The sequence below is a fragment of the Flavobacterium frigidimaris genome, from assembly GCF_002217275.1.
Lineage (GTDB): Bacteria > Bacteroidota > Bacteroidia > Flavobacteriales > Flavobacteriaceae > Flavobacterium > Flavobacterium aquidurense.
On the sequence record NZ_MUGV01000035.1, the window covers coordinates 1 to 57,671 of the forward strand.

The 57,671-nt window shown below is 34.0% G+C and carries 58 protein-coding genes and 1 pseudogene (1 of these 59 running past the window's edge); 19 read left to right on the forward strand and 40 right to left on the reverse strand.

Annotated elements, in window-relative coordinates; translation table 11 throughout:
* Positions 1 to 136: 136 nt before the first annotated feature.
* From B0A65_RS18265 to trmD, 10 genes are all read right to left on the reverse strand, one after another.
* Complete coding sequence (locus B0A65_RS18265; RefSeq protein ID WP_074656397.1) at positions 137 to 538, reverse strand: hypothetical protein; 402 nt, start codon at positions 536 to 538, stop codon at positions 137 to 139.
* Positions 539 to 690: 152 nt separating this feature from the next.
* Positions 691 to 1,611 carry a tyrosine-type recombinase/integrase gene (locus tag B0A65_RS18270; RefSeq protein ID WP_242670311.1) on the reverse strand — a complete coding sequence of 307 codons (921 nt, stop codon included), beginning with the start codon at positions 1,609 to 1,611 and terminating at the stop codon, positions 691 to 693.
* 339 nt (positions 1,612 to 1,950) lie between these two features.
* Positions 1,951 to 2,613, reverse strand: a complete 663-nt coding sequence (locus B0A65_RS18275; RefSeq protein ID WP_074656399.1) for a thiamine diphosphokinase — start codon at positions 2,611 to 2,613, stop codon at positions 1,951 to 1,953.
* Between the two features lie 105 nt (positions 2,614 to 2,718).
* Positions 2,719 to 3,159 carry a DinB family protein gene (locus B0A65_RS18280; protein ID WP_074656401.1) on the reverse strand — a complete coding sequence of 147 codons (441 nt, stop codon included), beginning with the start codon at positions 3,157 to 3,159 and terminating at the stop codon, positions 2,719 to 2,721.
* A gap of 11 nt (positions 3,160 to 3,170) precedes the next feature.
* Positions 3,171 to 3,653: a GyrI-like domain-containing protein gene (locus tag B0A65_RS18285; RefSeq protein WP_074656403.1), complete on the reverse strand. Its 483-nt coding sequence runs from the start codon at positions 3,651 to 3,653 to the stop codon at positions 3,171 to 3,173.
* 10 nt (positions 3,654 to 3,663) lie between these two features.
* Complete coding sequence (locus tag B0A65_RS18290; protein ID WP_074656407.1) at positions 3,664 to 4,485, reverse strand: DUF4249 domain-containing protein; 822 nt, start codon at positions 4,483 to 4,485, stop codon at positions 3,664 to 3,666.
* 36 nt (positions 4,486 to 4,521) lie between these two features.
* Positions 4,522 to 6,903 (reverse strand): TonB-dependent receptor, encoded by a 2,382-nt coding sequence (locus B0A65_RS18295; RefSeq protein ID WP_074656411.1) that lies wholly within the window; start codon positions 6,901 to 6,903, stop codon positions 4,522 to 4,524.
* A 134-nt stretch (positions 6,904 to 7,037) separates the two neighbouring features.
* Positions 7,038 to 9,260 (reverse strand): NADP-dependent isocitrate dehydrogenase, encoded by a 2,223-nt coding sequence (locus B0A65_RS18300; protein ID WP_074656415.1) that lies wholly within the window; start codon positions 9,258 to 9,260, stop codon positions 7,038 to 7,040.
* A 280-nt stretch (positions 9,261 to 9,540) separates the two neighbouring features.
* Positions 9,541 to 9,891, reverse strand: coding sequence for a 50S ribosomal protein L19 (gene rplS / locus B0A65_RS18305; protein WP_072975836.1), 351 nt, complete (start codon positions 9,889 to 9,891; stop codon positions 9,541 to 9,543).
* Between the two features lie 221 nt (positions 9,892 to 10,112).
* Positions 10,113 to 10,790, reverse strand: a complete 678-nt coding sequence (gene trmD / locus B0A65_RS18310) for a tRNA (guanosine(37)-N1)-methyltransferase TrmD (protein ID WP_074656418.1) — start codon at positions 10,788 to 10,790, stop codon at positions 10,113 to 10,115.
* A gap of 273 nt (positions 10,791 to 11,063) precedes the next feature.
* Here trmD and B0A65_RS18315 point away from each other — a divergent pair, with 273 nt between their 5' ends.
* The 10 genes and pseudogenes from B0A65_RS18315 (at position 11,064) to B0A65_RS18360 (ending at position 18,183) form a co-directional block, all read left to right on the forward strand.
* Positions 11,064 to 11,423, forward strand: coding sequence for a hypothetical protein (locus B0A65_RS18315; protein ID WP_074656422.1), 360 nt, complete (start codon positions 11,064 to 11,066; stop codon positions 11,421 to 11,423).
* A gap of 98 nt (positions 11,424 to 11,521) precedes the next feature.
* Positions 11,522 to 11,983: a nuclear transport factor 2 family protein gene (locus B0A65_RS18320; protein WP_074656425.1), complete on the forward strand. Its 462-nt coding sequence runs from the start codon at positions 11,522 to 11,524 to the stop codon at positions 11,981 to 11,983.
* Between the two features lie 279 nt (positions 11,984 to 12,262).
* Positions 12,263 to 12,722, forward strand: a pseudogene (gene tnpA / locus B0A65_RS18325) (IS200/IS605 family transposase).
* Positions 12,723 to 12,742: 20 nt separating this feature from the next.
* Positions 12,743 to 13,288, forward strand: a complete 546-nt coding sequence (locus B0A65_RS18330; RefSeq protein ID WP_074656428.1) for an NADPH-dependent FMN reductase — start codon at positions 12,743 to 12,745, stop codon at positions 13,286 to 13,288.
* Between the two features lie 53 nt (positions 13,289 to 13,341).
* Complete coding sequence (locus B0A65_RS18335; RefSeq protein ID WP_074656431.1) at positions 13,342 to 14,205, forward strand: sugar phosphate isomerase/epimerase family protein; 864 nt, start codon at positions 13,342 to 13,344, stop codon at positions 14,203 to 14,205.
* Positions 14,206 to 14,213: 8 nt separating this feature from the next.
* Complete coding sequence (locus tag B0A65_RS18340) at positions 14,214 to 15,137, forward strand: archaemetzincin family Zn-dependent metalloprotease (RefSeq protein ID WP_074656435.1); 924 nt, start codon at positions 14,214 to 14,216, stop codon at positions 15,135 to 15,137.
* Between the two features lie 11 nt (positions 15,138 to 15,148).
* Positions 15,149 to 15,499 (forward strand): cupin domain-containing protein, encoded by a 351-nt coding sequence (locus B0A65_RS18345; RefSeq protein ID WP_074656438.1) that lies wholly within the window; start codon positions 15,149 to 15,151, stop codon positions 15,497 to 15,499.
* A gap of 142 nt (positions 15,500 to 15,641) precedes the next feature.
* Positions 15,642 to 16,778 (forward strand): MFS transporter, encoded by a 1,137-nt coding sequence (locus B0A65_RS18350; protein ID WP_242670312.1) that lies wholly within the window; start codon positions 15,642 to 15,644, stop codon positions 16,776 to 16,778.
* Positions 16,779 to 16,839: 61 nt separating this feature from the next.
* Positions 16,840 to 17,772 (forward strand): peptidylprolyl isomerase, encoded by a 933-nt coding sequence (locus B0A65_RS18355; protein WP_074656444.1) that lies wholly within the window; start codon positions 16,840 to 16,842, stop codon positions 17,770 to 17,772.
* Positions 17,773 to 17,865: 93 nt separating this feature from the next.
* Positions 17,866 to 18,183 (forward strand): cytochrome C, encoded by a 318-nt coding sequence (locus B0A65_RS18360; protein WP_074656447.1) that lies wholly within the window; start codon positions 17,866 to 17,868, stop codon positions 18,181 to 18,183.
* 114 nt (positions 18,184 to 18,297) lie between these two features.
* Here B0A65_RS18360 and B0A65_RS18365 read toward each other — a convergent pair whose 3' ends face one another.
* The 3 genes from B0A65_RS18365 to B0A65_RS18375 all read right to left on the reverse strand — a co-directional run bounded on the left by B0A65_RS18365 (position 18,298) and on the right by B0A65_RS18375 (position 20,670).
* The gene (locus tag B0A65_RS18365) at positions 18,298 to 18,693 is read right to left on the reverse strand and encodes a GreA/GreB family elongation factor (RefSeq protein WP_074656449.1); all 396 of its coding nucleotides are present in this window, start codon (positions 18,691 to 18,693) and stop codon (positions 18,298 to 18,300) included.
* A gap of 366 nt (positions 18,694 to 19,059) precedes the next feature.
* Complete coding sequence (locus B0A65_RS18370; RefSeq protein WP_074656451.1) at positions 19,060 to 19,614, reverse strand: thioredoxin family protein; 555 nt, start codon at positions 19,612 to 19,614, stop codon at positions 19,060 to 19,062.
* Between the two features lie 162 nt (positions 19,615 to 19,776).
* Positions 19,777 to 20,670 carry an alpha/beta fold hydrolase gene (locus tag B0A65_RS18375; protein ID WP_074658257.1) on the reverse strand — a complete coding sequence of 298 codons (894 nt, stop codon included), beginning with the start codon at positions 20,668 to 20,670 and terminating at the stop codon, positions 19,777 to 19,779.
* Between the two features lie 133 nt (positions 20,671 to 20,803).
* On the opposite strand from B0A65_RS18375, the gene B0A65_RS18380 reads away from it, so the two are divergent.
* Entirely contained in the window at positions 20,804 to 21,139 is a 336-nt protein-coding gene (locus B0A65_RS18380; RefSeq protein WP_074656454.1) for a tRNA-binding protein, read from the forward strand.
* A 51-nt stretch (positions 21,140 to 21,190) separates the two neighbouring features.
* Here the strand turns inward: B0A65_RS18380 and B0A65_RS18385 are convergent, their stop codons facing one another.
* The 4 genes from B0A65_RS18385 to B0A65_RS18400 all read right to left on the reverse strand — a co-directional run bounded on the left by B0A65_RS18385 (position 21,191) and on the right by B0A65_RS18400 (position 24,938).
* On the reverse strand, positions 21,191 to 21,736 hold the full coding sequence (locus B0A65_RS18385; RefSeq protein WP_074656455.1) for an RBBP9/YdeN family alpha/beta hydrolase: 546 nt from the start codon (positions 21,734 to 21,736) through the stop codon (positions 21,191 to 21,193).
* 22 nt (positions 21,737 to 21,758) lie between these two features.
* A complete protein-coding gene (locus tag B0A65_RS18390) occupies positions 21,759 to 22,589 on the reverse strand; it encodes an alpha/beta hydrolase (RefSeq protein WP_074656457.1) in 831 nt (276 codons plus the stop codon).
* Positions 22,590 to 22,722: 133 nt separating this feature from the next.
* Entirely contained in the window at positions 22,723 to 23,091 is a 369-nt protein-coding gene (locus B0A65_RS18395; RefSeq protein ID WP_026981839.1) for a PUR family DNA/RNA-binding protein, read from the reverse strand.
* Positions 23,092 to 23,159: 68 nt separating this feature from the next.
* A complete protein-coding gene (locus B0A65_RS18400; RefSeq protein WP_074656459.1) occupies positions 23,160 to 24,938 on the reverse strand; it encodes an ABC transporter ATP-binding protein in 1,779 nt (592 codons plus the stop codon).
* Between the two features lie 204 nt (positions 24,939 to 25,142).
* Between B0A65_RS18400 and B0A65_RS18405 the strand changes: the two genes are divergently transcribed.
* From B0A65_RS18405 to yajC, 3 genes are all read left to right on the forward strand, one after another.
* Positions 25,143 to 26,252, forward strand: a complete 1,110-nt coding sequence (locus B0A65_RS18405; protein ID WP_074656461.1) for a Glu/Leu/Phe/Val family dehydrogenase — start codon at positions 25,143 to 25,145, stop codon at positions 26,250 to 26,252.
* A 275-nt stretch (positions 26,253 to 26,527) separates the two neighbouring features.
* Complete coding sequence (gene nusB / locus B0A65_RS18410; RefSeq protein ID WP_074658259.1) at positions 26,528 to 27,439, forward strand: transcription antitermination factor NusB; 912 nt, start codon at positions 26,528 to 26,530, stop codon at positions 27,437 to 27,439.
* A 114-nt stretch (positions 27,440 to 27,553) separates the two neighbouring features.
* Positions 27,554 to 27,826: a preprotein translocase subunit YajC gene (gene yajC, locus B0A65_RS18415; protein WP_026981843.1), complete on the forward strand. Its 273-nt coding sequence runs from the start codon at positions 27,554 to 27,556 to the stop codon at positions 27,824 to 27,826.
* A gap of 392 nt (positions 27,827 to 28,218) precedes the next feature.
* Here yajC and B0A65_RS18420 read toward each other — a convergent pair whose 3' ends face one another.
* The 5 genes from B0A65_RS18420 to B0A65_RS18440 form a co-directional block, all read right to left on the reverse strand.
* Positions 28,219 to 28,806, reverse strand: coding sequence for a YdeI/OmpD-associated family protein (locus tag B0A65_RS18420; protein ID WP_074656465.1), 588 nt, complete (start codon positions 28,804 to 28,806; stop codon positions 28,219 to 28,221).
* 1 nt (position 28,807) lies between these two features.
* The gene (gene pepT, locus B0A65_RS18425; RefSeq protein ID WP_074656467.1) at positions 28,808 to 30,085 is read right to left on the reverse strand and encodes a peptidase T; all 1,278 of its coding nucleotides are present in this window, start codon (positions 30,083 to 30,085) and stop codon (positions 28,808 to 28,810) included.
* A 192-nt stretch (positions 30,086 to 30,277) separates the two neighbouring features.
* Positions 30,278 to 31,408 (reverse strand): formylglycine-generating enzyme family protein, encoded by a 1,131-nt coding sequence (locus B0A65_RS18430; RefSeq protein WP_074656470.1) that lies wholly within the window; start codon positions 31,406 to 31,408, stop codon positions 30,278 to 30,280.
* A 93-nt stretch (positions 31,409 to 31,501) separates the two neighbouring features.
* Positions 31,502 to 32,518, reverse strand: coding sequence for a DUF6515 family protein (locus B0A65_RS18435; RefSeq protein ID WP_074656474.1), 1,017 nt, complete (start codon positions 32,516 to 32,518; stop codon positions 31,502 to 31,504).
* 130 nt (positions 32,519 to 32,648) lie between these two features.
* Entirely contained in the window at positions 32,649 to 33,869 is a 1,221-nt protein-coding gene (locus B0A65_RS18440) for an OprO/OprP family phosphate-selective porin (RefSeq protein ID WP_074658261.1), read from the reverse strand.
* 202 nt (positions 33,870 to 34,071) lie between these two features.
* Between B0A65_RS18440 and B0A65_RS18445 the strand changes: the two genes are divergently transcribed.
* On the forward strand, positions 34,072 to 35,106 hold the full coding sequence (locus B0A65_RS18445; RefSeq protein ID WP_074656476.1) for a quinone-dependent dihydroorotate dehydrogenase: 1,035 nt from the start codon (positions 34,072 to 34,074) through the stop codon (positions 35,104 to 35,106).
* On the opposite strand, the gene B0A65_RS18450 is transcribed toward B0A65_RS18445, so the two are convergent.
* Together B0A65_RS18450 and B0A65_RS18455 are read right to left on the reverse strand one after the other, a co-directional pair.
* Complete coding sequence (locus tag B0A65_RS18450; RefSeq protein WP_074656479.1) at positions 35,092 to 35,808, reverse strand: DUF3307 domain-containing protein; 717 nt, start codon at positions 35,806 to 35,808, stop codon at positions 35,092 to 35,094. The genes B0A65_RS18445 and B0A65_RS18450 overlap by 15 nt on opposite strands.
* Positions 35,805 to 36,419 (reverse strand): SatD family protein, encoded by a 615-nt coding sequence (locus B0A65_RS18455; RefSeq protein ID WP_074656482.1) that lies wholly within the window; start codon positions 36,417 to 36,419, stop codon positions 35,805 to 35,807. Before B0A65_RS18455 ends, B0A65_RS18450 begins: the two co-directional genes overlap by 4 nt.
* 210 nt (positions 36,420 to 36,629) lie before the next feature.
* Here B0A65_RS18455 and B0A65_RS18460 point away from each other — a divergent pair, with 210 nt between their 5' ends.
* The 4 genes from B0A65_RS18460 (at position 36,630) to guaB (ending at position 41,176) form a co-directional block, all read left to right on the forward strand.
* Positions 36,630 to 37,496, forward strand: coding sequence for a hydroxymethylglutaryl-CoA lyase (locus B0A65_RS18460; protein ID WP_074656484.1), 867 nt, complete (start codon positions 36,630 to 36,632; stop codon positions 37,494 to 37,496).
* 77 nt (positions 37,497 to 37,573) lie between these two features.
* Positions 37,574 to 38,128, forward strand: a complete 555-nt coding sequence (locus B0A65_RS18465) for a hypothetical protein (RefSeq protein ID WP_074656486.1) — start codon at positions 37,574 to 37,576, stop codon at positions 38,126 to 38,128.
* The gene (locus B0A65_RS18470) at positions 38,125 to 39,525 is read left to right on the forward strand and encodes a DUF5723 family protein (protein WP_074656488.1); all 1,401 of its coding nucleotides are present in this window, start codon (positions 38,125 to 38,127) and stop codon (positions 39,523 to 39,525) included. Before B0A65_RS18465 ends, B0A65_RS18470 begins: the two co-directional genes overlap by 4 nt.
* A gap of 178 nt (positions 39,526 to 39,703) precedes the next feature.
* Positions 39,704 to 41,176 carry an IMP dehydrogenase gene (gene guaB, locus B0A65_RS18475; RefSeq protein WP_074656491.1) on the forward strand — a complete coding sequence of 491 codons (1,473 nt, stop codon included), beginning with the start codon at positions 39,704 to 39,706 and terminating at the stop codon, positions 41,174 to 41,176.
* 59 nt (positions 41,177 to 41,235) lie between these two features.
* Here guaB and B0A65_RS18480 read toward each other — a convergent pair whose 3' ends face one another.
* From B0A65_RS18480 to B0A65_RS18555, 16 genes are all read right to left on the reverse strand, one after another.
* On the reverse strand, positions 41,236 to 42,075 hold the full coding sequence (locus B0A65_RS18480; RefSeq protein WP_074656494.1) for a hypothetical protein: 840 nt from the start codon (positions 42,073 to 42,075) through the stop codon (positions 41,236 to 41,238).
* 100 nt (positions 42,076 to 42,175) lie between these two features.
* Positions 42,176 to 42,472: an RNA polymerase alpha subunit C-terminal domain-containing protein gene (locus B0A65_RS18485; protein ID WP_074656498.1), complete on the reverse strand. Its 297-nt coding sequence runs from the start codon at positions 42,470 to 42,472 to the stop codon at positions 42,176 to 42,178.
* A gap of 41 nt (positions 42,473 to 42,513) precedes the next feature.
* Positions 42,514 to 43,659 (reverse strand): FAD-dependent oxidoreductase, encoded by a 1,146-nt coding sequence (locus B0A65_RS18490; protein ID WP_074656501.1) that lies wholly within the window; start codon positions 43,657 to 43,659, stop codon positions 42,514 to 42,516.
* Between the two features lie 55 nt (positions 43,660 to 43,714).
* The gene (locus tag B0A65_RS18495; RefSeq protein WP_074656505.1) at positions 43,715 to 44,305 is read right to left on the reverse strand and encodes a TetR/AcrR family transcriptional regulator; all 591 of its coding nucleotides are present in this window, start codon (positions 44,303 to 44,305) and stop codon (positions 43,715 to 43,717) included.
* Positions 44,306 to 44,586: 281 nt separating this feature from the next.
* Positions 44,587 to 45,468: a L,D-transpeptidase gene (locus B0A65_RS18500; RefSeq protein ID WP_074656508.1), complete on the reverse strand. Its 882-nt coding sequence runs from the start codon at positions 45,466 to 45,468 to the stop codon at positions 44,587 to 44,589.
* Between the two features lie 287 nt (positions 45,469 to 45,755).
* A complete protein-coding gene (locus B0A65_RS18505) occupies positions 45,756 to 46,184 on the reverse strand; it encodes a hypothetical protein (RefSeq protein ID WP_074656512.1) in 429 nt (142 codons plus the stop codon).
* Between the two features lie 34 nt (positions 46,185 to 46,218).
* Complete coding sequence (locus tag B0A65_RS18510; protein WP_074656516.1) at positions 46,219 to 46,800, reverse strand: NUDIX domain-containing protein; 582 nt, start codon at positions 46,798 to 46,800, stop codon at positions 46,219 to 46,221.
* Positions 46,801 to 46,856: 56 nt separating this feature from the next.
* On the reverse strand, positions 46,857 to 48,128 hold the full coding sequence (locus B0A65_RS18515) for an adenylosuccinate synthase (RefSeq protein WP_074656520.1): 1,272 nt from the start codon (positions 48,126 to 48,128) through the stop codon (positions 46,857 to 46,859).
* 96 nt (positions 48,129 to 48,224) lie between these two features.
* On the reverse strand, positions 48,225 to 48,683 hold the full coding sequence (locus B0A65_RS18520; protein WP_026981862.1) for a Fur family transcriptional regulator: 459 nt from the start codon (positions 48,681 to 48,683) through the stop codon (positions 48,225 to 48,227).
* A 184-nt stretch (positions 48,684 to 48,867) separates the two neighbouring features.
* The gene (locus B0A65_RS18525; RefSeq protein ID WP_083370352.1) at positions 48,868 to 49,410 is read right to left on the reverse strand and encodes a hypothetical protein; all 543 of its coding nucleotides are present in this window, start codon (positions 49,408 to 49,410) and stop codon (positions 48,868 to 48,870) included.
* A 42-nt stretch (positions 49,411 to 49,452) separates the two neighbouring features.
* Positions 49,453 to 51,672, reverse strand: coding sequence for a RelA/SpoT family protein (locus B0A65_RS18530; RefSeq protein ID WP_074656523.1), 2,220 nt, complete (start codon positions 51,670 to 51,672; stop codon positions 49,453 to 49,455).
* 225 nt (positions 51,673 to 51,897) lie between these two features.
* Positions 51,898 to 53,436: a serine hydrolase gene (locus B0A65_RS18535; protein ID WP_074656525.1), complete on the reverse strand. Its 1,539-nt coding sequence runs from the start codon at positions 53,434 to 53,436 to the stop codon at positions 51,898 to 51,900.
* Positions 53,437 to 53,457: 21 nt separating this feature from the next.
* Positions 53,458 to 54,249 (reverse strand): TrmH family RNA methyltransferase, encoded by a 792-nt coding sequence (locus tag B0A65_RS18540; protein ID WP_074656527.1) that lies wholly within the window; start codon positions 54,247 to 54,249, stop codon positions 53,458 to 53,460.
* Between the two features lie 233 nt (positions 54,250 to 54,482).
* Complete coding sequence (locus B0A65_RS18545; RefSeq protein WP_074656528.1) at positions 54,483 to 55,409, reverse strand: DUF2167 domain-containing protein; 927 nt, start codon at positions 55,407 to 55,409, stop codon at positions 54,483 to 54,485.
* Between the two features lie 45 nt (positions 55,410 to 55,454).
* Positions 55,455 to 56,540, reverse strand: a complete 1,086-nt coding sequence (locus tag B0A65_RS18550) for a phosphoglyceromutase (protein ID WP_074656530.1) — start codon at positions 56,538 to 56,540, stop codon at positions 55,455 to 55,457.
* Positions 56,541 to 56,847: 307 nt separating this feature from the next.
* Positions 56,848 to 57,671: the 3' portion of a DUF58 domain-containing protein gene (locus B0A65_RS18555; RefSeq protein WP_074656532.1), read on the reverse strand. Its footprint extends 505 nt past the window's final position; 824 of the gene's 1,329 nt are visible here — the last part of the coding sequence; its start codon lies beyond the right edge, outside the window; it ends in the stop codon at positions 56,848 to 56,850.

Genomic DNA, 57,671 nt, shown 5'->3' on the forward strand with positions numbered 1-57,671 from the left:
TTTTTCACAGCCTGACGTTCCGATACTACAGCGGGTTTGGGACTAAATTAAGCCCATTCTTCGGATTTGCCAAATCATCCCAAATACAAAACCAACTTTCCATTAAGCAAATTGCCCAAATCCGTTGTAGTAGCTGTTACCTGCTGGTTTTTTCTTTAGCAATTTCGGTTATAAATATCGTCAATTTATTTAGTTCTATTTTTTCAAAATCCATTGGTCCAATTATTTCTAATGCAAATTGTTCTACTTCAGAATTGTCCCATTTAGAAATTACTTCAAAAGTATTATCGTCCATATTTTTAATTCTATTTTGAATAACTATTCCAATTTGATTATCCAATTCAAAACAACTTTTTCGAATGTTTTTAGCTAAATGTGTTCCTGCTGTTTTTTCTTCAAAATAAATTTTCAGTTTTTCTAAAATTTCATTAGTTATTGGACTGTTTGCAAATTCATTCAATTCTGAAGTATCAAATTCCGAGTATTTAATTTTATTCAGAAGGTTATTTATCAAGTATAATTCGTGTGATTTAAACATATTTTTCAATTTTCTTTTTAGCAGAACTTTGATGTAAACTAGCAGGTAACTTGTATATATGCCTGACGATATCCGACTTATCTACCCTAAATTGGGTCGCTATGTCTGACAACTGTCAGTATTTAGTTATTTTCAAAAATAGGATTTTTATTTCATAAATTATCAAACGGACTTTTTATTTGCTGAATACTTTTCGTACTAACATGAGTGTAAATTTCGGTGGTCTTGCTGCTTTGATGACCTAATAATTCTTGAATATATCTTAAATCAGTTCCACTTTCAAGTAAATGTGTAGCGTAACTATGGCGCAACCAATGTAAAGTCACAGGTTTTGTTATGCCAACTTTTTTAAGTGCTTGTTTTAATACACTTTGCAAACTTTTTTCTGAATAGGGCTCACCAGGATTTGCACCTTCAAACAAATAGATTGTGGGTTTAAATAAAATATAATATTCCCTAAGCATTTCTAAAATTTTAGGAGATAAAGGAGTAATTCTATCTTTCTTTCCTTTGGAGTTTTTAAGCAATACAATATTTCTTTTAGAATCGATATGAACGGGTCGAAGGGCAAGTAATTCACCACAGCGTAAACCACAGCTATAAATCAAACTTAGCATCATTCTGTGTTTGATGTTGTTATGCGCATTCAAAATCAATTTCACTTCCTCTTTACTTAAAACGTTAGGCAATAGCTTAGATCTCTTTGGACGATGTATTTTATCAATTTCAATCTTTGTTTCTCGAATGGTTGTAAAGTATAATTTGATAGCATTAACAATTTGGTTTTGATAGGAATCCGAAAGATTATTTTTTAATATAAACTCGTTATTGTAGATAATCACATCTTCATTAGAGATTTCGGTGATGTGTTTTTCCCGATAAAAAATCAAAAAAGATTTCAAAGCTTCAGAATACGTTTTGATAGTGTTAGGGCTGTATCTTTTAGAAGAAAGCCATTGTATGTACTTTTTTATCTGTTCAATTCCCTCTGCCGACGGTAAAGAATGAGAAAGAGGAACCAACTGAAATCGCGCCCTATTTTCAACTGTGTCCGGGAGATGCCAAACTCCCAAAGTTTGACTCCACCGAGAACCTGTAAGCTTTTTTTTTTCGAGCTATTAATTCTGCATTTTTTTCGAAATATACTGCAATTCTTTTTTCTTTTTTATGAATAATCATTTTGGCTTTCCACGTCATAGCTATCTAATTTAATTACTAAAGTAAGAAAATAGTTATAATTTTAAGCAGTATTGATCTCGGTTTTCTATTGAAAGTTGGTATCAGAATTGAAAATATCTTCCGCTCTAAACATAGCAGGTATTTTTTTCTTTGTTAAGTAAATTATCAAGTCTACTGGTATCAATCAAAAAATTTTTTCTTTCGAAGTAATGGGTATTCTTAGGAGGACAATTTTAATCAATACACTCCATCAACAATAAATCGCCATTTTGGTGCGTAATAATTACAAGTCCGTCTTGTGCAACAGAATTACTGCTTCCGGTTCTATAGCCCATGGTAAGCGTATCATTTTGAAGTGGATACTCTAAATTGGTTGAATAAATTCCGTTTACAACGCCAATTGGAATCAATGAAATAGGTGTTTTTGCAGTGTACCATTTCTCGAATTTATTGGGTAGTAAAAATATTTTCGAATGATCGTCCAGAATTACAATTTTAAGCAAATCGCGATAACGAACAATATTGGTAAGATTGGTAATAGTATGATCGGCACGTTTTCCGGTAGCCCAAACAACGTTTACTGCCGGAATTTTTCTTTCAATCAAATAATCGAAAGCTTTTTCCAAATCAGTTTTATCCTGGTCTGGTGTGTGTACAATTTCGATTGGATATTGTGAAGTTTTGTAGATTTCCGGATCGAAACCGCGATCGAAATCTCCTAAAAGAACATCAACTTTTATATCTAATTCAATAACTCTTTCTATGGCCGAATCTAAAACCACAACAAGAGGAGACCATTCGAGCAATTGTCCTAGCAGTTCAGGATTACAGGCTGCTCCATTGGCAATAATTAAAGCGGGTTCCTGATCGTCGCGAACTATATGGTGTGATGACATGCTGAATTTTTTTGTGATGCAAATGTACGAAGTAAAGATTTAAGATTTTAGACTTCAGATTTTAGATTTTTGAAGAATTTAAAATCTAGAATCAATAATGTAAAATTAAATAAGACGTCTGTGATAATTGATTTGGCCCAGATGATATGCTAAATGAGTAGCCAAATGCACCAAAAAGAATTCGGTTGTCATCTCCTTTTCGAAAACGATTTGTGGATAAATGGCTTGTAAATCGGCTTCAGTCAAAGAATCAAGAGTATTATTTACTACTACAATTGTTTCGTCGATTTTGGTGATTATTTCAGATCTTGGAACATCTTTTAACGAAAATTCTAAAGGACGATTTCGAACATAACCTGTTTTTCCGAGTTCGGTTCCAATAAAATTATTGATGTTTCCAATGAGGTGTAAACAAAGATTTCCGGCTGAATTTGAAATACTTTTATCAATAGACCAAATTTGACTTTCGTTTGGATATGATTCTATTTCAAGTTTTAGTTTATTAAGATCCCGGTTAAAAAGTGATTTTAGCGTTTCGGTTAGCATGGCGTTTTTTTTTAAGGTCTATGTTTTATAGGTATCCAGATTTCTTCTTCAGAATTGGGATCGTCTTTTTTATATCTTTCATCCATTACTGCAAAATGTGGTCTGTCGTCTACAGTGTATTCAGAATTGGGCAACCATTCCGTAAAAATAGAGTGGTAGGTTTGGTAAGCCTCGGTTGCAGGACCCTTATGAAGAAAAACGGCGTACAAACCGTTTGGAATCACTAATGTTTCCATTTCGGATGGAATATTTTCAAAATCTGAAACTTCAACAGCTGCCCATTTTTGGAATGTATTATTTGGGTCGAAATTATCAAAATGTCCGGCGGGAAAAACTTCGAGCGAGTACAAATTGGAATCGAGTGAATTTTTGATTTCCTTTCTTCTCGGCATAAAACTGCTCCATAACTGAAAAGTTTTATTTTCAATAAAAGACATGTCAAGGTGTTTGCCAAGCAATTTTTTTTCGGTTAAGTTTTCAATACGGGCTTCCATTTTTATTTTATTATTTGATGGTATATTTTTTTAAATCAGTTTCACAAAGCGAGAAATAGCCTAAAGGATAATTGTTTTTATCTGTTGTATTAATAATATTTCCTTTTACAGTTGCAGGAGGAGATTGAAACGGGCCTCCAACATTACTTCCTGCAATGCTTACCAAAATATTCATGTAATTGTAATATTGTTTCGAAATTCCGAAATGTGTTATTTCAATTTCATCACCAACTTTTAATTCATCATCATCTGAAAGACTAAAAAATTCGTTTCCATTAAAAAATTCGTCATCATCAACATAGTAGGTCGATTTGATTTTATTGGAATATACATGTTTATACAAATAAAAATTTTCTACATCTCCGGGATCATTATAAAAAGCTTTTATTTCAATATCTTTCCCTGTAAAACCACCTTCGTTATTTTGTTCGATTCTGGTAATAGGAGCAACAGATTTTAGAGTTTCGTTTGCAGTATAGGTATTTCCGGCACTAATAATAGTCAGCGTATATTGTTCGTCGATTACAGGTTTGAAATTAGTACATACATATCGGCCTGTTTTTGGAACTTCTATAAAATTAAACCTTTCATTATGACTGTTTTTTATGTAGATAGTTGCGCCGGAAACAGTTGGAATCACGTTTTCGAAATAACCCGTTGTCGTAGTTAATTTTATTGTCTGTTGTTTACCTGTTGTGCCTTTTTGCCAGTTTATTGCGGCTTCAATTACCAGTTTTGGTGGGGCGGTATCTAAATCGACATCAACGACTTCTTCGCAACTAGTGAAGAAAATCGATATAAAAAATACAAGTAGTAAAGTTACTTTTTTCATAGTATATTTTTAATTTCTGATGACAGAAAGTGATTTTTAAAATTTAAAATTATAACTAACTGCAGGGACAATTCCGAAAATCGATGTTTTTACTGCTTCATTTTCGCCTGTATCTACATTTTGGCGGAAATTAATTGAAGCTGCATTTTTGCGATTATATAAATTGTAAATACTGAAAACCCATTCCCCTTTCCAGTTTCTGCCTTTGTTTTTTCTTGGAGTCAAAGTTGCTGAAACATCCAGATGATGGTAGGCCGGTAAACGGTTCTCATTTCGTAAGCCATAACTCGGCACCGTAATTCCTAAATATTCGTATTGCCCGTTCGGATAAGTAACTGGTTGCCCGGACTGTAATGCAAAGTTAGCACCAAAAGACCATTTTTCGTTCAAATTATAGGCAGATGTTATAGCTAAATTGTGTGTTTTATCATATGCCGAACTATACCATTGTCCATTATTGATTCCTGTTTCCTCCGGAGTTCTTCCTGGTGTTTGTTGTTCTGATTTAGATAAGGTGTAGGATATCCAGCCATTAAATCGACCTTCATTTTTTTTGAACATCAATTCTAACCCATAAGCACGCATTTGACCATTTAGAATTACTTGCTCGATTGCATTGTTTGCAATCAAATCGGCACCATCAATATAATCCAGTCGGTTCTGAATTTCTTTATAATACGTTTCGACTTCTAAAGAGTACGCACCGTTTTTAATATTTCTAAAATAACCCAGCGCCACCTGATTTGCAATTTGTGGTTTAATATAAGTATCACTCGGCATCCAGACATCAAGTGGAGTAGGAGATGAGGTATTCGAAATCAATTGAAGGTATTGTGCCATTCGGTTGTAACTCGCCTTAATAGCCTGATCATCGTTTAGTTGATAGGAAGCTGAAAAGCGTGGCTCCAAATTATTATAGCTTTTGATAACTTTGTTTTTGCCATAATATTTTGTGTCAATAGGAGTTCCTTTTTCGTAAATCTGTAAATCAGAATTGAAGACAACTGCATTATTGTTTTCGTATAAATTAACTGTTGATTCTCCTAAACGATAAAATAAACTGTATCGCAATCCATATGAAATGGTGAATTTTTTTGAAATTTGACTTTCGGCATCAATATAAACGGAAGGTTCGAAAGCGTATTTTTTGTCTAATTGATCGGGGTTAATTCCAGATTCAGGATCACTCGGTTTAATGGTTCCGGGATTAAATTCATAATAGATTCCGTTTAAACCATAGTTGAGTTTGAATTTGTCAGAAATATAATGTTTGAAATCGTACTTGATATTGTAATTTCTGATGCCCGAATCCCATTTGAATCCCACAAAATCCAAATCTAAACCATAGTAATAATCACTGTAAATTAAAGATAGATTTGAAAATAATTTTTCAGAAAATAAATGGTTCCAACGAAGATTTAGGGTTGAGTTTCCATAAATATTGGTGAAGCTTTTGTTTAAACTGAAAACATCACGCCCAAAATAGCCTGATAAATACAAGTTGTTATTGTCGTTTAATTTATAACTCAGTTTGGTATTTAAATCATAAAAGTAAGCTGAATTGTCCTTATTGTCTTCTGATAGTTTTAAGAATAGATGTGCGTAAGAAGCTCTTCCTCCAATCAAAAAGGAGCCTCGGTCTTTTACGATTGGACCTTCAGCCAAAATTCGGCTGGAAATTAAACCGATTCCTCCATTTACATGAAAATCCTTACTGCTGCCATCTTTCTGATAAATATCGAGTACAGAAGACGCTCTTCCGCCGTAACGTGCCGGAATTCCTCCTTTGTATAGTTTTAAATCTTTAATAGCATCCGGATTAAAAACGGAGAAGAAACCAAAAACGTGAGAGGAATTAAATATTGTTGCTTCGTCTAATAAGATTAAATTCTGATCAGCACCTCCACCACGAACGTTGAATCCGGAAGCACCTTCACCTGCATTAGTGACACCCGGAAGTAGTAAAATTGATTTTAAAACATCGACTTCACCTAAAACAACCGGCATTTTTTTAATAGTGGCGATTGAGAGCTTGTTGGCACTCATTTCTGGCGACTTGATATTAATTTTGCCTTTATTATCTTTAATTACAACTTCCTGAAGTTCTTCGCCGCCTTCATTCAGCCCGAAATTCATTTTGGTATTCTGATTTAAGTTAACCGTTTTTTGAACCGTTTGAAATCCAACATATGTAATTTCTATTTGATGTTCACCAGCTGGAGCAGTAAGCGAATAAAAACCGTATTCGTTTGTGGTAGTTCCTATTTTTAAAGAAGGGATATAAATATTGACACCAATTAAGGTTTCGTTATTTTTAAAGTCAGTTATAGTTCCACTTAAAGTGAATTTTTCCTGCGAAAATGAAGTAAAAGTCGTAAAAATTATAAAAATTAAAATACTGATTTTCTTTGTAATCATCTTCGTTTTTTTGATTTACATAGTTAAGAATTCTTACTAAATATTAATAGGTAACGATTGTTAAACATTAGTTAAGATAAAAAAAAGACAACCATTAAGGTTGTCTTTTAAATATAAATATAACAAAATGTTTCTTATTTTATTTTGGCAATAATTGCATTGAATGTTTCGCTAGGACGCATTGCTTTGCTTACTAATGCAGGAGTTGGTTGGTAATAACCACCAAGAGTTTGAGGTTTTCCCTGCGCTCCAATTAATTCAGCATCGATTTTAGCTTCGTTAGCTTCAAATTCAGCTGCAATTGGAGTGAAGATAGCTTTCAATTCCGCATCTTTATTTTGAGCAGCTAATGCCTGAGCCCAATAAAATGCAAGGTAAAAATGAGATCCACGGTTATCAATCTGACCTACTTTACGAGCTGGTGATTTATCGTTTGCTAAGAATTTATCATTAGCTTCGTCAAGTGTTTCGGCTAAAATTATAGCTTTAGAATTATCTAAAGTTTGTCCTAAATGCTCTAGTGAAGCACCAAGAGCTAAAAACTCTCCTAATGAATCCCAACGTAAATATCCTTCTTCAGTAAATTGCTCAACGTGTTTAGGAGCAGAACCTCCGGCACCAGTTTCAAACAATCCACCACCGTTCATTAAAGGAACGATAGATAACATTTTAGCTGAAGTTCCTAATTCTAAAATTGGGAATAAGTCAGTTAAATAATCACGTAAAACGTTTCCGGTTACAGAGATAGTGTCTAAACCTTTGATAATTCTGTCTAAAGTAAATTCAGTTGCAGCAATCGGATTTAAGATACGGATATCTAAGTTTACTGTATTGTGATCTTTTAAATATTTTTGAACTTTTGTGATCAATTCTCTGTCGTGTGCTCTGTTTTCGTCTAACCAGAAAACAGCAGGAGTATCAGATAAACGAGCTCTGTTTACAGCCAATTTAACCCAGTCCTGAATTGGAGCGTCTTTCGCCTGACACATTCTGAAAATGTCATTTGCTTCAACGTTTTGCTCCATTAAAACTGTTCCTGTGTTGTCAACAACACGAACAACTCCGTCTCCTTTTATTTGGAAAGTTTTGTCATGAGATCCGTATTCTTCTGCCTTTTGAGCCATTAAACCAACGTTAGGAACACTTCCCATTGTTCTAGGATCAAAAGCACCGTGTTTTTTACAGAAATCGATTGTTGCAGTATAAAGACCAGCATAAGAACGGTCCGGAATAATAGCAATTGTATCTTGTTGTTTTCCTTCTTTATTATACATCTGTCCAGAAGTACGGATCATTGCTGGCATAGAAGCATCAACAATTACGTCTGAAGGAACGTGTAAGTTTGTAATTCCTTTATCAGAATTAACCATTGCCAAAGCCGGTCCGTTTTCAATAGCTTTAGTAATGTCAGCTTCAACTTCAGCTTGTTCAGGTCGTCCTGCAATTTTTGCGTAGATATCACCTAAACCATTTCTGGTATCAATGTTTAATTCATTGAATAAAGTTGCGTATTTTTTGAAAAGATCAGCAAAATAAACTTCAACGATAGCGCCAAAGATAATTGGATCTGAAACTTTCATCATTGTCGCTTTTAAGTGAACAGAAAGCAATAAACCTTCTTTTTTAGCATCAGCAATTGCTTCAGCTGCAAAAGATTTTAGTTTGTTCACACTTAAAACAGAACTGTCGATAATTTCGCCAGCTTTAAGAGGAGTACTTGCTTTAAGAACAGTAGTTGTACCGTCTTTAGCAACGAATTCGATTTTTACATCATTAGCTTCTGCAACAGTAAGCGATTTTTCACTTCCGTAAAAATCACCACTTGGCATTGAAGCTACCTTAGTTTTTGAGTCAGCAGACCATGCACCCATTGAGTGTGGATTTGCCTTTGCAAAGTTTTTAACGGCTCTTGGCGCTCTACGGTCAGAGTTTCCTTCACGTAAAACAGGGTTTACGGCAGAACCTAAAACTTTAGAATATTTTGCTTTAATTTCCTTTTCAGCATCATTTTGAGGCTCTTCAGGGAAATCAGGGATTTTGTAACCGTGAGACTGTAATTCTGCAATCGCTGCTTTTAATTGCGGTACGGATGCAGAAACGTTTGGTAATTTGATAATGTTAGCTTCAGGTTGTGTTGCTAATTGACCAAGTTCAGCTAATGCATCTCCCGTTTTTTGAGCATCTGTTAAAACCTCAGGAAAATTAGATAAAATTCTACCTGCTAACGAAATGTCTCTAGTTTCAATAGCAATCCCAGCCGTAGCAGTAAATGCCTGAACAATTGGTAACAAAGAATAAGTCGCTAATAGAGGCGCCTCATCAGTTAAGGTGTAAAAAATTTTTGAATTCTGTGTCATTTTTTTTTTTTTTTATAATCGTATCGTCAAAGGATGACGATGGAAAAGGTATAGTCGGCTCAAAATGAGCGGAGCAAATATAATAAAATCAGTCCGAAAACGGTGTAGTTTTGAGGAGAAATACTTGATTTATCAGATTGTTATTTTGGAATCTTTAAATTGTCAAATCGATGATTTTCGTATTAAAATTTTACGGTTTTGATATTTTGAAAATTAGGCATAAAAAAAAACTCGTTTCAAATGATATGAAACGAGTTTTTTATAACAAAGAGATAAATGATTATCTTCTTTTATCTTTAATCTTAGCTTTTTTACCAGTAAGTTCTCTGAAGTAGAAAATTCTAGCTCTACGTACAGCACCTTTCTTGTTGATTTCAATTTTTTGTAAAGCTGGCAAGTTTACTGGGAAGATACGCTCAACTCCAACTGCTCCTGACATTTTACGAATAGTAAAAGTTTCTGTGTTACCAGAACCTCTTCTTTGAATAACAACTCCTTTAAAAAACTGAGTTCTTGTTTTTTCACCCTCTTTAATTTCGTAGAAAACTGTGATAGTATCTCCAGCTCCAAAAACAGGGAAATCTTTTTTAGCAACTAATTCGGTTTGAACGAATTTCATTAAATCTGCCATGATATCTTGTAATTATGGTTTTTATATAGAGCAACATTCACGGATCTCGCCAGAGGTTAGTCTAATTCGGGTGCAAATGTAGAAAATAATTATGAATTATAAATTATGAATTGTAAATTATTTTAACTTGCTGGTAAAAAGAATGTTAGTTGCAGTTTTCAGTCGCAGTCTCAGTATTAGCCGCAATCAAATTCACTGAAAACTGCGACTGCGACTGAAAACTATTCCTCAAGCAAATCCGGACGTCTGTTTTTTGTATGCTCATAAGCCATATCTTCACGCCACTTATCGATTTTAGCAAAGTGACCGCTTGTTAAAACTTCTGGTACTTTCCATCCTTTGTAGTCTGCTGGTCTTGTATATATAGGTCCTGAAAGTAAATTATCCTGAAAGCTATCTGTCAATGCTGAAGTTTCATCGCTTAAAACACCCGGAATTAATCGGATCAAAGCATCTGATAAAACCAAAGCTCCTAATTCTCCTCCAGATAAAACATAATCGCCAATCGAAATTTCTTTGGTAATAAAATGATCACGAACACGCTGGTCTACACCTTTATAATGCCCGCATAAAATGATAATGTTTTCATACATCGACATAGTGTTCGCCATTTTTTGGTTCAGTGTTTCTCCATCTGGCGACATATAAATTATTTCGTCGTATTCGCGTTGGCTTTTTAAATGCGTAATGCAATCGTCAATAGGTTGCACAGTCATTACCATTCCGGCACCACCACCAAAAGGATAATCATCTACACTTTTTTGTTTATTGGTAGTATAATCACGCAAATTATGAAAATGTACTTCAACCAAACCTTTATCAATGGCACGTTTCATAATCGAAGCCTCAAACGGACTCTTTAATAATTCTGGTAAAATTGTAATAATATCAATTCGCATTTTTTTTCTTCAAAAGTTCTAGGGCGCAAAGATACAAAGTAAATAATTGAGAATTTTAAAAAACAAAAATCAAATATTCAGGTCATTAACTAAACAGAATAATGTTTTTGAATGTTAGTCTTTGGTGTTTTGTAATTGATTTAATTTCAAATAAATACATAATAATTATATAACATTAGAATGATTTTGTGTAAACACATCTCTTTTAACTTTAAGTAATATTACTTATCTAATTAATTCACTCAAATTCTACCAAACATAAATATTAATATTATGAAAAACTATGTCTTTCTGATAACGATAATTCTTTTATCGGCATGTTCCACTTCAAAAAATACAGCAGATAACTGGGTTGGGAAAACAAAACAAAATTTGATAAAAACCTGGGGCTCTCCTATAAGAGTTTTTGATAATAGCACAGATGGAGAGATACTTGTTTATGCAGATCAAATTTACAATGAATCAAATAGGGGCGACTCAAGAGCGGCAGGTTCAAGTTATTGGAACTACACCTATATCTATATAGATAAAAGTGAAAAAGTTTCTTCTTTTAGAAATGAAAAACAAAACTATCCGCCACAAGCGCTGGATTCAGATAAATTGTCAACAATGAATTTATTGACGGCGAAGTAATTTGTTTAAAATCAGATTGATAGTTTTTTTGTTGATACAATATTTGACTAATTTTAGTACTTTTAGATTATTTTTTAGTAATTAAAAATATAATCAAGATGAGAAAATTATTCATAATTATCGTTACAGTCTTTATACTTGTTTCCTGTAATCAAAATCAGCCCCAAAAAAGCGATACTTCAGAAAATGAAAAAATAGTAAAACAATATTTTGAGCATTTTAATAGCCATAATTGGAAAAAAATGGCTGAAATGTATACGGAAACAGCTGATTTTAAAGATCCTTCTTTTGGAAAAGGAATTGTAAAACAAACTCGCAAACAAACGGAAGATAAATATGCAGAGTTAAATAAAATTTTTCCGGATTTGCACGATAAGATTATTCAAATTTATCCTTCCGGAGAAAATCATATCGTTGTGGAGTTTATTTCAACAGGAACGGCGCCCGATAATTCAAAATTAGAATTGCCAATTTGTACTGTCTTTACAATTGAAAATGGATTAATTACCAAAGATTTCACTTATTTCGATAACTTCCAGGCGGATACAAGTAAGAAATAAATATAGTATCGTCCCTACGTGACGATTTGGGGTTGGAAATCACTTTTTTTTCTACCGACATATAATTCCTAACGGAATATTTAAGTACTACTTGAAATGGAGAAATAGGTTTTTTAAAATTAAACAAATATATTCTTACAAAAAAACAATGTCTTTGTTGCTAGAAATCATCTTTATTAATTCAAGACAATAATACGGGTATTTTTTACTGTTCCGCTAGGAACAAAATATTGGTAGAAAAAATACCCACCCAAACTTGTCCCGTAGGGACTACATATTATGGCAAATACATATACTCAAATACATATTCATTTTGTTTTTGCGGTAAAATTTAGACAAGCCCTAATAAGCAACGATTGGAAAGAAGAACTTTTTAAATATATTGCTGGAATTATTAAAAACCACAATCACAAACTTTTAGCTATAAATGGCGTTTCAGACCATGTTCATATTTTAATTGGAATTGGACCAGCGCAATCAATTTCGGATTTGATGAAAAATATCAAACAAGATTCCTCAAAATGGATTAATACAAGTAATTTCAAAAAGTCATTTTGAGTGGCAGGAAGGGTATGGAGCATTTTCATATAGCAAATCACAGTTAAGTGCAGTAGTTAATTATATTCAAAATCAGGAATTGCATCATAAAAAGAAAACTTTTAAGGAAGAATACATTGATTTTCTTGAAAAATTTGAAGTTGATTATGATGAAAAGTTTATTTTTAAGGAATTAATTTAAAGTTTTTTCCAAACTAGATAATGTCAAATTCAAAAATTAAAATCTTCGCCATCACTGGCAGCACAAGAAAAAATTCAAGCAATTATAAAATCTTAAAACACATTTCGGAAAATCTTAAAACAGAATTTGAAGTCGAAATATTTGAAGATTTAGAAGAATTGCCACATTTTAATCCCGATTTAGATACGGAGAATTCACCGGAGGGGATTACTTTTTTCAGAGATAAAATTGCTCTGGCCAATGGAATCATAATCTGCACTCCTGAATATGTTTTTAGTTTACCCGGAAGTTTAAAAAATGCACTAGAATGGTGTGTTTCGACTACTATCTTCTCAAAAAAGAAAATCGGATTGATTACTGCTTCTGCTTCCGGAGAAATGGCTCACGAACAATTGATTTTGATAATGAAAACCTTAGAAGCGCAATTTAAAGATGAAAATTTGCTTCTTATTCAAGGTGTTCGTGGAAAAATTAATGAAGAAGGAAAAATTATAAATAATGAAACACTAGCTACTGTTAATAAGTTCATCATGAATTTCGAAAAGGAATTTTTAACTGAAATATAATGCCATTTCAATAAAAAGAGTAGTTTTACTTTTGGATTTTTTTAAAATAAAAAATGATTACAAGAAGAAACTTCATAATAAACACAAGCCTGGCTGCAACTGCAATTTTGGCTTTACCCTCATTTGCCTTTACTATGGATAGAAAAGAAATAGGTTTGCAGTTATACACATTGCGAGATGAACTTCCAAAAGATGTAAAATCAACTTTAGAGAAAGTTGCAAAAGCAGGATATAAAACGGTAGAAACGTATGGTTTTTCTATAAAAGATCAATTTTGGGGATTGAGCCCAATTGAACTTAAAAAAATCTTAGAAGCAAATAATTTAAAAGCTCCAAGTGGACATTATAATCTAGGAAGTTTTTTATACGATGGGAATTTAGAAGAAGTTAAAGCCGCTATTGAAGCTGCTAAAATTTTAAAAAACGAATATCTAACAGTTCCCTGGGTTGATGAACCTTTTAGAAATGATTTTCATAAGATTGCTGCTCGTTTAAACGAAGTTGGAAAATTATGTGCCGATGCAGGTTTAAAACTAGCGTATCATAATCACGACTTTGAATTTAAGAAACATGATGGTGTCACAGGTTATGAGATTTTATTGAAAGAAACAGATAAGAATTTAGTTTCTTTTGAATTGGATTTATATTGGGTGGTTCGTTCAGGCAATGATCCGCTTCAATTATTTAAGGAAAATCCGGGACGCTTTAAAATGTGGCATGTTAAAGACATGGATAAAATTAATCCGGCTTTAAATACTGAAATTGGATCGGGATCAATTGATTTTAGACCCTTTTTTGCAGCGCTAAAACAATCAGGAATGATTCATTTTTTTGTTGAACAAGAGAATAACTATGTTCCAAATTCTTTTGAATCAATTAAAACAAGTTGCGATTTTATTTCGAAAAAAGTAATCTAAAATAATTTATGAAGAAACTTCTTTTGCTGGTTTTGGTAGTTCTTTGTTCGTGTCAATCAGATAAAAAAGAAAAATTAAGTCCAAGACCGCAACCAAATCCGGAAGAAAACCTAACGCCACAACCTTATTTTACAGACATTAAAAGTAATGATGTTAAACTTGGGGAGCCTGTTTTTGGTGAATGGCTGTATTCTCATAAAGAAAAAGGACAGAGTTTTAAGCAGTTCATAAAAACACCTCATGTTGTTCCGTCCAAAGAAGAGAATATTATTTATTTAAAACCTATTGGGAAATTTAATTCGGTACAAGTCAAGCAAATTGAATTAGTCCGTCAATATTTGCAGGTCTTTTTCCAATTAGAAACTAAGGTTTTAGAAAATGTTTCAAACGATATTATTCCTAATAATGCCAGGCGAATTGGCGATGTAGGACAAGAACAATTTTTAGCAGGTTATATTTTAACCGATGTTCTTAAAGAAGAAAAAACACATAAAGGAATTGCTTTAATGGCAATAACAGAAAAGGATTTGTATCCCAAACCAGAATGGAACTATGTTTTTGGACTGGCATCTTACAGAGATAAAATTGCAGTAAGTTCTATTTATAGAATGCAGCAAGAAGCTGATTTTAATTTATGTTTAGATCGATTGTTGAAAATATGCTCTCATGAAATAGGGCATATGTTTGGTCTTCATCATTGTATTAATGCGAATTGTGTGATGAATGGGACCAATAGCATGCCGGAAACAGACAGACACGTTATTCGATTGTGCTCTCTCTGCCAAAGGAAGTTAAATTCGGGATTTAAATATGATAATAAAAAACGATTAACAGAATTAGAAAAGTATTTTAGGGAAAACAATTTAGCTGAAGGAATGCAGTTAATGAAGAAAGACTTAAAAAGTATTCAGGAAATAAAAAAAGATAATTAAATAGAGTTAATATGGAGAGTTTTGGATCAAGCAAAGAATTTATAAAAGGGGATGATATACAGTGGGAAGTGGTTGGTGAAGGAATCAAACGTAAAATCCTGGCTTACGATGATCGCGTAATGTTGGTCAATGTTCATTTTGAAAAAGGAGGAATTGGTACTTTACACGAACATTATCATACCCAGGTGACTTATGTTTCAAGCGGCAAATTTGACGTTACGATTTCGGGAGTTACGCAAACATTAAAAGAAGGCGATAGCTTTTATATTCCGCCGCACGCAATTCATGGCGTTGTTTGTCTGGAAGAAGGAATGTTAACGGATGTATTTAGTCCGATTCGTGAAGATTTTATGAAAAAATAAAAAAGTAAAAGTCAATACAATTTCTAAAATACCAATCTGATTTGGCGACAACGTTGAAAAATTTATACTTTTTTTAAAGTTTTGATTACAATTAGATTGGTATTTTTGCAAAATGAATTTATCCAAAACGAATGTCTTATTTATGGCAGCTTGCACTGGACTTATAGTTGCAAATCTGTATTACTGCCAGCCTTTAATTGTTTTAATTGCCAACGAATTTAAAATTCCTGAAGCCAGTGCTGGAACAATAACCTATCTGACTCAGGCGGGATATGCGATTGGTTTGTTTTTTATGGTTCCGCTTGGTGATAAACTGGAGCGTAAAAAACAAATTTTAATAACCACTTTTGCTTCTGTAATTGCTTTAATCTTAGCAGCGACAGCGAAAAGCTTTTTTCTTTTGCAAATTGCGTCTTTATTGATTGGAATTACTTCAATTGTCCCACAACTTATTTTGCCTTTGGCAGCTTCCTTGAGTTCTGTAGAACAGCGCGGAAAAGTTATCGGAACCATTATGAGCGGTTTATTGGTTGGGATATTACTTTCCCGAACTTTAAGCGGTTTTATTGGTCAGGTTTTAGGCTGGAGATCGATGTTTTATATCGCCGCCGGAATTTGTCTTTTGATCTTTTTTGTAATTCAGAATAAATTCCCCGTTAATAAACCTCAGTTTCAGGGAACGTATGGGCAGTTGATTCAATCTTTATTTACTTTAATAAAAACGCAACCTATTTTACGCGAAGCAACCCTAATCAATGTGTTTAGTTTCGCACAGTTTGGTGCTTTCTGGACAACTATGGTTTTGTTGCTTTCAGGAGAGCCTTTTGGTTTTAATAGTGCTACAATTGGTTTATTCGGAATTGTTGGAGCATCGGGGGCTTTAGCAGCGCCGTTGGTTGGAAGATTAGGAGATAAAGGTGGTTCAAGAGTTGCTGTGGGATATGGTTGTTTACTGATATTATTAAGTTTTATAATTTTCTATTTTTCAATAGAAAGTGTCATCGGAATTGCAATTGGAATTGTTTTTATTGACATCGGAATTCAGGGCGTTCATATTTCAAATCAAACCAGAGTTTATTCATTGCTTCCGGAAGCGCGAAACAGACTAAATACGGTATTTATGTCGTTTAGCTTTTTAGGAACTGCTGCAGGATCGGCGTATGGATTGTTTTTATGGAAATTAGGCGGATGGCACGCTGTAGCTATCGGATGTGTTGTTCTTTCAGTATTGGCATTAACAGTTTACGGACTTACTTATAAATCAAAATCTAAAAAATAGAAAGCACAAATTGATACCGAATTAATTTGTAAATTTGCATTCAAAATTAAAAATAAGAACAATGGAAAACGGAATATACGCTAAATTTAATACTAGCAAAGGTTCGATTTTAGTAAAATTGACACACGACTTAACACCAGGAACCGTAGGGAATTTTGTAGCTCTTGCAGAAGGAAATATGGAAAATAAAGTAAAACCACAAGGACAAAAATTTTATGACGGATTAACTTTTCACAGAGTAATTCCTGATTTTATGATCCAGGGTGGATGTCCTAAAGGAACTGGAACTGGAGATCCAGGTTATAAATTTGATGATGAATTTCACCCAAGTTTAAAACACGATCGTCCGGGAGTTTTAGCAATGGCTAATTCTGGACCTGCAAGTAATGGTTCTCAATTTTACATTACACACGTTCCAACTTCTTGGTTAGACGGAAAACATACTGTTTTTGGTCACGTTGTAGAAGGTCAGGATGTTGTTGATGCTGTTGCTCAGGGAGATAATCTTGACAACGTAGAAATCATCAGAGTTGGAGAAGAAGCTGAAAAATTTAATGCTATCGAAGCTTTTGTTGGTTTAAAAGGTGCTCGTCTTAAAAGAGACGCAGCTTTAAAAGCAGAATCTGAGGCAAAAATGGAGCAATTAGCTGCTGGTTTTGATAAAACAGAAAGCGGTTTACGTTACAAAATGATCCAAAAAGGAGATGGTAAAAAAGCAGAAGCAGGAAAAACGGTTGCTGTTCATTACGAAGGTTCTTTAGAAAGCGGAAAAGTTTTTGATTCTTCTTACCCAAGAAAAAAACCAATCGAATTTAGATTAGGTCAAGGTCAGGTAATCGAGGGATGGGATGAAGGTATTGCTTTATTGCAAGTTGGAGACAAAGCCCGTTTTGTAATTCCATCTGATTTAGCATACGGAGCTGCCGGAGCAGGAGGAGTAATTCCACCAAACGCAACCTTGATTTTCGATGTTGAATTGATGGAGGTAAAATAAGAATTTAAGCAATTTAGGATTGTTTTAAATAGTAATCCCATATGTTTCGGCATGTGGGATTTTTTTATATTTACTTAAAAATAAACCAAAATAATGAAAGCAAAAATCTTAACACTAGCCGCTATAACGTTACTAGCAGTTTCGTGTGGTACAAAAAAAACAGCTTCTACACCGGCTACACCGGCTACACCAGCTGTAACGGAGACTGCGAAAGCTGTAGAATTAACTCCTGAATTGGCTGCGGGTAAAAGTATGTATGAAAATAACTGTGCAAAATGCCACAAGTTATATGAGCCAAAGAAATTTACTCAGGAAGAATGGGCACCAATTTTAGTTAGGATGCAGAAAAAAGCACATTTAGATGATACTCAAATGGCTTCAATTACAAGCTATATACATTCTCAATTATAAAGAGGATCAGAAAAATATATTTATAATTAAACTATTCAGTAAGCCTTTATTGAATAGTTTTTTTGTTTTTAAAATGGCATAAAAAAACACCTTCATTATGAGGTGTTTCTAAAATTATGAATTGTCTGAAGTGTAATTATCAACAGCAATTATTCTTAACGTTTTTATTCCGGCTGGCAATTCCCAATCGATCTGATCGTTTTCTTTAAAACCAATTATTGCTACGCTTAAAGGTGCTAAAATGGATATTTTTCTTTCGGAGACATTAACTGCCGAAGGTAAAACAATCTGAATTTTCATTTGCTTGTTTGCTTTTACATCTTCGATGGTAACATAAGAATTGATTCTGATAATTGAACTGTCTAGAATATTTTCTTTGCTAATAATAGCGCGATCTAATTCTTGGGAAAGCAGAGCCGCTTCTTTAGCGTTTGTTTCGTTTTTACTTTTTAAAATCAGCTCTCTTAAAAGTTGATAATCTGTTTTACAGAAAATAGGTGTTGGTTTCATGTTCTAATTTATTAAATGTTGATTATAAGTATGGCATTGTCAATTTGTAAAGCTGTACAAATTGAAATTTTATATGTTTTGTTTTTGGAAAATATGGTTAAAAGAAAAACGATTATTCACTTGAAAGAAGTGAATCTTTCAAATAAAATAATGATTAAATTTTGGTAAAAAATCCTCCGCCTTAAGAAGAAAATGAAGTAGACGGAGGCCTAATTAATAAAGGCCTTGTTGTGTGAAATAATTATAACAGCAATTGGTTTTCTCTTTAAAGAAAACAACACTATTGAAGCTGTAAATAATAAGATAGTCACCACCATGAGAATGTAATAGAATTGTAAAGATAACGAAACCAAATTAAAAACTAGTCTATTTCCATTTGATACTGCATCCCACACTAGGTTTTTGCTGCTCATTCAAACTTCTGTTGTAAATCAAAGCATCAATAGCACTGCGAAGATCGCTTCCGCTTAAAGGAATTCCGTTTCCAGGTCTGGAATCGTCCAATTGACCTCGGTAGAATAATTTGTTTTGATTATCAAATAAGTAAAAATCTGGTGTACAGGCGGCGCCATAAGCTTTGGCAACTTCTTGAGTTTTATCAAATAAATAAGGGAAATCTATTTTGTTTTGAAAAGCAAATTCAGTCATTAATTCCGGAGAATCTTCAGGATATTTTTCAATATCATTACTCGATATAGCAACTACTCCCAATCCCTGAACACGATAATCATTGGCAATCATGATAATTTCTTTGACAACATGATGTACAAAAGGGCAATGGTTGCACATAAAAATAACAAGTGTTCCTTTTGATCCTTTTACATCTTCAAACGAAAATTCATTATTAGAATTGGTGTCTTTTAGATGAAAGTCCGGAGCAATTGTTCCAAGCGGAATCATATTTGAAGGAGTTTGTGCCATTTTTTCTAAAGAATTAGTTATTCAAAAATAACTTTTAATTCTGTAAAAGAAAGACCACAAGGATAATTATTTTTTGCCACAGATTTCACCGGTTATGAAGATTGCTTCACCATTATTTAGATAAGGAAATCTTTAAAATCTTTAAAATCTGTGGCATTATTTCTATGAGTTTAGAAAACTCAGTAAATCTTCATTTAAACGATCTTTTGCTGTGTAAAATAAGCCGTGGGGGGCACCTTCATAAACAATAAAAGTATTGTTGGCTATAGCTTCTGCTGTCTTTTTTGAACTCAATTCAATAGGGACATTTTTGTCCTCATCTCCATGAATAATTAAAGTAGGAACTTTTATAGTATGAAGTTCATCTCTAAAATCTGTATTGTTTAATGATTCGGCACATTTTAAGGTTGCTCTTGGTGAAGCAGCCGAGCACAGCTTTGTAAAATATTCTAATAATGGTGTACTCAAAGGTTTATTTATAATAGTAACACCAAAAAATATTTTGCCGAAATTTTCAAGAAACCCTATTCTGTCTTCTCTAATAGCAGCGGCAGTGGCTTCTCCTTTTTCTTTTGGACGCCCTTCCGGATTGTCATCCGTTTTTGCTAAAAATGGAATTATGGATGAAATTAAAGCGGCTTTTGTAACACCTTTTCCACCATGACGACTGAAATAACGAACTACTTCTCCACCTCCCATAGAAAATCCTACAAGTGTTGCATTTTCTAATTGCAGCTGTTCAATAATTTCACTTAAATCATCAGCTAAGGTATCATAGTCATAACCATCCCAGGGTTGCGATGACTTCCCGAAACCACGACGGTCGTATGCAATAACTCTATAATTATTTTGAACCAGGAATTCCATTTGATATTCCCACATTTCATTAGAGAGTGGCCAGCCGTGAATTAAAATGACAGGTTTTCCTTTTCCGTAATCTTTTACATAAAGGTGCACATTTTTGGCTGTTCTTATATATTTATCAGTGTTTTGTTCGTGGATATCAAAATCAAAATCCTTTATAGAGTGGTCGCTATTAAGTATCGTATTTTCCATTTCTGTTTTTTTAATAGTTAGCTTACAATTTGTTACTCGTAAATTTAGCATTGGAGGTAAAAAAAAGGGTTACAGAATTAAGGATATTAATTACAGAATTAATAGGTTTGTAAATCAACTATATTAAGATAAAATGGATTTAACCTGGAGTGAATTTGAAAGAACTGAAATGCGGGTAGGAACTATAATCGATGTAAATGATTTTCCGGAAGCACGAAAACCCGCTTACCAGCTAACAATTGATTTTGGTACCGAGATTGGAATCAGAAAATCATCGGCACAAATTACAGTGCATTATAAAAAAGAAGATTTAGTAGACCGACAAATTATAGCAGTAGTTAATTTTCCGAAGAAACAAATCGGAAAGTTCATGAGTGAATGCCTGGTTTTAGGCGCGATAGGAAAGGAGGGAGACGTCATTTTATTGGCTCCTGATTTTAAGATTGAAAATGGACTTAGAATAGGATAACTAGTCTTCAGTCTCAGTTTCCAGACTGAAAACTGAGACTGCGACTGAATACTATTTTATTTTTTCAATTAACTTTTGTAAAATCAACTGTCCTTCTTCCCAATATTTTAAATCAGAATCAGAGTTGATGTGTCCTTTTTGACCCACATTTACAAAATCGCTTCCCCATTTTTGAGCCAAAAACTGTTTTCTTTCAAAAGATGCATAAGGATCATTTTCACTCGCCACTACAATTGAAGGAAAAGGTAATTTTGAAGTTGGAATTGGTGAAAAATTACGTGTAGATTCAGGGGTATGTTGAGGTGAGTCAACATCAGCAGGTGCTACTAATAAGGCTCCAACAATATTTTTATTAGTATTAGATTCAGCCCAATGCAATACTAATGAAACAGCTAAACTATGTGCCACAAGAATAGTGGGTTGATCGAGTTTAGCGATTTCCTCATTTAATCTTGCCAGCCATTCTTCGCGAACAGGTTCATCCCAATTATCCTGAACCAGACGAATGGAGTTTTCGAATTTTTTATGCCAAAAGGTTTGCCAGTGTTTGTCACCGGAATTTCCCAGTCCGGGTACTATTAATAAGTTTGTTTCCATTGCCGTGGATTTATTTTAATAATTATTTTTTAGTTTGTTTCTCTTTTATAATTCGGTTTACTTCGTTTACAACTAGTGGAAAGGCAGGGTCTGTCATTCCGTGACCGTAACCGTCTAATTCGTAAAGTTTGGTTTGTTTGTGTCCAACTAATTTCATCATGCGCATCATATAAGCGTTTTCTTCATAACGGCCTAACATTTCTAATTCGCGATCTCCTGTAATTAATAAAAGCGGAGGAGCATCGGCACGAACATAAAATAAAGGCGCATAAGCATCGATAGTTGGCGTAGTGTCCGGAATTCCGTTTTCTCGTCTAATTTCAAAATGTGTAATGCATTGTGCACTAAGCGGAATAAGGCCTGCAATTTTATTAGCATCAATTCCTTCTTTTTGAAGCCATTTTTTATCCAAACCATTCATCAAAGCCAAATAAGCTCCTGCAGAATGTCCGGAAACAAAAATTTGTGTAGTATCACCGCCATAATTGGCAATATTGTTAAAAGCCCAGGCAATTGCTGCTGCCGCATCTTCTATACATTTTGCAGCTTTAACCTTTGGTGATAATCTATAACCAACCCCAATAATCGCAAAACCTTTATTTTTGAGCGCTTCCGGAATTTCCTTACTTCCGCCAGTTAATCCTCCGCCGTGAAACCAAACAATTGTGGCGAAGTTTTTAGCGTTTTTTGGATAGTAAATATCCAGAACACATCTTTCGGTAATATAAGCATCGGTTTTACTGATTGCCTCGCTGTAATATGGAATGTTCGATTTGGTTTCGTATTCTAATTTCTGAGAAAAGGAGGAAACTCCAAAAAATAAGAAACAAAGTAAAAAGATTATTTTTTTCATATTGTATTAGTTGTGAGTTAGGTTAAGAATCTAAAATCTTAAGTCTAAAATCTAAAATAACAAATTTATGTATAAAAAAAGTCCAAAATGCAGGACAAATTGGACTCGTACTTTTTAAAAAGTTTATTTGGGACTAAATATCATCAAAATCAATATCAGTAAAGCTTGATCTTTGTCCTTCAGGTTTATCAGAACCGTATTCTTTTTTAAAATCTTTTTGGTGTCTTTCAGAGATTACTTCCTCGCCTTTGTGGTTCAAGACGTATGAAGTCATTTCTTCTAGTATTTCGGCAAAAGCTCCAAAATCTTCTTTATACAAGTAAATTTTGTGTTTTTTAAAATGAAAAGAACCATCTTCTTCAGTAAATTTTTTACTTTCGGTAATTGTGATATAATAATCGTCAGCTTTAGTAGCTCTTACATCAAAGAAATAAGTTCTTCTTCCTGCTCGTAATACTTTAGAAAAAATCTCTTCTTTTTCTAACATGTCATTTTCTCTCATAATACGTTCTATCATTTTTGGAATTAATAGTACTCAAAAATCATAAAAAATTATCTATTACACAACAATTAAAGTAATTCTTTTTCCGAAAGTTGTTTTAAATATAAAGATGCATAATAACCTTCCTGATTTATTAATTGATTATGAGAACCTTGTTGGATAATTTTACCATCTTCTAAAATGATAATTTTGTCTGCATTTTTAGCAGATGACACTCTATGGCTGACAATAATTGTGGTTTTATCTTTACAAATTTCGAACAAATTGTTCAAAATTGTCTCTTCTGTTTCAGTGTCTACTGCAGACAGACAATCATCAAAAAGTAAAATGGCCGGATTCTTAATAATCGCTCTCGCGATAGAGACACGCTGCTTTTGTCCTCCCGAAAGTGTAATTCCTCTTTCTCCTAAAACAGTATCATATTGTTTATTAAAGGCAATAATATTGTCGTGAACGACAGCGCTTTTTGCAGCTTCCATCACTTCTTCGTCAGTAGCGTTTTGATTACCAAATTTGATGTTATTTTTAATGGTGTCGGAGAATAAAAAAGCATCCTGAGGAACAATCCCGATATTGTTTCGAAGGTCGTTTAAGTTCAACGTGGTTATTTCATTTTGGTCAATCGTGATTCTTCCATCAGTAACATCGTACAAACGAGAGATCAAAGATAAAATAGTCGATTTTCCAGAACCAGTTTTTCCTAAAATGGCTAAAGTTTCTCCTTTTTTTACTGTGAAAGTTACATTCTTTAAAGCTTCAATATTGGTATCCTCATAAGTATAACTTACATTTTCAAAAGCTATAGAACCCTGAATATCGGATGAATTTTCATTGTTGTTTTTAATTTCCGGTTCAATTTTCAAAAATTCATTCAAACGTTTTTGAGAAGCTTCTGCTTCCTGAACCATAGACGAAACCCACCCTAAGGAAGCTACAGGCCATGTTAACATATTTACGTATAAAATGAATTCGGCAATTGTACCAATATTTTGGATCGTTCCGTTAATGTACATTACACCACCAAAATAAATTACCACCAAATTACTGATTCCTATAAGAGCGATCATTAAAGGACCAAATAGCGATTGTACTTTAGCTAAATCCAAACTTTTCTTTTTGCTTTCATCGGCAAGAGTCACCATATTATTTTGGTGTTGATTTTCTAATGAATACGCTTTAATCACGCGAATTCCGGAAAATATTTCCTGAGAGAAGCTAGAGACCTTTGAAAGATATTGTTGGAAAGTTGTGCTTCGTTTATTGATTTCTGAACTCAGTTTAAAAATACAAAAGGAAAGTATCGGTAATGGCAAAATAGTATAAAGTGTCAACAAAGGCGAAACATTATACATATATATTATAACGATGGCAAAACGAATAAAGGTATTGATTGTGTACATAACAGCCGGCCCAACATACATGCGAACCTTTGAAACATCTTCGCTAATACGGTTCATTAAATCTCCGGTACGGTTTTGTTTGTAGAAATTCTGAGAAAGATTTTCATATTGCCTGAAAACTTCATTTTTCAAATCAAATTCAATATGACGCGACATTACAATTAAAGTCTGGCGCATTAAGAAGGTTAGAAAACCTGCTACGATTGTAGTGGCTATGATTAGCAGTACGTTATGAATTAAATCCTGACGATAAGAATCGATTATTACCTGAGATGCTTGTTGGGTTTCAGGCAATTTATCAAATTTTTCAATAGCGTTTAAAGACTTGCTAATAAGCTTTGGAGTAAACAGGGAAAAAATTTGTGCGATTATGGTGATTAAAATTCCTAGCGAAAAACTGTATTTATATTTGATGAAATATTTGTTTAAATAGCTTAATTCTTTCATTTTTTTAAGAGATTCAATGTTGAAATGTTTTGGAATTGTAAATTATCTTCAATAAAAAGTAATTAAAGATATCATATAGTCAAAACAAATCTATTGTAAAATTGTTATTTTAAAGATAAAAAATTAGCACATGTGTATTTTTTAATTATGTTTGAGATGTCTTTTTGACGAATTCATAATTTTAACTAATAAACAACTAGCGCTATGGATGCAACTTTCGCAACTGGAAAGGAACTTCAAAAAATGGATCCTGTTTTTGGTCAATTATCTTTTGACGATCACGAACAAATTGTATTTTGCAATGACAAAGATACAGGTTTAAAAGCAATTATTGGTATTCATAACTCAGTTATGGGGCCAGCTTTGGGAGGTACCAGAATGTGGAATTACAATACTGAATGGGAAGCTCTGAATGATGTTTTGCGTCTTTCAAGAGGGATGACCTATAAATCTGCTATTACCGGACTTAATATTGGTGGTGGTAAAGCGGTAATTATTGGTGATGCTAAAACGCAAAAAACACCAGAATTGATGCGTAAGTTTGGAGAATTTGTTCACTCTTTAAGCGGAAGATATATTACTGCTGAAGATGTTGGAATGGAAACTAAAGACATGGATACGGTTAGAGACGTAACGCCTTATGTTACTGGAATCTCTGAAGAAAGAGGTGGTTCTGGAAACCCTTCTCCTGTAACAGCTTATGGTGTTTATTTAGGAATGAAAGCGGCTGCTAAAAGCCAGTTTGGTTCTGATGTTTTAGACGGTAAAAAAGTTTTGGTTCAGGGAATTGGTCACGTTGGTGAAGCTTTAGTTGAATATTTGACTAAAGAAGGAGCAATAGTTACTATCGCTGATATCAACGAAGAAAAATTATACGAAGTAGCGCAAAAATACAATGCGACCATTTATACTGGTGAAGATTTATATAGCGCTGATGTTGATATCTACGCGCCATGTGCAATGGGAGCAACTATCAATGACAATACAGTAAACAAAATTAAAGCTAAAGTTATTGCTGGTGCAGCCAACAATCAGTTAGCTGATGAAAATGTTCACGGTGCAAGATTACAGGAAAGAGGCATTTTATATGCTCCTGATTTCTTAATCAATGCTGGTGGAATCATCAATGTTTATGCTGAATTAGCAAACTACGGTAAAGCGGAAATCATGACTAAAACCGAAAATATCTATAACACTACTTTAGAAATTATCGATTATGCAGTGAAAAACGGTATAACTACGCATAAAGCAGCGCTTACAATTGCTCAAAATCGTATCGATTTGAGAAAAATTGAAAACGCAGCTAAAAAATAATTTTTTTAGTTTACAGTCTCAGTCTCAGTTTTCAGCTTTATCTGGAAACTGAGACTTTTTGTTTTAGCAAGATAAAAGGGAGAAACTGCGACTGAAAACTGCGACTTTTTTAACCGGTTTATAAAGTACTGAAAACTGCTACTGCAAACTGCGACTAATAACGTGACTTTTTTACGAATTAATTTTATTATAAGCTGTGAAATTCTTATTTTTGCAGACTAATTTTTAAATGTTCTTACAAGGTGGTAAATAGAAGACACATACGCGTTAAAGTAATGCAATCCATTTATGCAATGCATCAAAGCGGTTCTGATAATATGGAAAAAGAAGAGAAGTTTCTTTTTTATAGTATTGATAATATTCAGGATTTATATCTTATAATGCTTTCTTCATTGATTGAAATTTGCAAAAAAGAATCTGTTTTTTTACATCTTTCAAGCAAAAAACATCTTGCAACTGCTGCAGAACGTAACCCGAATGAAAAATTTATCAAAAACAAAATTTTTCAACTCTTAGCTGAAAGTAATTCTCTTAGCATCGCTTTAGAAAATCGTAAAATCAATAACTGGTCGTTGAATGATGACTATATTTTGTTGCTTTTAAATGATATCAAAGCAAGTGAAGTGTATGCAAAATACATGTCAAACGCAACAAATACTTTTGAAGAAGACAGACAATTTATAATTGATTTGTTTGCTGATGTAATTGTTCCGAATGAGAAATTATATGAGTATTTAGAAGATGATAAATTAACCTGGGTTGATGATATTCCGGTTGTAAATACACATATTGTAAAACAATTAAAAGCAATCAAAACAGAAGATTCAGACGATTTTAGAGTGCCAAAATTGTATAAAGATGTTGAAGATAAAGATTTTGCTAAAGATTTGTTCAGAAGAACGGTTTTAAACGAATCAATCTTCGCAAAAGAATATGATGATAAAACGCCAAACTGGGACAGCGAAAGAATTGCTGAGATTGATACTATTATTTTAAAAATGGCTATTTGCGAGTTTTTGAAATTCCCTTCAATTCCGGTAAAAGTAACCCTTAACGAATATTTAGAAATTGCCAAAGAGTATTCTACTCCTAAAAGTAGTATTTTTATCAACGGAATTTTAGATAACCTTGTTAAGGAACTTACTGCCAATAAAAAAATGGTAAAAGTGGGAAGAGGTTTGATGTAGTTGGGAAGAAATTCCAATTTTTTAAATTTCAAATTCTAATGTCGCTCTGAGCGAAGTCGAAGAGCCAAATTCCAAAAACATAAATATTAATAACAAAAATAAAACCTGAATACTATGCAAGATTTAATGAAATTTGCTCCTTATTTACTAATGTTTGTAGTGTTGTATTTCTTTATGATCAGACCACAACAAAAAAGAGCTAAAAACGAAAAAGAATTTGAAAGCGGCCTAAAAGTAGGTGACAAAATAATTACTAAAAGTGGTTTTCACGGTAAAATTGTTGAGCTTGCTGAAACAAGTGCAATTATCGAAACGATGTCTGGAAAATTAAAAATCGAGCGTTCTGCAATTTCTATGGAAATGAGTGCTGCTTTGAAAAAAGCGTAAGGCTTTTTAAATTCCAATAAAATTAAAATCCCAAATTCCAATTATGGAGTTTGGGATTTTTTTTGCATTAAAATTTACGCATTGTATGTCTTTGCGAGGAACGAAGCAATCTCATGAGGCATTACCGCAAAGTATGTCATTCCGAGGAACATGGAATCCCCGCAAGTAGCTCGAAAAAGATTGGTGATTTTGATTGTAGAGTTTCTCATGGGGATCCCTCGTTCCTCGGAATGATAAACTTTTGAGTCATACTTTACGGAAATACTTCGTCCGGTTGTTTCGTTCCTCGCAATGACATTTGTTTGCGCATAAAAAAACCTTTGTCAAAGTTTTAAACTTTGACAAAGGTTTATATAAGATTGGAATTTGGAATTTTTTTATTGGAATTTAAATCACCTGTATTTATCATTCAGTCCAACATTCCCCAAAATCATCGGAATCACTTTCTCGATCCTCGTTAATTTCGTTTTTTCCTGTTTGGCAGTTTCAATATATTCTAAAAACTCATACTGTTTGTACGGACTAAATTTTTGAAAAGCTACCGCTAAAGCCGGATTTAGATCCATTTCATTTTGCAGCAATTCAGAAACGATTGCTTCTTTTTTTGAAGGTTTAATGATTTTACCCTGCTTTTCGTTCTCAATAGCTTCTAAAATATATTCCAATACTTCTTTTTCGTTTACGTCGGCTTTTGAAGTAAAACGCCATTGACGCATCGATTTTGTTCTGTCTTCCTGGGCATTAATTAATCTCTTTTTTTCATCTTTCAAAAATACACCGTTCAGAAACCAAATAGCGAAGTAGTTTTTAAAACCTCCAATTCCGATAACATTTTTTTTGTTGTAAACATAAATAGGGCCACCCCATTTTATGGTTTCAACGAGTTCGGTTTTATCAATAATTGATTTCAGGAAAAGTAATTCCTCTTCCCATTGATTTACTTTGTCCCAAAAATGTTTTTTCTCAGAATTCGGCTCCACTTTATCTTTTTCTTTTAGATTTTTCAGCTACATCAAAAATACCGGGAATTGCTGTTAATTCTGCAATTTTTACAATGACATCTGTTGCTTTTTGGATACTTTCTGCCGGAACATATTCGTATTTTCCGTGAAAATTATGTCCACCGGCAAATATATTCGGACAAGGTAATCCCATAAACGATAATTGAGATCCGTCTGTTCCGCCACGAATAGGTTTAATAATAGGTTTAATTCCTAATTCTAACATAGCTTTTTCAGCAATATCAACAATATGTTTTACCGGAAGTACTTTCTCCTTCATATTGTAATATTGGTCTTTTACAACGGCAGTTACAATATCTTCTCCGAATTGTTTCGCGTATTTTTTATTGATTTTTTTGGCAATTTTACCAATTAAATCTTTTCTCTTCTCAAATTTGATTTTGTTATGATCACGAATAATCAATTCCAAAACTGTTTCTTCAATACTTCCTGTTAAATGATGTACGTGGAAAAAGCCTTCGTAGCCTTTTGTTTCCTGAGGCGTTTCTCCTTTTGGAAGTTCATTGATAAAATCATTGGCAATCAACATTGAGTTGATCATTTTTCCTTTGGCATAACCAGGATGAACACTTTTTCCTTTGAAGGTAATTTTGGCTCCGGCAGCATTAAAATTTTCATATTCTAATTCGCCAATCTGGCTTCCATCCATAGTATAAGCCCATTGCGCGCCAAATTTCTCCACATCAAAATGATGCGCACCACGACCAATTTCTTCATCAGGGGTAAATCCAATTCTGATTTTTCCATGCTTGATTTCAGGATGCTGAACAAGATATTCCATTGCTGAAACAATCTCTGTAATTCCTGCTTTATCATCGGCACCCAATAAGGTTGTTCCGTCAGTTGTGATAATGGTCTGTCCTTTATATTGCAATAAATCCTTGAAGTAATTTGGAGATAAAACGATGTTTTTCTCTGCATTTAAAATAATGTCTTTTCCGTCATAATTTTCAACGATTTGTGGTTTTACATTTGCTCCGCTAAAATCCGGGGAAGTATCAAAATGCGAAACAAAACCAATTGTTGGTACTTCATGCTCTACATTACTTGGTAGAGTAGCCATTATGTAAGCTTTGTCATCTATAGTAACGTCTTCAAGTCCAATTGTTTTTAGTTCTTCGACTAATTTATTGGCAAGATTCCACTGTTTTTCAGTACTAGGTGTTGCTTGCGAATTTGGGTCCGATTCTGTATCAATCGTTACATAACTGATAAATCGATCTATGATATGCTGCATTTGTTTGTTTTTTTAGCAAAGATAAGTAATTATTCAAGTGTTTAAAAGGGAAAAGAGTTAGCCACGAATTGCATTAATTTTCACGAATTGATTTTAAATAAAAAATCCAATTTCGTAAAATTGGATTTTTTTTAAGCTTGTGATGCCACATTTTTATTAGTGGAGATTAGTGTAATTAGTGTTTGAAAAAAATTATTGCACACATCTAAAACCAATATGATTTGCAGGCGATTTATAATCTCCTTTTCCTCTCGTTCCTACCATATATCGTGTACAATATTGGTCTGTACATAAAAAGGATCCTCCACGTTGTACTTTTTTAGGAAGATTAGGTTCTCCCGGATCATAAGATGTTTCAGGTCCTTGTGGGTTTTTTGCAACTTGTCCATTATCACTTATAACAGAGTAATAGTCGGCAGTATACCAGTCATTTGTCCATTCCCACACATTTCCTCCAACGTCATATAGTCCATAGCCATTGGGTTCAAATTGAGCTGTTGGCGCAATTCCTATATAGCCATCTTCTCCTGTATCACCTTTTTCAATAGGAAAATGTCCCTGATAGATATTCGCCTGAAATTTTCCTTTAGGTTTTAAGTTATTTCCCCATGCATAAAGTTCTCCGGTTTTTCCGCCGCGAGCAGCAAATTCCCATTCAGCTTCAGTTGGTAATCTTTTTCCAGCCCATTTTGCATAAGCAGCAGCATCATCATAAGAAACCTGAACAACAGGATAATTTCCTCTTCCTTTTATAGAACTTCCGGCTCCTTCCGGATGTCTCCAGTCGGCACCTTTTGCGTAGCTCCACCATTGCATATAATTATTCAAATCTACTTTTGCAGGAGTAGGAGTAAAGACCGCTGATCCGGCAACCAGATTTTCTATTGGAGCATCAGGATATTCTTCATGTGTAGGTGCTTTTTCAGCTAAAGTAACATAGCCGGTAGCTTTTACAAAAGCTTCAAATTGATCATTTGTCACTTCTGTTTGATCCATATAATAACCATCAACGTAAACTCTGTGTATTGGCGCTGCATCTTTAGTTACACCTTTTATGCTGCACAAACTTTCATCTTCTACATTGCTTCCCATAGAAAATTCACCACCCGGAATCCAAACCATTCCTTTGGGAGCTTTACCTGTTGGTTTATTTTTATTCTCTATTGTTGGTTTAAATAAAGAAGCAGAATCGGCATTTGGAGTTTCGGCACAATCCATCGCAGCCAGTTTTTGCTTTGGAACAATTATCTTAGTATAACCGTAAGCAATTGAAATAATGGAGATCGTTAGAATGGCAAAAATCCAGTAGGTCTTATTTTTCATTATAATAGTTTTAATCTGGTTGTCAATAATAAAAAGTAAAGTTAAAAAAATAACCTTATCAAACTCTATTTATTTGATAAGGTTAGTATGATTTTAATTATCTTTCTGAACGTCAACAACTTCATATTTATCTTTGCCATCTACCTGAACAGGTTGGTAGTAGGTTTCACCAAATTTTACATATTTGGCATCTCCTATTGTAACTTCTTCACCGCCTTCTGGTAAATTATCTACTAAAGTTCCTGCAGTTGGAGCAACTACTTTATAAGAGCCTCCATCTTTTTCATAATAGGTTCCTCCATAATAATAATTATTGACCGTTCCCGTATTAACGGTTTCAGCACCACTTGGAATGTTATTTACAGTTCCGCCAACTGGCGCTGGAACTGCCGTATAACCTCCGCTTGTTCCGGTATACCAAACTCCCTGATCGTAATGATATTGCGTGCTTTCTACACTCACCACGATAGCTGTAACGGCTAAAGTAGCAACAAAGAATCCCCATGGATGCCAAACTGGCCCCCAATAAAAAGGATGATAGGGACGAGGATAATAAGGGTGATAGGCATTGTATCTGTAACCGCCATATCGGTAAGGAGGTCGAACGTAAGGTCTTGGACCAGGTCTTACAACAGTATTTCGGTTATTTCGAACATGCACACTGTTGTTGACATTAATATTTACGTTATTTCGATTTTTATTAACGGTGTTGCCACTAATGTTGGTGTTTTTATTACCAACTCTGTTATTGTTATTTGAATTTCTGTTATTTGTTACCTTGTTACCCGCAATTTTTGAGTTTGAAGTGGAAGGTCTGGTAACTTTATTGTTGTTATTATCAGGTCTGCTAACTCCCGAGCCGTTAGATCCGGGTCTGGTTGTCGCACTTGGCTTTTTAATTCCGGAATTGTGAGATGCCGGTCTTGATGCCGATGGGGTTGAATGCGTTGCAGGTCTGGCGGGTCTGGCTTGTCCGGCACTACTGGTACCTCTGTGTGCGCCTCCGCCTCCGCCTCTGTGTTGCGCTATACTATCAATTGAAATCAAAAAAAATGATCCCACTAAGCACATGAGTGCTGTTTTTCTAAGAGTTTTTTTTATGCTTTTCATTTTCAGTGTTTTATGAGTATTAAAATTATTAAAAAAAAACAAGAATAATTTAGAAAAAATAAAAAATCATTTTTGTTTTTATTCATCTATATTTTTGATTACAAATACAATACCATTTTGTTGCATTGTTTTACAGCGAAATGTCCCATTGTATTCTAAAACGCCATCCGGCTTCTAAAGGCAGTGTTTTATCCTGAAAACTAAAGTAGGATACTTCTGATGTCAGTTTATTTTTATGACCTTTAAAAAACCAATTAAACGCAACAGTTGTTTCATCCTGAAGATTTTGTCTGATTGAATTATCAGGGCGATAAGCTGCATGTCTTCCGGCTATTTCTAAATGTTTTGGCCACCATTCGAAAGCATTATGAAAAAAATAACCTGCCTGAACGTAATATCCTTTCAAAATGGTAGTTTCATTATTATTTAATTTGTCAACGATCTCTTTCGTGTGCCATTCGCTTTGCCAGGAAAAACCGCGATACATAAAAGCACTTTCTAAATTCCATTGATTCACTCGATATTGACCCGGTAAGCCATTTTCGTAGCCTTCTAAAGAACCTCCTCCGGATTGTGAAAATCGGGTATAGGGACTTCGGTTTGTTAATCCTGAAAAGGCAATAATTGGCGTTGGTTTTTCGTGAAATTCTAAATCACTTCCTTCAAAATCAAGATAACGCCCCAAAAAATTCCATTGCGCTCTTCCAAAATACATTAAATTTTTATCGTCGTTTATGGTGTTTCCCCGTCCGGTTCCGGTTAAGGCCGCTGCCCAATAATTAAAATCAGCAATGCCGCCTCCTTTAAGATGACCGTATACTTCGACTCCCATTTGCCTGTCTGCTGTAAAAGGCCGATTGATTAGAGATCTGTCAACGGTTTGTTGTTCGCCACTGCTTATAAAACGTTCACGGGTATATTCGACTTTCCATTGACCGACTTTAAAACTTAACCAGTCCCATTTTTCAACCATGATTCTAAAATCAAGTAAATTGGATTGACTGAGTTCATATTCCCAATAATATTTTAACCAGGGCTCAAAAGCATGACCTCCCACTTTTAATCTCGCCCGATTGATTTTAAAAGTTGTTTCCTTGTCCTGACTATAATCATCATAAGTCAACGGATCCTGATCGTTTGGTGTAGAAAATCGAAATTGTAACCTGCTTTGTAATTGGAAAAGAAATTTATTGTCCTTAGTTCTTAATTCTATTCCTTTATCACCATAACGTACATTTATTAGTTTGGTAGTGTCTTTTATTTGCTGAGCCCATCCATTTAAGCTTAATAGGAATATTAAACCTGATAGTGTTTTTTTGGAAATCCGTATTAATAGGCTGGCTTTATACATATTTGAATCAAATGCAATTTGCAATAAGAATTTTCTTAAGTGAGTCAAAATTAATTAATAAAGCGCTCTGATAAGTCTGTTAAAGGGCTTGACTTTGTTTCATTTTATAATTTGCAACATCTTATAATTTGTTTTTGTAAAAGAGTACCTTTTTAAACTATAATAATTAAATTTGCATCCGAAAAATAACACAACAACTCTTATGTATAAATTGATAATTCGCCCAATACTTTTTTGTTTTGATCCGGAAGAAGTACATTATTTTACTTTTTCATTTGTAAAATTCATTTCAAAAATCCCTGGAGTTTCATCAATTATAAAATCAATTTACGAGGTAAAAGACAGTCGTTTAGAGCGTGAAGTTTTCGGAATTAAATTTAAAAATCCGGTTGGACTGGCTGCAGGATTTGATAAAGATGCCAAACTGTATAAAGAACTTTCGGACTTTGGGTTTGGTTTTATTGAAATCGGAACCGTAACTCCGGTTGGTCAGGAAGGAAATCCTAAAAAACGTTTATTTCGCTTAAAAGAAGATCAGGCTATTATTAACCGAATGGGGTTTAATAACGGAGGAGTTCTGGAAGCTGTAGAACGTTTGAAAAAGAATTCGGGCGTTTTAATTGGTGGAAACATCGGAAAAAATAAAGTGACTCCAAACGAAAATGCGGTTGACGATTATATCATTTGTTTTGATGCTCTGTTTGATCACGTTGATTATTTTGTTGTCAATGTAAGTTCGCCAAATACACCAAACTTAAGAGCATTACAAGACAAAGAACCTTTAACGGCTTTACTTCAAACTTTACAAAACAGAAATGTAGAAAAGCAAAAAACAAGTAGTCAAAAAGTAAAACCAATTCTTTTAAAAATTGCTCCGGACTTAACAGACGAGCAATTATTAGATATTATTGATATTGTAAAAACAACTCAAATTGCGGGTGTAATTGCTACAAACACAACTATTTCAAGAGATGGGTTAGAATCTCAAAATCAATCTGAAATGGGCGGTTTATCCGGTAAACCATTAACGAAACGTTCTACTGAAGTGATTCGTTTTCTTTCTGAAAAAAGCAATAAAGCATTCCCAATTATTGGAGTAGGAGGAATTCATTCTGCCGATGATGCAATTGAAAAACTGAATGCAGGTGCAAGTTTAGTGCAATTGTACACTGGCTTTATTTATGAAGGCCCGGCTTTAATCAAAGCAATCAATAAAAAGCTTTTAAAAGGATTGTAAAATCAATGCCTGGACAACAAGTCCGGAGATGATAGCAATTCCAAAACTAATCAAAGTACCAATTAAAACGTACTCGGTTAGTTTGCGGTCTTTGGCTTCTTTTAAATCCCCGAATCTAAAAATAGATTTAGCAGCCAATAAAAAACCTATCGCTTCAAAATGTCCGGTTAGGATAAAACAAAATACAAATAGTCGTTCTAAAATGCCAATGTAATTTCCTGCATTGGCAAGTGAATTGTCTGCATGTGTATTTTCGTTTTCAGGGCTCCAGATTGAAATTATGGTTTTAATTATAATAGAAGAAGGTTTGGTAACAAATAAAATTCCTGTCAATAAAATCCAAAACTCATTATCCTGCCAAAAATAAATAATGCCTTTGTTTTCGTAGAGCAGTACAATCCCGATTAAAATTAAAATATGTGCAATCTGGTCAGCAATAAACCAGCTTCGTTTTGTTTTTGGTTGCTGAAAATTTAATTTGATAAGATCAATAATTCCGTGTGTAACGGCTATTAAAACAGCATAAGGAATAAAGTTGATTTTCCAAACCAAAAGTGCTGCCAACAGGCCATGAAGTACGATATGTAGGTATAAGAAAACACTTTTATGTTTTTTAACTTCTTTATCGGCTACCCAGGAGTTTGGCTGCCAGATAAAATCACCTAATAAATGCGCTAACAGTAGTTTTATAAATAAAATCATGGGGCTGTAAGTTGTTTTATTTGTGTTCTAAAATAACGATCTAAATTCATAACCAAATCAAATTGTGCACGTTTTTGTCTGCGGCTCACAGCAGCTTGATTAATGCCTAGTTTTTGTCCTAATTCTTCCTGAGATAATGTTGGGTTTTCTATGGCCGCCACAACAAATTCAGCAGATTGCACCAGCCAACTATCCATAAAGGTCAAAGCCAGCTGTAGCATCAAATTCATTTTTTCATCGATGTCAGTATTTCCGGTTCGCATCGCTAAAGTTACTTTTTGTTTTTTTAAAGTTTCAAAAAGTTCTCCGGAATGTATAAAAGCATCGCCATTACTTTCAGATATTTTCTCGGCATTATGTGTTTTATTTCCAAAGCCAATGCTCATTCTCGCATCTAATTTTATAGATCGTAAATGTGCTTTTATTAAAATAGCAGCTAATAAGGCTTCTTCAGGATATTTTATTTCGATTTGGAATTCATCGCCCCGATATACTTCCCATTGACTTGGAGTTTCGCCAAACGGAGACAGGATTTTTTTTAAACCTTCGACCCAGTCTTTTGATTTTTGCTTTCTTGAATCAATAATATCTCCTGTAATTACGCTAGTCATCTTCAAATATAATTAAAAATAAATAAAGTTTATATTACAAATATAAGGAATATTTTTAATTATTACACTTTTTGGTAATATTGTCAATTATTACATTTATATGTAATATTATGATTTATTACAATATTGAGTAATAGTTGAATTAATGAAAATTATAGTTTTTATATTTTTAAAAAAGAAGCTAACTTAGCCTTCACAAAAGAATAAGCTTTGAATAAAGAAATCAAGATTATCGAATGTCCGAGAGATGCCATGCAAGGGATCAAAACTTTTATTCCGACAAAAAATAAGGTTTCGTACATCCAGGCGTTACTTCGCGTAGGCTTTGATACCATTGATTTTGGAAGTTTTGTGTCTCCAAAAGCGATTCCGCAAATGCAGGATACGGCCGAGGTTTTGGCGCAACTTGATCTTTCTCAAACTACAAGCAAATTATTGGCTATAATTGCTAATACACAAGGTGCACTATCAGCTTCAGAACATGATGCAATTCAGTATTTAGGATTTCCTTTTTCTATTTCAGAGAATTTTCAAATGCGTAATACCCATAAAACGATTGCTGAATCCTTAATTACACTGGAAGAAATTCTTGAAATTGCCGATAAGAAAAACAAAGAAGTCGTAACCTATCTTTCAATGGGCTTTGGAAATCCGTATGGAGATCCGTGGAATGTGGAAATAGTAGGCGAGTGGACCGAGAAGCTTTCAAAAATGGGCGTGAAAATTTTATCACTTTCAGATACTGTCGGAAGTTCTACACCGGAAGTGATTACTTATCTTTTTTCTCATTTAATTCCAAAATACCCTCAAATAGAATTTGGTGCTCATTTACACACAACACCAGACAGTTGGTTCGAAAAAATAGATGCCGCATCTAAAGCAGGTTGTACCCGTTTTGACGGAGCGATCCAGGGTTTTGGAGGCTGCCCAATGGCAACCGATAAACTGACAGGAAATATGCCTACAGAAAAACTGATTTCTTATTTTACGGCAAATAAAAAAACAACGGGTCTTAATTCTTTAAGTTTTGAAAGTGCTTATAATGAGGCTTCAAAATTGTTCGGTAAATTTCATTAAAAAGTAGTATATTTATTATTTATATGTAATAACTATTCATTAACCATTGTTATTACTGACTACTTAATAAAGTTGTTATGAAAGCAAACATCCTAAATAGAATTCCTAAAATTTTAGTTTTTGCATTCGTGTTTTTTTCATGCTCTAGCGATTTAGATTTTGATCAGGTTAATGATCTTAAGTTAAAACCTGTTTTTGTAGCTAATCTGGCTTACTTTAATGTTGCAGCCGGTCAATTTTCAGATGCTGGAACAGAACAAAAAATCGCGTTTGATACTCGTGATTTTGATGCTTTTAAAGATAAATTTTTCAGGGATAATCTGGTAAAAGCAGAATTTAATTTTGAAGTTGAAAATACAATAGTCAGAGCTTTTACATTGGATGTTTTACTCCTTAATGATAGCGATCAGGTCTTACAAACTTTAAGATTCACGGTTCCTGCATACACCGGAAGTTCAAATGTTATAAAATATCCTACAGAGGTATTCGAAAGCCAAAGATTAGCGCTCTTAAAACAAACTACTAAAATTGGTTTTTTAGTAAAAATGGCTAGTGGCCCGCCTATAAACGAAGACAGTTTAGGTAATTTAAAATTACGATCAAGTGCAACTGTTTATATGGAGATCGAATGAAAAAAATAAGCTTAATTTTAATGCTGTCTTTGCAGTTGGTTTGTTTTGCCCAAAACAGACAACTACTGTATAATTTTACATCGATTCCGCAGGCGTCATTGGTTAATCCGGGTGCCGACGTTTCGTATAAATACTATTTTGGTATTCCTGTTTTATCCGGAATTTCGGCTAATGTTGGATCAAGCAGTTTTTCGGCTTATGATTTATTTGCAAAGAATGGTATAGATTTTAATGATAAAGTCCGAAATATTGTAAATAATTCTTCTAACAAAGACAAAGCTCAGGTTAATGAACAATTAGAATTATTTTCCGGAGGATTTAGAGTTGGAGGAGAAGACAGTCAGTCGTACATTTCATTTGGTGCCTACCAGGAATTTGATTTTTTAATGTACGTTCCAAAAGACCCTGCCATATTTGCCTTAGACGGAAATAGAGATTATATCGGAAAAGCATTTAATTTGGCAGATATCAATGTACGGGCCGAAGTACTTTCTGTTCTTCATGTAGGATTTCATAAAAAACTAAATGAAAAACTTGTCTTAGGAGGTCGGGCCAAATTGTACTCAAGTGGTGCCAATGCCACGTCTACACGAAATTCCGGATTTATCTCTACAACTCAAAATGCGGGGACTCCAAATCTTTATACGCAAATAATCTCTTCAAATTTGGAACTTAGAACTTCCGGAATCGCAAAATTTACCAAAGATGAATACGAAGGAAATGTAGCAGAAGATATTGCACATAATACTTTTTTTAATGGGAGCATGGGCTTAGGTTTTGATGCCGGAATTACCTATTACTACAGAGAAAATCTTCAATTTACGGCAAGTATTATTGATCTCGGATTTGTAAATCAGTCTAAAGACGTCGAAACCATAACTTACAAGGGAACTTACAGATACGAAGGAGCAAATCCTATTTTCGATTTTACAAACAAACCCGCAGATGTTTTCGATGATTTTGAATCAGCTATTCCAAGAGATACGCTTTATACTAAATACACTACCTGGCGTCCAACAAAATTGTATTCTTCTGTTCAATATTCCTTTGGAGAATCCAGATCAGATGATGAGTGTAACTGTAAAGCTTCAGCTAAAAAAAGATATCTAAATGCGGTTGGAGGTCAGTTATTTGCTATGACAATGCCAAATGAGCCTTTTGTAGCATTTACAGCTTTTTATAAAAGAAGTATTTTCGAAAAATTAGATTTTAAAGCCACTTATACTATTGATTCTTATTCCAGCAAAAACATTGGTTTGGGACTTTCCGGAACAATCGGAAAAGTCAATATTTATGCTCTGGTCGATAATGTTCTAGAATATAGAGATGTCTCTAAGGCCAGTAGTGTCGCGTTTCAATTCGGGATTAATTTTATAGTTCCTGAATCAGAAGATTAGTTTTTAGAATTCCAATTTGGAAATGTATTTGTAAGAAGTTGGAATCTGGAATTTTTTTATTGGAATTCGTTTTTCTTTTGTAAGAACATTCTCTGGTATAGAAAATTAAGAAAATGTTAGTACTCAAGTTTCCAATTTATTCACTATATTTGCACGCAATTCAACTAGAAATTGCAACATGATAGCACACAACTCCAAGATCATCGGCGAAGGTTTAACTTACGATGATGTTTTATTAGTACCTAACTACTCGAATGTGCTTCCTCGCGAAGTGAGTATCAAATCAAAATTTTCAAGAAATATAACACTAAACGTTCCTATAGTATCAGCTGCTATGGATACCGTTACGGAGAGTGCAATGGCAATCGCTATGGCGCAGGAAGGCGGAATTGGTGTTTTACATAAAAATATGACCATCGAGCAACAGGCTGCGAAGGTTAGAAAAGTAAAACGTGCAGAATCCGGAATGATTATCGATCCGGTAACATTGCCGATGACTTCAACAATTGCCGATGCAAAAAATGCAATGAAAGAATTCGGAATTGGCGGTATTCCAATCGTTGACGAAAACAAAATCCTTAAAGGTATAGTTACGAATCGTGACTTACGTTTCGAGAAAAACGGTGCAAGACCAATTGCTGAGGTAATGACAAGTACAAACTTAGTTACTGTTGCCGAAGGAACTTCATTAGAACAAGCAGAAGTAGTTTTACAAGGTCATAAAATCGAAAAACTACCAGTTGTCAATGCTAAAAATGAATTGGTTGGTTTAATTACTTTCAGAGATATCACAAAATTGACTCAAAAACCAATCGCAAACAAAGACGTTTACGGACGTTTAAGAGTTGCTGCTGCTATTGGAGTTACGGGTGATGCTGTTGAAAGAGCTGCTGCACTAGTTGCTGCTGGTGTTGATGCTATTATTATCGATACTGCTCACGGACATACCGAAGGTGTTGTAAATACATTAAAAGAAGTAAAAACAAAATTCCCGGAAATAGATGTAATTGTTGGAAACATCGCAACTCCTGAAGCAGCTAAATATTTAGTAGCCAATGGTGCTGACGGTGTAAAAGTTGGAATCGGACCTGGTTCTATCTGTACAACCCGTATCGTTGCTGGTGTTGGTTTCCCTCAGTTCTCAGCAGTTTTAGAAGTGGCTGCCGCGATCAAAGGAACAGGAGTTCCTGTTATTGCTGATGGTGGAATTCGTTATACGGGAGATATTCCTAAAGCAATCGCTGCAGGTGCTGACTGTGTAATGTTAGGTTCATTGTTAGCAGGAACAAAAGAATCTCCGGGTGAAACTATCATTTTCGAAGGAAGAAAATTCAAATCATACCGCGGAATGGGTTCTGTTGAAGCGATGCAAACAGGTTCTAAAGACCGTTATTTCCAGGATGTTGAAGACGATGTTAAAAAATTAGTTCCGGAAGGAATTGTAGGTCGTGTTCCGTACAAAGGAGAATTAAACGAAAGTATGCTACAATTCATTGGTGGTCTTCGTGCCGGAATGGGCTACTGTGGTTCAAAAGATATTCCAACTTTACAAGAAACTGGACGTTTTGTTAGAATCACGTCAAGCGGAATTACGGAAAGTCATCCGCACAACGTAACTATTACAAAAGAAGCTCCAAATTATTCAAGATAATTTTTAGTTTTCATTATAAAACAAAAGGCATAAGAGTTTAAATCTTATGCCTTTTTTGTTTAATTTTTGATGATTTGAACGGCTTGGTTAAAACCACTATTTGATTTTAACTTGAGACTAAACAAATCTTGTTTTACTTCAAAATTAAGTCCAATATCTAAAACAAATTTTGTGGCAAAATGATACGGAATATCATATACTAACTTCCCGTTCCCATTTCCGTTGGCATTTATATTAAATTTTCCTTCTTCAAAGGCAATTTTTGCAACGTATTTTTGGTCAATATCAAAATTGGCAATTTGATCTGTCATATTGATCAATTTATAAATGGTGGTAATTTCCATATCAATAGAATTTCCTGCTAGTGGAATATTAAGTGGAGTTACCTGTGTAAACGATTCTCCAATTTTCATTTTTTTCTCCGGTAATGCAATCTGCGAAAACATACTTTGAACGGTTTGAAGCAGATTCTTTTTGAATGATTCATCCATTTCTTTTGAAACGACTGAATCTAATTTTGGCATTGTAGAAACAGAAGCCTTGCCATAAATAAGAGTTCCATTAGGAATAATACTTTTATTTTCTGAATTTGTAGTTTTAAGAAATTCTATTACTACGGGAAAATTTCCGTCTTTCTGTATTTTTCCAGTTTTAAAAACAGATTCTATTAAGGTTAAGCTTTTTGTTAAAGTCGGATTTTCTACACCATTATTTTTTAGTTTTTCCAATATTTCATCAGAGGCAATGTAGTATAATTCGGTATCTGAAGATTGTTCAACGACTTGTTTGTAAGAGGTTTGAGGAGCGTATCCAATTTTAAAATCCAGTATTTCTTTTGATGATTGCCCATAATTAAAAATAGGAAGTGAAATAAGAAAAAGGAGTATAATTTTCTTCATGGTTTTAACCTTAAAACTATTTTGGTTTTGGATGTCTTAAGTAAAACGAAAATAGGAAAATTAAAATGACCAGAAGTAAAAAAGAAATGCATTTTGAGATTTACACTATTTTAAAATTTAGGTCGTGCTTTTTCAGTTCTTCTAATAATTTCGGGATCGAACTTGGTCCAATTCCGTGTAGTGAAATAATTTCTTTTTTAGAATATTTTGATAAATCCTGGGCAGTTTCGATTCCTTTATTTTCTAAAGCTCGCCTTGCCGGAGCTGACAATACTGATAAAAGCCCGGAATCTGGTTTACGTTCCTGCTCGCAAATTGGGCAGGTAGGGCAGTCACTCGTTTTGAAATAATGATGCCCTTTTTTGCACGTCCTGTTATTTGAAGCTGTTGAGGTCATTTTAATGATTTAGACTAAACGACAAAATTATTAATTTATGATTAACCTTCAAATCGACTACTCAAAATATCTTCCGCAGTAACATCCGAGTGCAATAAATTTTCCATTTTAATAGTCATTCGTTGTGCTTCTAAAGCGTAACCAAACATTTTTTGTTCATAATCATCAATCGCCGATTGCAGGTCTTTAAATTTTCCACTAGTCAGATTTTCGGTTAAATGATACGCGTCAAGTAAACCCATATTGACACCTTCGCCAGCAAATGGAGGCATTAAATGTGCGGCATCACCAACTAAAGTTATGTTTGAATGTTCTTTCCAGGACTCTTCAAGAGAAAACATTCGCAAAGGTAATCCTGAAAAGTCTGTTGAATTGGCGAAAAAAGTTTTATAATCGTCGCCCCAGTTTTCAAAAGTTTTATTTAGAAAAGCAATAACATCGGTATCGTTATTAAAGTCAATTCCGTTATTTAAAATCCAGTCTTCATCAGTTTTGAAAGAAACACCAAAATGCATAGAGCCATTTCGTAAAGTATGCGTGTAAAACATTTTGTGTTCGCCCATCGCCATTACATTTCCGTTGCCGTATTTAGGTTTGAATTCAGGATAATCGCGATCGGGATTCTCTATTTCTCCCTGAATAATGTACGTTCCTGAAAGATAAGGTTTTTTGGCAGTCACAAATTTTCTGGCTTTTGATCTTCCGCCATTGGCAACAATTACAAAATCAGCTTCAGCCGAATTTCCATTTTTGAATTCCAAATGATATTGCTCTCCTGATTTTTCAATGTTGATTAATTGACTATCCCAAATAATTGTGTTTTCGGGAAGATTTTCCAGCATGATTTTTCTCAAATCATTACGATCGATTTCAGGTCTTGAATACGCATTGGTTTCATCAGGCATTTCTTCTGACGTAATATTTCCGTGCATATCTGCCATTTTTTCGCCAGTTGGCCTTGCATATTTATAGAATTCATCCATCAAATCTGCTTTTTGAATCGCCAATTGGCCTGAATCCGAATGAATATCGAGCGTTCCTCCAGAAGTTCTTGCTTGCGCATTTATGTCTCTTTCGTAAACCGTTACATCAGCACCGTTAATTTGTAAAATTCTAGCCGTCGTAAGGCCAACTGGTCCTCCGCCAATAATGGCTATTTTTTTGTCTTTTATAATTGAAGTATTCATTGCTATTTGTTTGTTACTATTTATATTAAATATTGTAATTGATATTGAATTTTAATCACGGAGTCAGCGCTTTAATTACAAGATTAAAAGCTTCATCGTTGATTTCTTTCGTGTAAGTAAAAGTTTTTCCGGACATGGATTTTCCTTCCCGATGTAATTCCAAAAGCGAGTAAAGTGATCCGTAAGCAATACTCCAGAAAACTTCAAAAGTAACAGGAACAAGTTCTTTCTTTTCGATGGCTTTGGAGATAAATTGGGTCATTTCATTTTTGAATTCAGATGTTATTTCAGCTAAAATTCCGTCACCATAAGTGGAATGTTTTAACAGTTCAAAACAGGCAGTTTCCAAAACAAACGTTGTGGCATAATGTGATCTGTTTTTCCATTGTTGACGCAAACCATCTACAAAAGACATTTCGGGAGAGAAGCCCTCAAGCATTTTAGAAAAGTAACTTTGGCCAATTTCTATTCCGATTTTGCGAATTAAATCTTCTTTATCGGAATAGTAGATATAAAGTGTTGCCACAGAAACCCCACATTCTTTGGCTAGCCGATTCATTCCAAATCCCTCAACACCTTGTGAAACCAGCATTTCAATTGCTTTTTGTTTTACAATTTCTTCCTTATTAGTATCTCTTGTTCTCATTTATTCTAATGATTAGATTGCAAAGGTATAAAATATAAATGAACGTTCGCTTATTTTTAGTAATTTTTGTTTTAAGTTTTAGATTTTAAAGCGTTATCTAAATTTAACCGCACAGTTTGCAAAGGTTTTACGCAAAGTGCGCTATAATTTCTCTGGCAAAGTCGCAAAGAAAATAAACTTTGCGACTTTGCGAGAGATTAAACTTATGGAATAAAAAAAATCAGCCAAAAACAATTGCTTTAGCTGATTTTAGAATGATGTATTTATGTAAAAAATGATAGTTATGATGTTGGAGTTTGATCTCCTTCTCTAAGTTTTTGATTGTCTAATATCTGCTGTAAGAAAGGTTGAACCTGAGTTTCGATTTCAGATTCTGAAATATTTAAAGCTTTCGGATCATTTACTAATTCTAACCACGGTTTTGGTCCGTCAAAATTATAATTACCGAAAACAATTACAGGCGTTCCTTTTACTTTTACATTTTCACTGTCTTTCAAAATCCATTCATCAGCCCATTTATAAAGATATTTGGCGTCTTTTTCTAATAAACGCAGGCAAGAATGTGAAGCAGGATACCCTGGCAATTCATATTGGTGAAAACCAACGCCCAGCTTATTTTCTATATTGAAATTCCATTTTAGATCCCATTCGTCATTAAAAGTACTTGTTGTTTTTTCAGCTTTCCAGTTGGTGAAAAATAATCCTGTTGGTGTTGGATCTTTTTTTCTTCCCATATTGGTTGGTCCGGTATATACTAATTCGCCGTTTTCATAAGCAGCAAAAGTTTGAGTAGGATACGAGAAAACTAAAACTTTAGAAATCTCTTCTAAAGCGTCAACATGAATTGGAAAAGGAAGATAATAAGGCAGATCTCCACTAAAATCGTTCGGAATTACAACCGAATCCATTTTGGCAAAATTGGCCTTGTCAGTTCTGTTTATAGCGTAAGCAATATCAAGTTTGGTCGAATCGCCTTTGATGGAATCAAGCCATTGTTTTGTTTTTACAAATTTAAAAGCAATAGACGATTCTGGCTTTTTGTATTCAATTGTTTTGTGAACTTGTGCTTCTGTTCTTCTGGTGGTTTTGCTTTTTGCACAAGAGCCTAATACGACTAAAACAACTAAAAGCAAAATATTGGATGTATAATATAACTTTTTCATAAAACTGGTTTTTTATATGATGTAAAGTTATTTTAATAGTCGGTCAAATGAATTACACAATTTGCTAAATAGTTTATTTGATTATCATTTAGAATTCAGCAATAAGGAAACTATTGTAATTTGAAGTAAGTTCTTTTAACTGCTCCACAAATAATATCTGTTCTTCCTGTTTTGGTCTTTTCTCCAGTATTTGTTAGATTAAGGTAACCTGTTTTTACATCTATCCAGTACTGCCAAATTTCATTATTAGAATAGATTAGATCAGCATAGGAAGAACTCTCTGAAAATTAGTCAGAATAAAGTATTTTTTCAGTTTTTGCTAATTTCCAGTTTTTTGCATTTCTTATCAATTCAAAAAACTGGATTTCACTTGTATTAATTTTTATCATCTGGCCAACAATGCTGTTTTCTCTCATGACCCATGAAGGAACATCATCAATCATTTTCCAATTACCAACCAATTCATTACTTAAATTTTTCCTGAGAATTATTTTGATTGAATCTGCTTTTTTTAAAGAGAGGGCGCCAATTTGTTTTTTTGGATTAAAGCGGTTTGCATTATAGAATGAATTCATAGCTCCATTTAGATTTGAATCTTTCAAAAAATCTTTTGCCCGATTAAAATCTTTTAATTGTAAATCTTCAATCTGATTATTATTTTGAGACCAAGATTGGATATATAATAATAACGATATGAAAATTATTACTGGTCTCATTTGGCTATTTTTTATTTTAAAATTAATATTTTTTTTAAATCAGCCCCTTTATCTTAGCATGCTGCAATAAAATAATAGTTTTTGCATCCACAATTTCGCCCGATTCTATCATGGCATAGGCTTCTTCAAAGGTATACTCCAGAACTTCAATGTTTTCTTGTTCAGAGGCTAATCCTCCGCCTTCGCTTACTTTCATGCTTTCATCATATTCGCCTGTAAATAAGTATAAAATTTCGGTTACAGCACCTGGAGACATATAGGTTTGGGTAACTTTCTCCACCTTTTTAATACGATATCCAGTTTCTTCTTCAGTTTCACGAATAACGCATTCTTCAGGGTTGTCTTCGTCTAAAAGTCCTGCACAAACTTCAATCATCATTCCGGTTTTGTTTCCATTAAGGAAAGTAGGTAAACGAAATTGTCTTGTTAGGATAACCTTTTTCGTTGTTGAATTGTATAATAAAATTCCGGCACCATTTCCACGATCGTAAATTTCGCGAACGTGAGTCTGCACTTTTTCGTTTTCTTTTTGATAAGTGAAAGTAACCTTATTTAGGATATACCAATTGTCTGATAATAACTTCGTTTCTGTAACTTTAATTTCCGGGTTTTTCATAAGGCAGATAAATTTATATAAAAAAAACGCCCTGATTATCAGAGCGTTTAGAGGTGTTATTTTGTTATTGTTTGCTTTCTGTCTGGCCCAACCGATACAATTTTGATTGGCACTCCAACTTCTGCTTCAATAAATTCAATATATTCTTTTAACTCTGTAGGTAATTGCTCATAAGTAGTCAATCCTGTTAAGTCCGCTTGCCATCCTTTAAACTCTTTATAAACAGGAGTTACATTTTCTGGCTCGATGTTATAAGGAAAGTGAGAAATAATTTGTCCTTTGTAATTGTATTCAGTACAAACTTTTAAAGTTTCGAATCCTGAAAGAACATCACCTTTCATCATCATTAATTGTGTAACACCGTTAACCTGTACAGCATATTTTAAAGCTACTAAGTCTAGCCATCCACAACGTCTTTGTCTTCCTGTAACAGATCCAAATTCGTTTCCAACTCTTGCCATTGTAGCACCAACTTCGTCAAAAAGTTCCGTTGGGAAAGGTCCGCTACCAACACGTGTAACATAAGCTTTAAAAATTCCGTAAACTTCTTTGATTTTATTAGGAGCAATTCCTAAACCAGTACACGCTCCTGCAGCAGTAGTGTTTGATGAAGTTACGAACGGGTAAGTTCCAAAATCAACATCTAATAAAGATCCCTGAGCACCTTCGCATAAAATAGATTTACCTGCTTTTTGAGCCTGGTACATGTATTCTTCACTGTCAATAAAATCTAATTTTTTTAATTCTTCGATAGCTTCAAAAAACTCTTTTTCAAGTTCAGCTAAGTTATATTGAATAGCAACATCATAAAAAGCAATCATTGCTTCATGTTTGTCTGCTAATGCTCTGTAACGTTCTTTAAAATCCTCAAGTTCAACATCTCCAACGCGTAATCCATTTCTACCCGTTTTGTCCATGTAAGTTGGACCAATTCCTTTTAATGTAGAACCAATTTTCGCTTTTCCTTTTGATGCTTCAGAAGCTGCATCTAACAAACGGTGCGTTGGTAAAATTAAATGTGCTTTTCTTGAAATGATTAATTTACTTTTGATATCAAGGTTAAATTTGGCTAAACCTTCGATTTCTTTTTGAAAAACTACCGGGTCAATTACAACACCATTTCCGATAATATTAATTGAATTTTTATGAAAAATCCCTGAAGGAATGGTTCGCAGTACGTGTTTAATTCCGTCAAATTCTAATGTATGTCCTGCATTTGGTCCTCCTTGAAAACGTGCAATAATATCATAATTTGAGGTAAGAACGTCAACAATTTTCCCTTTACCTTCATCTCCCCATTGTAATCCTAGTAATAAATCTACGGTCATTCTGTTTTAATTTGCGTTGAGGCAATTTGAGTTGCCCTACTGATTAATGTAGTTAATTTTCTTTTTTTTATTTTTTTGAATAATTCCCTTTCCGGATTATTGTTTTTGCTTTTTGTTACCGTAGAAATAAAGTGAATGATTCGTAATTTCGATATCAAATATTTCTTCGATTGTTTTTTTGATGGTTTGAATTCTTGGATCGCAAAATTCAATTACTTCGCCAGAATCGGTCATAATAATATGATCGTGCTGTTTGTCAAAATATGATTTTTCGTAGTAAGCCTGATTTTGTCCAAATTGATGTTTTCTAACCAAAGCGCAGTCTAACAATAACTCGATCGTGTTGTATAAAGTTGCTCTACTCACACGATAGTTTTTGTTTTTCATCTTGATATAAAGGTTTTCTATATCAAAATGCTCTTCGCTATCGTAAATTTCCTGAAGTATAGCATAACGCTCAGGAGTTTTGCGATGCCCTTTTTGTTCAAGATACATTGTAAAAACATTTTTTACAATTTCTTGATTCTTAGTGTTGTCAGTTGAAATGAGTGTCATATCCGGCAAAGATAATTTTTTATTTTTAATGAATAAAAGTTTCGGGTTTAAAGTTTAACGTTCGAATCGCGATTTGATTAATAATAATGCAATAAATACAGGCTTTTATACTAATAATTTTTACGAAACCCAAAAGAACTTAATTAACATAATTATTTTTATTTATGATAAAACTAACAAATTTTTAGTTGGTTTTTGACATGTACATGTACCAGTTCCATTCCCAGTTTTTTCCTTGATCATCAGACATTGCCTGACTCCAAACGGGATTGTTTTCATCTCTGGCATCCCAACGAAATACTTGTAATACATTTTTACCTTCAAAAATATCCTGGGAGAAAAAGTGCCCCACTTTATTTTCAAATGAACCAACCACCGGTCTGTCTAATGTCCCTGAAGTTGAATCAGCCCAATAGATACTCCACAATTTTGTTTTCGGATTAAATAATCGAACTGTCATGCCTTCAAAAGGTTCGCCATCAAAAGTGGCAAGGAAATTATCGATATTGCCAATGCCATTCAAAATCTTATACATTTCCTGAGTGGATGGAAATTCGATCCATTCGGTACAATTTGTAAATCTGCTTTTTAATTTTTTGTTCCGAATAATGGATTTTCCCTGAAAAAAATCAAAATCATCTTTTGAAGAAGTTTCCGAAGCAACAATTAAAAGTGCTCCCTTTTTATCAAAATGTATTTTGGGAATTTCTAAAATTTCGTTTTCCATAATTAAAGCACTATTTGCATTTTGATTAAATTTTGTTAGAATTTAGGTTCTATATTCTCGTGTTACTTTATCAACCCCATCAATTTTTTTTATTGCATTGATCATTTTCTTCAGAATCGTATTGTTTTTAACAATTACCGCAATCTGTCCATGGAAAATTCCGGCATCAGTACTCAAAGAAATACTCTGAATATTGACGCTCATATTGTTTGAAATAACTCTTGTCAATTGATTGGTAAGTCCTAAAACATCCATTCCTGTGATATTGATAATGGCTTTGAATTCTTCCTGAGAAGAGTCGATCCATTTCGCGCTCATGATTCGGTACGCATAATTAGACTGCATTCCGATGGCATTTGGGCAGTCTTTTTTATGTACTTTAATTCCTTCGTTGATCGTTACAAAACCAAAAACATCATCACCCGGAATTGGGTTGCAACATTGCGAAAGTTTGTAATCGAGCTTATCATGTTCTGTTCCAAAAACCAGCATGTCATAATTACTGCTGATGACTGGTTTATGAATATCCTCGTCTGCGGTATCCTTATTTCTTTTAATTTTATTTTTAAAGAAATTGATAATCGAGTTGCTTTTTTGAGCAGCATAATCTTTTAGCTGCTGATTTTCAATGGCACCAATTCCAACTCTGTAAAATAAATCCAGACTAGTTTTTAGTTTAAAGAAGTTTACCAGTTCATTGATAACCTGTTCGCTGATGGTTATTTTAAGGTGTTTTAATTTTCGGGTAAGTAGTTCTTTTCCTTCCTCGGCAATTTTTTTGGTGTTTTCGTTGAGAACGTTTTTAATTTTATTTTTGGCGCGTGATGTTGTTACATATTCCAGCCAGTTTACCGTTGGTTTTTGGTTGGCAGAAGTAATAACTTCTACCTGATCACCACTTTTTAGTTCGTGATTTAACGGAACCAAACGTCCGTTTACACGAGTTCCTCTGGTTTTAATTCCAATTTCAGAGTGAATACTAAAAGCAAAATCTAAAGAAGTAGCACCTTTTGGCAGTGATTTTATTTCTCCTTTTGGTGTAAAGACAAAGATTTCTTTTGAATACAAATTCATTTTAAAATCTTCCACAAAATCAACGGCATTGGTTTCCTGATTTTCCAGTGCTTCACGCAGAAGGTTTAACCAGACATCCAATCCACTTTCTTCTGTTGCACCGTTTTTGTATTTGTAGTGTGCTGCGTAACCTTTTTCGGCAATTTCATCCATACGCTCACTTCGAACCTGAACTTCAACCCAACGACCTTTTGGTCCCATAACGGTAATGTGCAAAGCCTCATAACCAGTTGATTTTGGAGATGAAATCCAGTCGCGCAAACGACTCGGGCTTGGTCTGTAGTGATCTGTTACAATCGAATAGATTTTCCAGGCCACAAACTTTTCATCATGCGGATCTGCTTTGTAAACGATTCTAAGCGCGAATTTGTCGTATACTTCATCAAAACTCACGTTTTGCGCACGCATTTTTCGGCGAATAGAATAAATAGATTTCGGGCGTCCTTTTATGATATAATCGATTTCTTCATTGTCTAAAGATTTTTTCAAAACATCTGAAATATCTTTAATGTAAGCATCCTGTTCTTCTTTTGTTTCTCTGATTTTGCTTACAATATCATTGTAAACAGCAGGTTCTGTATATTTTAAACCTAAATCTTCTAGCTTCGTTTTAATGTTATAAAGTCCCAAACGATGGGCGAGAGGGGCATAAATATATAAAGTTTCTGAAGCGATTTTTGTTTGTTTGTATTCCACCATTGAGTCCATTGTCTGCATATTATGAAGACGGTCGGCCAATTTAATAAGGATAACACGAACATCATCGTTCAGTGTGAGGATCATTTTTCTGAAATTCTCAGCCTGCATAGAGGCATTTAAGTCTTTTTGAACCAGCGAAATTTTAGTCAGACCTTCAACTAATTGTGCTACTTTCGGGTTGAATAAACGTTCAATATCTTCAACAGTCATTGGAGTATCTTCAACAACATCGTGCAATAAGGCCGCGGCGATAGACGTCGCTCCCAAACCAATTTCAGAGGCAACAATTTTTGCAACTGCAATAGGATGAAAGATATACGCTTCGCCAGATTTGCGTCTTTGTTCTTTGTGGGCGTCAACGGCCACATCAAATGCTTTCCGGATTAGTTTTTTATCAGCGGGTGTTAAAGTCTGGTAACTTATTCGAAGTAATTCTTTGTATTCCTGCGCAATCGCTTTGTTTTCTTTTTCAATATCTATTTCTATCATAACGGCATAGTTCAAGTACTAAAAATAAGCATTAGTTTGAATATACGCAAGGTTTTAGATTGCTGATTTGTGATTTTAGATTTTAGATTTTTTGAATGTAAAATCAACTAAAATTTTGGATTTTTTAATAGTCTGAATTTGGGCAAGAGCTGTTTCTTTGAAAATTAAATTCGTAGAATTTAATCTAAAATCTAAAATCTAAAATCTAAAACCTAAAACCTAAAACTATTCTTTTGAAAAATCCAAATCCTGAAAATCGTAACTAAAATCAGTTAACTCAGAAATTGGTAGCATTTTTAAGTTGATCACTTTTCCGCTTTCATCATATTTAAATAGTAGATGCGCATCGGCATGGAAAAAAGCATTGTTCCATTTTACCACATAGTTGCCCTCTTTATAGAAAAATACTTCTCCAGCTAGTTGAGAAGAACGTTTTGAGGCAAAATATAGTTTCCCTTTTTTCTCTGTGAGTGTAATTTCTCCAAACCAATTGTCTTTGTAAGTTCCTGTAATTTTAGAAAAATCAGTTTTTAATTTGTCCTTTTTGTTTTTGGCAACAGTTGCCCAAACTTCATCGGTTACTTTATCAGCAGATGCTTCATTGGCTTTCGTTCGATTGCTGTAAACCGTCACATAATCATCCGATTTAAGACCTAAATAACTGTCTTTAATGGTATTCGTAATGGCACTAAATGCGGCTCCGGATTGTTGATTGGTTAAAACAATAATTCCCAAACCAATTTCCGGAATTAAAGTTGTTTGTGTCACGTTTCCTTCCAGACCTCCAGTATGCGAAACTTGTTTGTATCCTTTTACATCACTTAAAAACCAGCCTAAACCATAACCTGAAAAATGGGTATTGTAAGGAGGTCTTGTTTTAGTTGGAATAATGGTTTGCAATTGCCACATTTCATCGTGTTCTTTCTCTGAAAAAAGCTGTTTGTTATCACCATATTTTCCGTTATTAATTTGTAAAATCGCCCATTTGCTCAAATCATTTACACTGGAGTAAATTCCGGCAGCTCCATCAAAAAGGTTATTTTCATAACGTTTGATAGTTTTTAATTTTCCATCAATCGGAACATGAGGCGTAATAACATTAGAAGTATCTTTTAAACGTTTTACAGAAGCCACACTTTTGTCCATTTCTAATGGTTTCATAATGCGTGTTTCAACAAAATCAGCCCAGGTTTGTCCGCTTACAACGTGAACAATTTCACCGGCAATGATGTACATCAAATTATCATAATCGTATTTGGTTCTAAAGCTGGAAACCGGTTTTAAATATCTTAAATTATGAACAATATCAGCGGCTTTAAAATCGCTTCCGTCAGGCCAGATCATTAAATCTCCTGCTCCAAGTCCGAGACCACTTCTGTGCGTTAATAGGTCACGAATTGTAAACTCGTTTGTAACATACTCATCATACATTTTAAAATCCGGAAGATATTTTATCACTTTATCATCCCATTTTATTTTGCCTTCATCAACTAGCATGGCAAGTGCAGCAGTTGTAAAAGCTTTACTGTTAGATGCAATTCCGAAAAGGGTGTTAGCATCAACTTTTTCATTTGTTAAAATTGATTTTACACCATATCCTTTTGCCAAAACCACTTTTCCATCTTTAACAATTGCTACCGCAATCCCGGGAACATCAAAGGCTTTTATGGTACGATTGACCAATTCATCTACTTCAGGATTCGTAATTTGTGCCGAAAGGGAGAAACTAAATAATAAGGCAAAAAGAGATAATTTGTAGTTCATAAGTAGATGGTATTTTGGTTTTTAGTTAAATCCTCTTTGACGTTTGGCTTCAAAAATTAAAATCGCAGCTGCAACCGAAACGTTCATACTGTCGATTTCGCCCTGCATCGGAATAATAATGTTTTGCGTAGCTGCATCGCGCCATTCTTGTGTTAATCCGGTGGCTTCGGTACCGACAACTAAAGCTGTGGCAGTAGTGAAATTTTGGGTATGATAAGAGGTTGAGTTTTGTAAAGTGGCGCAATAAAAATCAATCTTTTTTTCTTTCAAAAAAGCAATGATTTCGTCTGTGGTTCCGGTTGCAATTTGATTGGTAAACAAGCAACCCACGCTTGAACGCACAATATTTGGATTGTATAAATCACTTTTTGGATTGGCGATTAAAACTGCATCAAGGTTGGCAGCATCAGCAGTACGCAAAAGTGCTCCTATATTGCCTGGTTTTTCAGGTGCTTCAGCCACTAAAATTAATGGATTATCAGATAGTTTTAAATCAGATAATTGCATGGATTTGGTTTTGGCTACAGCCAAAATTCCTTCGGTTGTATCGCGATAAGCCAGTTTTTGATAGACTTCTTTGTTGATTTCTATTAATTGAACAGACGTATTAACCAATTTATTAATTTGGTTTTCAGTTACTAATTCGGGTAAAAACAAAACGGTTTCTAATTCGTAACCTCCTTTTAATGCGATTGAAATTTCTCGTAAACCTTCAATCAAAAATGTTCCGGTTTGTTTGCGGGCTTTTGCTTTTTCCTGCAGTAAAACAAGTGATTTTATAAACGGATTTTGAATGGAAGTGATTTGTTTCATTTTTTTCTGAAGGTACTTAGGTTCTGAGGTGCTAAGGTACTGAGAATTTTTTTAAAAAGGTGCAAAGGTTCATAGGTGCAGAGGTTCAAAGCTTTTGAAAAAAAAAGTTTGCCACAAATTTCACGAATTTTCATGAATTTTTTATTCGGCTTAAATGCAAAATACTAATTCGTGAAAATTCGTGACTCGAGCGATAGCGAATAGGCGAAGCAAATTAGTGGCAAAAAAACAATCTATTCCTCAGTAGATGCTGTTTCTTCTACAAGTTCTTCCTCTTCTTTTGGTTTTGTCATGACCTGATCTTTTTTACCAAAAAGGAATTTCTTAAGACCAGCAAATGCTGCAATAAGACCCACAACAATGACTTTACCAAATTTTGCCAAAATAGCAAAGAAGCCCACTTTTGCCAAAACTTTTCCAGCTACTAAACCTCCAATGGTCCATGCAGCCACGGTATCAGTATCTGCGTCAAAGTCTAAATATTTATGTCCGTCATTAAATTCTACACTTTTCAGAATTCCGGGAATACTGGCTTTTACTTCTGCAAGTTCGCTCATGTTTGCAACCGCAGATATATTATACATTCCTTTTCGTCCTAAAACTCTCAAATCATAGTTCAGGGTATTAGAAGGATTTTGACCAAATTTCAACTCTTTTGCCCAGTGTAATACTTTTAAATTAGTATCATAATAAGGTTTTGATGCCCAGCCCACTATTTGAACTTCTTCAAAACCAGCTTTTTTTCTTTCTTCACTTGTCGTTTTTGTGTCTTCTTGCATGGTTTTTAGTAAATCATCATAGTCAATATCGTTTGCGTCGTCATCTTTTACAAAACCATCACCTTGATAGCTAATTACAAACATCCAGCTATTGCTGTGTGTTACGCCTTTGCCGTCTGGCACGAGTGCTCCTAAAATGGATTCATCTTTGGGATTCCCCCATAAATCGCCTACAACATGCTGTGTTTGTTCTCCATTTAAGAACTTAAATCCTTTGGGAACATTTAATATTCCTTCTCCCTCAGATAAAGTGATTTTTCCGGTTTCATACTTTAGGGATTGATCAATTTTTTCATAATAGGCTGCGGTTGTATCGGCCTGAGCCATTATCTTCGGAACAAAAAGAATTGATAAAAAAAGACTTAGCAGAATTTTTTTCATTGGTTTTGGTTGGTTTAGTTGGTTAATTATTTAGGGTTGTTAAATTTATTTTTGGAGTAATTCCGGAATTTCATTGGCCACAGGATGTGTTGTGGTAAAATTATATCCCATAATTTTTGCAATGGTTTGTGCAAATTGTTTTTGATACCATTGAGAATCGGTTTTAATTTCGCCTTTTGCTGCAATTTCTGGTCCAATGGCAGCGAACCAAATTTCGGAGGCACCTACAACATCAGCACCATGATCAGTCCATTGTGCTTTTGTTTTGTCGCCACGACCGTGATCTACAGTGATTAGTAAGGTCGTTTTGTTTTTGTACTGCGGATCATTTTGCACGAAATCCCAGATTTCTTTGATCCATTTATCAACCTGGTTGGCAGCGTCAAGATAGGATCTGTAATGTCCGTGATGCGCCCATTCGTCCGTTTCTCCGTAGGCGATATAAAGCACTTTTGGTTTCTTGGTTTTAAGTTCGTCCAAAGCCTGATAATGTGTAAAAACATCCTGACATTCCTCTTCATGAAAAGGTTTAAAGGAATTATTACGCATATCATTTAATAACTTTTGAGCCGCTGTAGGTTTGTTACCTCCAACATTATCAAAGGCAGAGATAACCGGAAAACCGCTTCTTTCTTCGTTCAAAATCCGGTCAAAAGCATCCCAGGCACCAAAAGCAGCTGTTTTACCTTTAAGCTTTGGCTGTTGGTTTAGAAATTCTAAAATATTTACATTTGGATTAGCCTTATAACCATTCGAATTAATAGCTACATCAACATTTCCGGTCATAATTTCACTATATCCGGGATAACTGAACCAATAAGGATTGGATACGTTTACTTTATTGCCAAGATCGCGATTACCATAAATTTGCCCTTTCGAAGCAATTTCTGACCATAAAAAAGGCATTAATTTTTTACGACTTTCTTTAAAATCGGTACTTGAATATTTCTTATAAATATAAGTACTGTCTCCCTGATTGAATTTTTTATCATTGGCAATTGCCGGATCCATTCCTTTAAAGACTTCCTGCCATCTAAAACCGTCTGTGGTAATGATGATGATGTTTTCTGTTTTTTGTGCTATAGATTTCCAGCTTAATAAAATGAACAGAATTAGAGTTACTTTTTTCATTTTTTATTAGTTTAAAATTACAGGATTGATTTTAAATTTTTCAAAACTACTTAATTTAATTAATCCATTTTTACGTGATAACGTAATGTAACCATAAATTAATAAAAGCTAAAAGAAAGTCTTTTAATGATTATCGTTTAAGTAATCAACTTTGAGAATTAATTAAAATTTAAATGAACCTTTTTTTTAAGTTGTATAGGTTCATAAGCAAAGGTTCAAAGTTTTTTTTCGCCACGAATTCNNTTCGTGAATTCGTGGCTAATTTTCGTAATGAGCATTTTACATTTCACAAAATACATTTCACACTCTATAAAATTCCTCTCGCCTTAATCTCCAAATACTTATTAATAGCATCTAAAGTTAAATTCTCTGGCTGTGTCAGAACCGAATGTATTCCGTATTTCTTCAATTCATTGGCGATTAAGCGTTTTTCGAACATGAATTTTTCGGCTATGACTTTATCGTAAATTTCCTGAATAGTGTCTGTTTTTTTGTTGATAATTGCATTCAATTCGGTATTGCTAAAGAAAACGACAACTAATAAATGGCTTTTTGCAATTCCTTTTAAATAAGGTAATTGCCTGTTTAAACCGTCCATTGTTTCGAAATTAGTATACAAAATAATCAAACTTCTCTGATTGATGTTTTTCTTTATGTCAACATACAATCGGCTGTAATCGCTTTCAAAAAAATCAGTTTTGATGTTGTATAAAGTCTCCAGAATTTTTTGCATTTGCGAAGATCTTCTTTCTGCAAAAACTCTGTTTTCTACTTTTTTGGAGAAAGCAAAAATTCCGGCTTTGTCTTGCTTTTTCAATATAACATTTGATAAAACAAGTGTAGAATTGATGGCATAATCCAATAAGCTTAGACCATCAAAAGGCATTTGCATCACACGGCCTTTGTCAATTGCCATATAAACCGATTGCGATTTTTCGTCCTGAAATTGGTTGACCATCAGCGAGTTTTTCTTAGCAGTCGCTTTCCAGTTTATCGTTCTCAAATCATCTCCCTGAACATATTCCTTGATTTGTTCAAATTCCATTGTATGACCAATACGACGAATTTTCTTGATTCCGTATTGATACAAATTATTCGAAAAAGCCAGCAAATCATATTTCTTCAATTGGA

Excerpts from the sequence above, each read along its gene's own strand:
- B0A65_RS18265 (WP_074656397.1), bottom strand. The coding sequence starts at position 538 with ATGTTTAAATCACACGAATTATACTTGATAAATAACCTTCTGAATAAA.
- B0A65_RS18275 (WP_074656399.1), bottom strand. The coding sequence starts at position 2,613 with ATGTCATCACACCATATAGTTCGCGACGATCAGGAACCCGCTTTAATT.
- B0A65_RS18280 (WP_074656401.1), bottom strand. The coding sequence starts at position 3,159 with ATGCTAACCGAAACGCTAAAATCACTTTTTAACCGGGATCTTAATAAA.
- B0A65_RS18285 (WP_074656403.1), bottom strand. The coding sequence starts at position 3,653 with ATGGAAGCCCGTATTGAAAACTTAACCGAAAAAAAATTGCTTGGCAAA.
- B0A65_RS18290 (WP_074656407.1), bottom strand. The coding sequence starts at position 4,485 with ATGAAAAAAGTAACTTTACTACTTGTATTTTTTATATCGATTTTCTTC.
- B0A65_RS18295 (WP_074656411.1), bottom strand. The coding sequence starts at position 6,903 with ATGATTACAAAGAAAATCAGTATTTTAATTTTTATAATTTTTACGACT.
- B0A65_RS18300 (WP_074656415.1), bottom strand. The coding sequence starts at position 9,260 with ATGACACAGAATTCAAAAATTTTTTACACCTTAACTGATGAGGCGCCT.
- rplS (WP_072975836.1), bottom strand. The coding sequence starts at position 9,891 with ATGGCAGATTTAATGAAATTCGTTCAAACCGAATTAGTTGCTAAAAAA.
- trmD (WP_074656418.1), bottom strand. The coding sequence starts at position 10,790 with ATGCGAATTGATATTATTACAATTTTACCAGAATTATTAAAGAGTCCG.
- B0A65_RS18315 (WP_074656422.1), top strand. The coding sequence starts at position 11,064 with ATGAAAAACTATGTCTTTCTGATAACGATAATTCTTTTATCGGCATGT.
- B0A65_RS18320 (WP_074656425.1), top strand. The coding sequence starts at position 11,522 with ATGAGAAAATTATTCATAATTATCGTTACAGTCTTTATACTTGTTTCC.
- B0A65_RS18330 (WP_074656428.1), top strand. The coding sequence starts at position 12,743 with ATGTCAAATTCAAAAATTAAAATCTTCGCCATCACTGGCAGCACAAGA.
- B0A65_RS18335 (WP_074656431.1), top strand. The coding sequence starts at position 13,342 with ATGATTACAAGAAGAAACTTCATAATAAACACAAGCCTGGCTGCAACT.
- B0A65_RS18340 (WP_074656435.1), top strand. The coding sequence starts at position 14,214 with ATGAAGAAACTTCTTTTGCTGGTTTTGGTAGTTCTTTGTTCGTGTCAA.
- B0A65_RS18345 (WP_074656438.1), top strand. The coding sequence starts at position 15,149 with ATGGAGAGTTTTGGATCAAGCAAAGAATTTATAAAAGGGGATGATATA.
- B0A65_RS18350 (WP_242670312.1), top strand. The coding sequence starts at position 15,642 with ATGGCAGCTTGCACTGGACTTATAGTTGCAAATCTGTATTACTGCCAG.
- B0A65_RS18355 (WP_074656444.1), top strand. The coding sequence starts at position 16,840 with ATGGAAAACGGAATATACGCTAAATTTAATACTAGCAAAGGTTCGATT.
- B0A65_RS18360 (WP_074656447.1), top strand. The coding sequence starts at position 17,866 with ATGAAAGCAAAAATCTTAACACTAGCCGCTATAACGTTACTAGCAGTT.
- B0A65_RS18365 (WP_074656449.1), bottom strand. The coding sequence starts at position 18,693 with ATGAAACCAACACCTATTTTCTGTAAAACAGATTATCAACTTTTAAGA.
- B0A65_RS18370 (WP_074656451.1), bottom strand. The coding sequence starts at position 19,614 with ATGGCACAAACTCCTTCAAATATGATTCCGCTTGGAACAATTGCTCCG.
- B0A65_RS18375 (WP_074658257.1), bottom strand. The coding sequence starts at position 20,670 with ATGGAAAATACGATACTTAATAGCGACCACTCTATAAAGGATTTTGAT.
- B0A65_RS18380 (WP_074656454.1), top strand. The coding sequence starts at position 20,804 with ATGGATTTAACCTGGAGTGAATTTGAAAGAACTGAAATGCGGGTAGGA.
- B0A65_RS18385 (WP_074656455.1), bottom strand. The coding sequence starts at position 21,736 with ATGGAAACAAACTTATTAATAGTACCCGGACTGGGAAATTCCGGTGAC.
- B0A65_RS18390 (WP_074656457.1), bottom strand. The coding sequence starts at position 22,589 with ATGAAAAAAATAATCTTTTTACTTTGTTTCTTATTTTTTGGAGTTTCC.
- B0A65_RS18395 (WP_026981839.1), bottom strand. The coding sequence starts at position 23,091 with ATGAGAGAAAATGACATGTTAGAAAAAGAAGAGATTTTTTCTAAAGTA.
- B0A65_RS18400 (WP_074656459.1), bottom strand. The coding sequence starts at position 24,938 with ATGAAAGAATTAAGCTATTTAAACAAATATTTCATCAAATATAAATAC.
- B0A65_RS18405 (WP_074656461.1), top strand. The coding sequence starts at position 25,143 with ATGGATGCAACTTTCGCAACTGGAAAGGAACTTCAAAAAATGGATCCT.
- nusB (WP_074658259.1), top strand. The coding sequence starts at position 26,528 with ATGCAATCCATTTATGCAATGCATCAAAGCGGTTCTGATAATATGGAA.
- yajC (WP_026981843.1), top strand. The coding sequence starts at position 27,554 with ATGCAAGATTTAATGAAATTTGCTCCTTATTTACTAATGTTTGTAGTG.
- pepT (WP_074656467.1), bottom strand. The coding sequence starts at position 30,085 with ATGCAGCATATCATAGATCGATTTATCAGTTATGTAACGATTGATACA.
- B0A65_RS18430 (WP_074656470.1), bottom strand. The coding sequence starts at position 31,408 with ATGAAAAATAAGACCTACTGGATTTTTGCCATTCTAACGATCTCCATT.
- B0A65_RS18435 (WP_074656474.1), bottom strand. The coding sequence starts at position 32,518 with ATGAAAAGCATAAAAAAAACTCTTAGAAAAACAGCACTCATGTGCTTA.
- B0A65_RS18440 (WP_074658261.1), bottom strand. The coding sequence starts at position 33,869 with ATGTATAAAGCCAGCCTATTAATACGGATTTCCAAAAAAACACTATCA.
- B0A65_RS18445 (WP_074656476.1), top strand. The coding sequence starts at position 34,072 with ATGTATAAATTGATAATTCGCCCAATACTTTTTTGTTTTGATCCGGAA.
- B0A65_RS18450 (WP_074656479.1), bottom strand. The coding sequence starts at position 35,808 with ATGATTTTATTTATAAAACTACTGTTAGCGCATTTATTAGGTGATTTT.
- B0A65_RS18455 (WP_074656482.1), bottom strand. The coding sequence starts at position 36,419 with ATGACTAGCGTAATTACAGGAGATATTATTGATTCAAGAAAGCAAAAA.
- B0A65_RS18465 (WP_074656486.1), top strand. The coding sequence starts at position 37,574 with ATGAAAGCAAACATCCTAAATAGAATTCCTAAAATTTTAGTTTTTGCA.
- B0A65_RS18470 (WP_074656488.1), top strand. The coding sequence starts at position 38,125 with ATGAAAAAAATAAGCTTAATTTTAATGCTGTCTTTGCAGTTGGTTTGT.
- guaB (WP_074656491.1), top strand. The coding sequence starts at position 39,704 with ATGATAGCACACAACTCCAAGATCATCGGCGAAGGTTTAACTTACGAT.
- B0A65_RS18480 (WP_074656494.1), bottom strand. The coding sequence starts at position 42,075 with ATGAAGAAAATTATACTCCTTTTTCTTATTTCACTTCCTATTTTTAAT.
- B0A65_RS18485 (WP_074656498.1), bottom strand. The coding sequence starts at position 42,472 with ATGACCTCAACAGCTTCAAATAACAGGACGTGCAAAAAAGGGCATCAT.
- B0A65_RS18490 (WP_074656501.1), bottom strand. The coding sequence starts at position 43,659 with ATGAATACTTCAATTATAAAAGACAAAAAAATAGCCATTATTGGCGGA.
- B0A65_RS18495 (WP_074656505.1), bottom strand. The coding sequence starts at position 44,305 with ATGAGAACAAGAGATACTAATAAGGAAGAAATTGTAAAACAAAAAGCA.
- B0A65_RS18500 (WP_074656508.1), bottom strand. The coding sequence starts at position 45,468 with ATGAAAAAGTTATATTATACATCCAATATTTTGCTTTTAGTTGTTTTA.
- B0A65_RS18505 (WP_074656512.1), bottom strand. The coding sequence starts at position 46,184 with ATGAGACCAGTAATAATTTTCATATCGTTATTATTATATATCCAATCT.
- B0A65_RS18510 (WP_074656516.1), bottom strand. The coding sequence starts at position 46,800 with ATGAAAAACCCGGAAATTAAAGTTACAGAAACGAAGTTATTATCAGAC.
- B0A65_RS18515 (WP_074656520.1), bottom strand. The coding sequence starts at position 48,128 with ATGACCGTAGATTTATTACTAGGATTACAATGGGGAGATGAAGGTAAA.
- B0A65_RS18520 (WP_026981862.1), bottom strand. The coding sequence starts at position 48,683 with ATGACACTCATTTCAACTGACAACACTAAGAATCAAGAAATTGTAAAA.
- B0A65_RS18525 (WP_083370352.1), bottom strand. The coding sequence starts at position 49,410 with ATGGAAAACGAAATTTTAGAAATTCCCAAAATACATTTTGATAAAAAG.
- B0A65_RS18530 (WP_074656523.1), bottom strand. The coding sequence starts at position 51,672 with ATGATAGAAATAGATATTGAAAAAGAAAACAAAGCGATTGCGCAGGAA.
- B0A65_RS18535 (WP_074656525.1), bottom strand. The coding sequence starts at position 53,436 with ATGAACTACAAATTATCTCTTTTTGCCTTATTATTTAGTTTCTCCCTT.
- B0A65_RS18540 (WP_074656527.1), bottom strand. The coding sequence starts at position 54,249 with ATGAAACAAATCACTTCCATTCAAAATCCGTTTATAAAATCACTTGTT.
- B0A65_RS18545 (WP_074656528.1), bottom strand. The coding sequence starts at position 55,409 with ATGAAAAAAATTCTGCTAAGTCTTTTTTTATCAATTCTTTTTGTTCCG.
- B0A65_RS18550 (WP_074656530.1), bottom strand. The coding sequence starts at position 56,540 with ATGAAAAAAGTAACTCTAATTCTGTTCATTTTATTAAGCTGGAAATCT.